Source organism: Achromobacter sp. AONIH1 (assembly GCF_002902905.1).
Lineage (GTDB): Bacteria > Pseudomonadota > Gammaproteobacteria > Burkholderiales > Burkholderiaceae_B > Achromobacter.
Genome location: NZ_CP026124.1, coordinates 1239716 through 1295849, shown reverse-complemented (window position 1 = coordinate 1295849; position 56134 = coordinate 1239716). Strand labels below are relative to the sequence as shown.

The window sequence follows — 56134 nt, the reverse complement described above, 5'->3', positions numbered from 1 at the left end:
GCTTCGCGCGCGGCGTCGCCATAGCGGCCGGACAGCCGTTCCAGCCGGTACAACGGCGGCACGCCCGCCATCAGGGCAGGCAGCTTCCAGCGCACCACGCGGGCGTCGATCTGCCACTGATCGCCATACAGTACATATTGCTTCTCGCCGATGCCAGGCGCGCTCGCGCGCACCTGGAACTGGCCGTCACCCTGTTGGCGGACTTCGAGACGCGCGACGGGCGCGTCCGTGGTCAGGCGGAAGAACTGCACCAGCGACAGGGCCAACAGGCCCGACACGCAGCCCAGCGCCACCAGCATCAGCCCGAACAGGCGCCGCACCGGCCGGAACTGGAAGAGGCGGCGACCGCGCTCATCTTTCGGGCCGCCCCGGCCCAGCAGCATGAACAGGCCCGGCAGCAGGACCACGACGGCGCCCAGCAGGATCCAGGCGAAGGGAGCGAAACCGTTGATCAAATCAGGCGTTCCTCATCAGGACAAGAACGCCGCGGACCGGGCGCGGCGCCGGCCTGCGGCGGCAGGCCGACCAGTATAGAAGCGCGGTTTCAGGCCGCCGGCTTTCCAAGCTGCTCGACGTGAAACCGGATGTGATCCTCGATGAAGGTGGAGATGAAGTAATAGCCGTGGTCGTAGCCCTCGTGGCGGCGCAGCGTCAACGGCTGACCTGCCTGGGCGCAGGCGGCTTCGAAAACCTCGGGATACAACTGTTCGGCCAGGAACTGATCGGCCTGGCCCTGATCGACCAGGATGCCGCCGGGGAAAGGCTGGCGCAGCCGCGCCATCAGCGCCGACGCGTCATAAGCGGCCCAGGCCTGGACGTCGTCGCCCAGATAGGCGCCGAACGCCTTCTTGCCCCAGGGGCAGCGGCTGGGCGCGGCGATCGGCGCGAAGGCCGAGACCGAGCGGTACTTGCCCGGGTTGCGCAAGGCCAGCACCAGCGCGCCATGGCCGCCCATGGAATGGCCGAAGATGCCGGCGCGCCCGGCGTCGCCGGGCAATTCGCCGCCCGTGGCGATGGCGTGCAGCTCGCGGGTGACGTAGCTGTCCATGCGGTAGTGGCGGCTCCAGGCGGGCATGGTGGCGTCCAGATAGAAGCCCGCGCCAGTGCCCAGGTCCCAGCTTTCGTCCTCGCCCGGCACGTTGGCGCCGCGCGGACTGGTGTCCGGCGCCACCAGCATCACGCCCAGTTCGGCAGCGACGCGCTGCGCGCCGGCCTTGATCATGAAGGTTTCCTCGGTGCAGGTCAGCCCGGCCAGGTAGAACAGCACCGGCACCGGGCCTTGTTCGGCCTGCGGCGGCACGAAGACGGAAAAGCGCATCGGCAGGCCGATCTCCGCCGAGTCGTGGCGGTAATAGCGCTGCGAGCCGCCGAAGCAGCGATGCTGGGAAATGAGTTCCAAGGCGGCGGCCATGCGGGAGTCCTCCGGATTCGGGTTGAAAGATGCGCCCTGACTTGCGGGCCGGGGAAGGGGGGGGAGTGGACGGGCCGGATCGCGGCGTGGACATCCTTAGGGATTAGGGTATATCCACGGTACGACGTTCCGTCGCCAAATGTTAACCTGCGCCTCACGGACGACCGGCATCTGGTTTGTCCCCAGGCTGTGCCCGTCTACGCGGGCTTGCCGCCCGGAACGGGCGGCGCGGTCTGGGTACGAACCATTGCAAAAAATCCCGGCTTCCGTGCCCAGTTTGTGATCAGGGGGCTTGACCGGCGGCCACCGTGGCACTATTTATATACGTGAGAGAAGACATCCCGTTCTTCCGGATGCGCAAGCGCTGACACTATGGCACGTCTGCCCCGCCTGTACGCCCCCGGGCTGCCCCAATTGGTGCAAGCCAATTTCATCCAGCCCCTGGCAGCGCCGTCGCAACCCGCGCCGGCCGATATCCTGAATCAGCTGGCCACCTGGCTGGGCGAGTCCGCCCAACGCCACCGGGTGTCGGTGCACGCCTGGCTGCTCGCCAACGATCGCATCCTGCTGCTGGCCACGCCCGCCGACGAGGAAGGCTTGCCGCGCCTGATGCAGACGCTGGGCCGCAACCTCGCGGCGCGCCTGCGCGGCGGCCGCGTCTTCGCGGGCCGCTACCGCTCCGCGCTGCTCGAGCCCGGCGCCTGGGTCCTGCCCTCGCAGGTCTGGCTGGAAACCTATCCGGTGCGCAGCGGCGCGTCGCAGGATCCCGATTCCTGGCCCTGGTCCTCGGCCAGCAGCCATACCGGCAACACCAGCGCGCCGCCCGCGCAATGGCAGTCGGACCACGCCGATTACTGGGCCTGCGGCAATACGCCGTTCGACCGCCAGGCCAACTACCGCAAGCGCCTGCAGGACGGCCTGTCGCGCGAGGAATCCCAACGCATCGACCAGGCGGTGTCTGGCCAGTGGGCGCTGGGCGGCCCCGGCTTCATCGCCAGCCTGGCCCACACCGCCAGCCGCCGGGTCGCGCCGGGACAGCGCGGACGTCCGCGCAAGAAACCAGCCGCGCCCGCGACAGCCGGGGACACTCCTGAAGCGACGCCCACGCCTGTGACGCCTGTTCCCGGGTCGTCACACTAATCTGACCCCATTTTTAACGCGCCGCCGGCCATGCCGCGCGGCGCGTTTGCTTTTCGGCGCCCATTCCACATCCGGCCCTGCGGATCGCGGGCCGGCGGCAGGCCACTGTCGCCGCCCCTTGGCGCAGGGGCAGGCTTGATCTGATGGATTATTGCCACGAATTCCGCCGGAATCGATGCCGAAAAACGTCCTTTTAAACAGGGACACATAATTGGCATTTGCACACTTACAGTGCAGAGCTGGCCTCCACTTTTTCCCTCACCCCTCACAAAGCCTTTATTCATGCGGGTCTTGATATGACCCCTAATATTTAACACGGCGAAACAATTAAATTAATTAAGGGACGCACCCTCAATATTTTTATTGCACCCTACCCCCACCAGGGGTATTGTCCTTCTCCTGCACTGCAACATTACGACGCAGGCCCACTGCGGAGCGCGCCATGCCCAAAGACACCTTGAACGATTCCTGTCGCACCCCCAAGGCGACCCCCATCGATGCCAGCCGCATCGGCCTGCCCGCCCCCCAGGGCCTGTATCACCCGCAGAACGAGCATGACGCCTGTGGCGTCGGCTTCGTGGCGCACATCAAGGGCAAGAAAAGCCACGCCATCATCCAGCAGGGCCTGAAGATCCTGGAGAACCTGGACCATCGCGGCGCCGTGGGCGCCGACAAGCTGATGGGCGACGGCGCCGGCATCCTGATCCAGATTCCCGACACCCTGTACCGCGACGAATTCAGCCAGCAGGGCATCGTGCTGCCGCCGCCCGGCGAATACGGCGTGGCCATGGTCTTCCTGCCCAAGGAAACCGCCTCGCGCCTGGCCTGTGAGCAAGAGCTGGAACGCTCGGTCCGGGCCGAAGGCCAGGTCGTGCTGGGCTGGCGCAACGTGCCGGTGGACGTGGACATGCCCATGTCACCCGCCGTGCGCGACTGCGAACCCGTCATCCGCCAGCTCTTCATCGGCCGTGGCGCCGACGTCATGGTGCCCGACGCGCTGGAACGCAAGCTGTATGTGATCCGCAAGACCGCCAGCCACGCCATCCAGAACATGCGCCTGGCGCACGGCAAGGAATACTTCGTGCCCTCGGCCTCGGTGCGCACTGTGGTCTACAAGGGCCTGCTGCTGGCCGACCAGGTCGGCCGCTACTATCGCGACCTGGCCGACCCGCGCACGGTCTCGGCCCTGGCGCTGGTGCACCAGCGCTTCTCGACCAACACCTTCCCCGCCTGGCCGCTGGCCCACCCGTACCGCATGATCGCCCACAACGGCGAGATCAACACGGTCAAGGGCAACTTCAACTGGCTGCGCGCGCGCGAAGGCATGATGCAGTCGGCCGTGCTGGGCGACGACCTGAAAAAGCTCTATCCCATCGTCTACGAAGGCCAGTCGGACACCGCTACGTTCGACAACTGCCTGGAACTGCTGGTGAACTCGGGCTACTCGCTGGCCCACGCCATGATGATGATGATCCCGGAAGCCTGGGAACAGCACACGCAGATGGACGAAAGCCGCCGCGCGTTCTATGAGTACCACGCGGCCATGATGGAACCCTGGGACGGCCCCGCCGCCGTCGCCTTCACCGACGGCCGCCAGATCGGCGCCACGCTGGACCGCAACGGCCTGCGCCCGGCCCGTTATCTGGTGACGGACGACGACATGGTGATCCTGGCCTCCGAGGCCGGCACGCTGTCCATCCCCGAAAACCGCATCGTCAAGAAGTGGCGCCTGCAGCCCGGCAAGATGTTCCTGATCGACCTGGAACAGGGCCGCATCATCGACGACGCCGAGATCAAGCTGCAGCTGGCCAACAGCCGCCCGTACCGCCAGTGGATCGAGCGTCTGCAGATCAAGCTGGAATCGCTGCCGGCCCCGCGCCAGGCCCATGTGGCCACGCAATCGTCCGTCTCGCTGCTGGACCGCCAGCAGGCCTTCGGCTGGACCCAGGAAGACTACAAGTTCATCCTGGAGCCCATGGCCACGACCGGCGAGGAAGTGATCGGCTCGATGGGCAACGATGCCCCGCTGGCCGTGCTGTCGGACCGCGCCAAGCCGTTCTACAACTATTTCCGCCAACTGTTCGCGCAGGTGACGAACCCGCCGATCGACCCCATCCGCGAACAGCTGGTGATGTCGCTGGTGTCCTTCATCGGCCCCAAGCCGAACCTGCTGGACATCAACAACGTCAACCCGCCGCTGCGCCTGGAAGTGTCGCAGCCGGTGCTGGACTTCGCCGCCATGGCGCAGATCCGCGACATCGAGCAGGTCACGGGCAAGAAGTTCCGCAGCTATGAGCTGGACATCACCTATCCGGCCGCCTGGGGCCCCGAGGGCATCGAGGCCCGCGTGGCCGCGCTGTGCGCGCGCGCCGTGGACGCGGTGCAAAGCGGCTACAACATCCTGATCGTGTCCGACCGCCTGGTCGACGGCGAGCGCGTGGCCATCCCCGCGCTGCTGGCGACCTCGGCCGTGCACCAGCACCTGATCCGCGCCGGCCTGCGCACCAACGCCGGCCTGGTGGTGGAAACCGGCTCGGCCCGCGAAGTGCATCACTTCGCGCTGCTGGGCGGCTACGGCGCCGAGGCGATCCATCCCTACCTGGCGCTGGAATCGCTGGGCAAGATGAGCGATCCCGAAAAGGCCGTGAAGAACTTCGTCAAGGCCATCGGCAAGGGCCTGAACAAGGTCATGTCCAAGATGGGCATCTCGACCTACATGTCCTACACCGGCGCGCAGATCTTCGAGGCCGTGGGCCTGCAGAAGGCGCTGGTGGACAAGTACTTCACCGGCACCGCGTCCAACATCGAAGGCATCGGCATCTTCCAGGTGGCCGAGGAAGCGCTGCGCCAGCACCGCGCCGCGTTCGGCAATGACCCGGTCCTGGCCAACGACCTCGAAGCGGGCGGCGAATACGCCTACCGCGTGCGCGGCGAAGAGCACATGTGGACGCCGGATTCCATCGCCAAGCTGCAGCACGCCTCGCGCCAGAACAACTACCGCACGTACAAGGAGTACGCGCAGATCATCAACGACCAGAGCCGTCGCCACATGACGCTGCGCGGCCTGTTCGAGTTCCGCTTCGACCCGTCGCGCGCCATCCCGCTGGACGACGTCGAGCCGGCCAAGGAGATCGTCAAGCGCTTCGCCACCGGCGCCATGTCGCTGGGCTCGATCTCGACCGAGGCGCACTCGGTGCTGGCCGTGGCCATGAACCGCATCGGCGGCAAGTCCAACACCGGCGAAGGCGGCGAGGACGAGCTGCGCTACCGCGCCGAGATGCGCGAAGGCAAGAGCACCATCAAGGACGGCGACACGCTGGCCTCGGTGCTGGGCGCCGACCGCATCGAAGCCGACGTGCCGCTCAAGAAGGGCGACTCGCTGCGCTCGAAGATCAAGCAGGTGGCCTCGGGCCGCTTCGGCGTGACGGCCGAGTACCTGTCCTCGGCCGACCAGATCCAGATCAAGATGGCCCAGGGCGCCAAGCCCGGCGAAGGCGGCCAGCTGCCCGGCCACAAGGTCTCGGAATACATCGCCAAGCTGCGCTACTCGGTGCCGGGCGTGGGCCTGATCTCGCCCCCGCCGCACCACGACATCTACTCGATCGAGGACCTGGCCCAGCTGATCCACGACCTGAAGAACGTCAACGCCAAGGCCTCGATCTCGGTCAAGCTGGTGTCGGAAGTGGGCGTGGGCACGGTGGCCGCTGGCGTGGCCAAGGCCAAGGCCGACCACGTCGTGATCGCCGGCCATGACGGCGGCACGGGCGCCTCGCCGGTGTCATCCATCAAGCACGTCGGCACGCCCTGGGAACTGGGCCTGGCCGAGACGCAGCAGACGCTGGTGCTGAACCGCCTGCGCAGCCGCATCCGCGTGCAGGCCGACGGCCAGATGAAGACCGGCCGCGACGTGGTCATCGGCGCGCTGCTGGGCGCCGACGAATTCGGCTTCGCCACCGCGCCGCTGGTCGTCGAAGGCTGCATCATGATGCGCAAGTGCCACCTGAACACCTGCCCGGTGGGCGTGGCCACGCAGGATCCGGTGCTGCGCCAGAAGTTCCAGGGCAAGCCCGAGCACGTCGTCAACTTCTTCTTCTTCATCGCCGAGGAAGTGCGCGAGATCATGGCCCAGCTGGGCATCCGCAAGTTCGACGATCTGATCGGCCGCGCCGACCTGCTGGACATGCGCTCCGGCGTCGAACACTGGAAGGCCAGCGGCCTGGACTTCACCCGCGTGTTCCACCAGACCCAGTCGGACGCCGATGTGCGCCAGACCGAAGAGCAGGACCACGGCCTGGCCGGCGCGCTGGACCACCAGCTGATCGAGCGCAGCAAGCCCGCGCTGGAACGCGGCGAGAAGGTGTCGTTCATCGTGCCGGTGCGCAACCGCAACCGCACCATCGGCGCCATGCTGTCCGGCGCCGTGGCGGCGCGCTACGGCCACGACGGCCTGCCCGACGACACCATCCACATCCAGTGCAACGGCACCGCCGGCCAGAGCTTCGGCGCGTTCCTGGCGCACGGCATCACCATGGACCTGGTGGGCGAAGGCAACGACTACGTGGGCAAGGGCCTGTCCGGCGGCCGCATCATCGTGCGCTCGCCCAATGACTTCCGCGGCTTCGGCCCCGACCACATCATCGCCGGCAACACCGTGCTGTACGGCGCGCTGGCGGGCGAGGCCTTCTTCAACGGCGTGGCCGGCGAACGCTTCGCCGTGCGCAACTCGGGCGCGGCCACCGTGGTGGAAGGCACCGGAGACCACGGTTGCGAGTACATGACGGGCGGCACGGTCGTGGTGCTGGGCGCCACCGGCCGCAACTTCGCGGCCGGCATGTCCGGCGGCGTGGCCTACGTCTGGGATCCGGAACGCACGCTCAAGCAGCGCGCCAACCTGTCCATGGTCGAACTGGAAGCCGTGGTGCCGCACGCCGAGCAGCAGGCGCAGAACGGCATCGACACCTGGCACAGCGCGCAGCGCGGCGGCGAGCGCGAGACGGACGAGACCATCCTGCGCCGCCTGGTGGAAGACCACTTCCGCTACACCGGCAGCTTCCGCGCCCGCGAGATCCTGGGCGACTGGGAAGCGGCGCGCGGCAAATTCGTAAAGGTCATGCCGACGGACTACCGCCGCGCATTGGGTGAAATGTGGCGTGCAGCCAACCCGCAACAACTGGCTGCGTGAGGGAAATCATGGGAAAGATCACCGGATTCATGGAATACCAGCGCCTGCAGGAGGCCTCCGAGGCCCCGCAGAAGCGGCTGAAGAACTGGCGCGAGTTCGTGCTGCACCTGAACGACGACCAGGCCAAGCAGCAGGCGGCGCGCTGCATGGACTGCGGCATCCCGTTCTGCAACAACGGCTGCCCGGTCAACAACATCATCCCGGACTGGAATGACCTGGTGTACCGGCAGGACTGGCGCCGCGCGCTGGACGTGCTGCACTCCACCAACAACTTCCCGGAGTTCACCGGCCGCATCTGCCCGGCGCCGTGCGAAGCCGCCTGTACCCTGAACATCAACAGCGACGCGGTCGGCATCAAGTCCATCGAGCACGCCATCATCGACAAGGGCTGGGCCGAGGGCTGGGTCACGCCGCAGGTGCCGGCGCGCAAGACCGGCAAGAAGGTCGCGGTGGTGGGCTCGGGCCCGGCCGGCCTGGCCTGCTCGCAGCAGCTGGCGCGCGCCGGCCATTCCGTGACGCTGTTCGAAAAGAGCGACCGCATCGGCGGCCTGCTGCGCTACGGCATCCCCGACTTCAAGCTGGAAAAGCACCAGATCGACCGCCGCATCTCGCAGATGGAAGCCGAAGGCGTTGAATTCGCGCCGTCGACCTACATCGGCAATCCCAGCGACGCGGCCGCCGACGGCCTGACGGTGCGCACGCCCGAATCGCTGATGGCCGAATTCGACGCCGTCGTCATGACCGGCGGCTCCGAAACCCCGCGCGACCTGCCGGTGCCGGGCCGCGAGCTGTCGGGCGTGTACTACGCCATGGACTTCCTGCGCCAGCAGAACAAGGCCGTGGCCGGCGACCGCCTGACCAACCAGACGCTGGCCAAGGGCAAGCATGTGGTGGTGATCGGCGGCGGCGACACGGGCTCCGATTGCGTGGGCACCAGCAACCGCCACGGCGCGGCCTCGGTCACCCAGTTCGAGCTGATGCCGCAGCCGCCCGAGTCCGAGAACAAGAGCATGACCTGGCCCTACTGGCCCCTGAAGCTGCGCACGTCCTCGTCGCACGAGGAAGGCTGCGAGCGCGACTGGTCCGTGACCACCAAGCTGCTCAAGGGCAGCAACGGCAAGGTCGAGAAGCTTGTCGGCGCGCGCGTCGAATGGTTCAAGGACGAAGCGACCGGCCAGATGAAGATGCGCGAGGTCGAAGGCTCGGAATTCGAGATCAAGGCCGACCTGGTGCTGCTGGCCATGGGCTTCGTATCGCCGGTGCAGACCGTGCTGGACGCCTTCGGCGTGGACCGCGACGCGCGCGGCAACGTGCGCGCCAACACCGACGACTACCGCACCAGCGTCGAGAAGGTGTTCGCCGCCGGCGACATGCGCCGCGGCCAGTCGTTGGTGGTATGGGCCATCCGCGAAGGCCGCCAGTGCGCGCGCTCGGTGGACGCCTTCCTGATGGGATCCAGCGATCTGCCGCGCTGATCGGCCGGGACCGGCCTGCACGGCCCCCACGCCGCCCCGCGCCGTCCAGGCGCGGGGCGGCGTTTCATTTGCGCGCCTGCCCCCCAAACCGCGCGCGCGATCCACGCAGGGCAGCGCGCCGTGTTGCGGCGCGACCACGCGATTCCCGACATCCCGGTAGGGTTTGATTCCTGTCAAGCCTGCCGGCGCCAGGGTTTGAGAACCTGTCGTCTCACCCCACGGAAAGATCGGAGAAGAAAATGTTTTCGAAGCTCGGGCGCGTCCGCGCCACCGCCATCGCCGGCCTGCTGGCCGCCGGCGCCTTCGCCGTCCCCGCCCATGCCCACGAGGCCGGCGATGTGCTGCTGAAGGTCGGCGTCACGCAGGTCCGCCCCGACTCCAACAACGGCAGCGTGCTCAACGGCGGCGTCAAACTGGACGTGAACAACAACGTCCGTCCCAGCTTCACCGTGACCTACATGGCCACGCGCAACATCGGCATCGAACTGCTGGGCGCCTGGCCCTTCCAGCACGACATCCGTGGTGGCGGCCTGGGCAAGATCGGCTCGACCAAGCACCTGCCGCCCACGCTGAGCCTGCAATGGCACATCCTGCCGGACAGCATGGTGCAGCCCTACATCGGCGTCGGCCTGAACTACACGCACTTCTTCGACACCAAGGCCGAAGGGGCGCTGGACGGCTCGAAGCTGAAGCTGAAGGATTCGTGGGGCGTGGCCGCGCAACTGGGCGCGGACATCAAGATCAGCGAGCGCTGGTTCATGAACGCGGACATCCGCTACATCGACATCAAGTCGAAGGTCAGCCTGAACGGCGAACGCATCGGCACCGCGAAGATCAACCCGTGGGTGGCGACGCTGGGCGTCGGCTATCGCTTCTGATCGGGACGCACGCATCAAGCAAGAACGCGCGGGCCACATGCCCGCGCGTTTTTTTTGGCGCTCGCAGCATGGCCGTCGCGCGACCGCCTGACGCCTCAGGCCGCCAGTTGATCGCGCAGCGCCTGCACCGCCGGCGTGTCGTCATCGACCCGCCACACCAGCCGGGTGCGCGCGGCTCCGTACTTGCCCGGCAGGTCGCGCACCCGCAGCGCGGTCTGCCCGCCCAGCACATCCAGCACGGAGCGCGGCACGATGGCCACGCCCGTACCGGCCGCCACGCAGGCGACGATCGCGTGATAGGACGCGAACTCCATCACCTTGCCCGGCGCCACGCCTTCGCGGCCGAGCCAGGACTCCAGGATGCGGCGATAGGAACAGCCGGACGCGAAGGCGATCACCGTGTGATCGGCCAGCGCCCGCGCGTCGGCGATCTCGGGCCAGGCGCGCGGCGAAATCAGGACCAGCGTTTCGGCGAAGGCCTCGGTTGACGCCAGTCCCTCGGCGGGAAAGGGCTCGGCCACGAAGGCCGCTTCGAGTTCGTAGTCGCGCACCTTGGCCGCCAGCGCGGCCGAGGTGCCCGTGACCAGCTCGATGCGCACCTGCGGCCAGGCCGCGTGGTAGGCCGCCAGCACCGGCGGCAACCGGGCCGCCGCCGTGCTTTCCATGGTGCCCAGGCGCAACGTGCCGCGCGGCGCGCCGTCGCGCACGGCCTGCTGCGCCTCGGCCGACAACCGCAGCAGACGGTCGGCGTAGGACAGCAGCACGCGGCCCTGGTCCGACAGCACCAGGCGCCGGTTCTGGCGGCGGAACAAGGGCGCATCCAGTGCAGCCTCCAGCTGCTTGAGCCGGGTGGACACGTTGGACTGCACACGGTTCAGCTGGGCGGCCGCGCGCGCCACGCCACCTTCATCGGCCACCGCCTTGAAAATCTGCAGTGCGTCCAGATCCAAATTTCTCATTTAAAGAACCTATGTTCTTAATAATTCACTATTCAAGATATTAGTACAGTCGTAGAGTGGGCTCATGTCAAGCCATGCCCAGCCCCTCGTCCCCGCCCGCAGCGCCGTCAGCCTCGCCTGGCCGGCCGCGCTGGCGCTGGCCGCGCTGATGGGCATCGGCCGCTTCGCCTTCACGCCGGTCTGGCCGCTGATGGCGCACGACGCCGCGCTCTCGCTGGAACAAGGCGGCTGGCTGGCCTCGGCCAACTACGCGGGCTACCTGCTGGGCGCGTTGATCGCGGCCGCGTGGCCGCCGCGCCGGCCGCTGGCCGCGCTGGGCGCCAGCCTGCTGGCGGTGGCGGCGCTGACCCTGGCCATGCCGCTGCCCCACTCCGTGGCGGGCTGGGCCGCGCTGCGGCTGGCGGCCGGCTGGGCCAGCGCGCTGGGCTTCATCTGCGTGGCCTCATGGCGGCCCGCGCGGGCGGGCGACCCGATCGAGCCGGCCGCGTCCGCCGTGGTCTATGCGGGCGTGGGCGCCGGCATCGCGGCGACCGGGCTGGCCTGCCTGGCCCTGATGGCGGCCGGCGCCACGGCGGCGCAATGCTGGGTGGCGCTGGGCGCGCTGGCGCTGGCCTTGTCGATGGCCGCCTGGCCCAGACTGCGCGCGGCGCTGCCGGCCACCGCCGCGTCCGCCCGCCCATCCAACCGGGAACCGCTGCCGCGCGGCATGGCGGGACTGGCGTTGCACTACGGCGTGTTCGGCATCGGCTACATCATTCCCGCCACCTTCCTGCCCGCCATGGCCAAGGAAGTCATGCCCGATCCGGCGGTGTTCGGCTGGGCCTGGCCCCTGTTCGGACTGGCCGCCGCGCTGTCCTGCCTGATGGTGCCTAAGCTGGCGCGCCGGCACGGCGAGATCCGGATCTGGCGCGGCGCGCAGGCGGCGATGGCGCTGGGCATGGCGGTGGCGGCGCTGCGGCACGACCTGGCCGCCGTGATCGTGGCGGCGCTGCTGGTGGGCGGCACCTTCATGGTCATCACCCAGGCCGGCATGGTGGCGGCCCGGCGCCTGGCGGGCGCGGCCGCGCCCCGTGCCGCCGCCCTGATGACGGCGGCCTTCGCCGCCGGCCAGATTGTCGGCCCGCTGCTGGCCGCCTGGACGGCGCGGCTGGGCGCCAGCCTGCCGCAGACGCTGGCGGCGGGCGCGGCGCTGCTGGCGCTGTCGGCCTGGGGCTTGGGGAAAATCACGGCCGCGCGCGGCAGCGCTGGGCATAATGCAGTCGACCCAAGGGGCAATGCCCCCTGAGGCCGCGCTCATTATGAAAGAGGAGTCCCCAGCATGAAACCGTTGCGCCCCCTGATCGCCGCCCTGGCCACCCTCGCGGCCGTCGCCGCCCCGTGCAGCCAGGCCCACGCCCAGGCCGCCGACTGGCCCGCCAGGCCCATCACCATGATCGTGCCCTATGCGCCGGGCGGCTTCGCCGACACCCGCGTGCGCCTGCTGGCGCGCAAGCTGGGCGAATCGCTGGGACAACCCGTCGTGGTCGAGAACAAGGCCGGCGCCGGCGGCGTGGTCGGCACCAACCTGATCGCCAAGGCCCAGCCCGACGGCTACACCATCGGCACCGGCAACCTGGCGCCGATGGCGGTGAACCCGTCGCTGATGAAGGAAATGCCGTACAACCCGCAGAAGGACCTGGCGCCCGTCATCCTGATCGAGAACAGCCCGCTGGTGCTCAGCGTCAACAATGAGCTGCCGGTCAAGACGCTGGCCGACCTGATCGCGCTGGCCAGGAAGCAGCCGGGCAAGCTGTCGTTCGGCTCGTCCGGCGTGGGTGGCGCGCACCACCTGTCCGGCGAGATGTTCCGCGAGCAGGCCGGGATCGACATCGTGCACGTCCCGTACAAGGGCGGCAGCCTGGCCGCGACCGACCTGATGGGCGGCCATATCTCGATGATGTTCGAGATGGGTTATTCGGCGCTGCCGGCCATCCAGGGCAAGAAGATCCACCCGATCGCGGTCACCTCGGCCAGGCGCCTGGCCGTGCTGCCCGACGTGCCGACCATGGCCGAATCGGGCCTGGGCGGCTTCGAATCGTATAACTGGCAGGGCATCGTCGCCCCGGCCGGCACCCCGGCGCCCATCATCGCCAGGCTCAATGCGGAGTTCAACCGCATCCTGAAGGAACCCGAAGTCCAAAAGGCCATCGCCGACACCGGCAGCCAGGCCGGCGGCGGCACGCCCGAGGACTTCGCCGCCTTCATCAAGAGCGAAACCGGGAAGTGGGCCCACGTAATCAAAGCTGGAAACATCCAGCTCCAGTAACCCACGCCCCAGGAGCGCGCCATGACATCCCGCCTTTGCGAACGACTTGAACTCGACCAGCCTGTCATCCAGGCCCCCATGGCCGGCGGGGCCACCACGGTGGCGCTGGTGGCCGAATCGTCGCGGGCGGGCGTGCTGGGCTCGCTGGGCGCCGCCTACCTGAGCGCCGCCCAGATCGAGCAAGCCGCCGGCGCGATCCGCGAGCGCACCGACCGTCCCTACGCCATCAACCTGTTCGCGTCCGTGCCGGACCAGCCCTATCGGGGCGACGGCGCGCGCCTGCTGGCGCTGATGGCGCGGTATCACGCGCAACTGGGACTGGACGCGCCCGCCATGCCCGGCCCGCAGGCCGATCCGCTGGCGACGCAGATCGAAGCCGTGTTGCGCGCGCGGCCGGCGGTGTTCAGCTTTACCTTCGGCCGCATCGCGCCGGAGGTGCTGGCGCGGTGCCGCGAGCTGGGCATCCTGACGGTGGGCACGGCCACCACCGTGCGCGAAGCGGTGGCGCTGGAACAGGACGGCGTGGACGCCGTGGTGGCCCAGGGCTATGAGGCCGGCGGCCATCGCGGCACTTTCCTGGACGATTTTGACCAGTCGCTTATCGGCACGCTGGCGCTGGTGCCTCAGGTGGCCGACGCGGTCTCGGTGCCGGTGATCGCCTCCGGCGGCATCATGGACGGCCGCGGCATCGCCGCCGCGCTGGCGCTGGGCGCGCAGGCCGCTCAAATGGGGACGGCCTTTCTGTCCACCGAGGAATCCGGCATCTGTGACGCCTACAAGGCCGCGCTGCCCGCCTCCCGCTCCGAGCAGTCGCGCATCACCCGGGCCTTTTCGGGACGGCCGGCACGCGGCATCGCCAATGCATTCATGCGCGACATGGACGCTAATCCGTCCGACATCCTGCCCTATCCGTTGCAGAACGCCCTGACGCGGCCCATGCGCAATGCCGGCGGCCGCGCCGGCGATATCGACGTGCTGTCGCTGTGGGCGGGCCAGGGCGCGCCCATGGCGCGGCGCGAGAGCGCCGCCGAGCTGGTGCGCCGGCTGGCCATTGAGACCGCCGCAGCCCAGGCCCGGCGCTAATCCGGGACCGATTTCCGGAAGGGCCATGCGCCGGGCGGCCGCCGCCTCGCCCCACGGATTGTCCCTGATTGTGAAAAGACTGTTCCACTCGTTGCCTAACAGATTGTGATCACAAATCGTCGGGATACAATGGCCCCTCGCCGCCGGTTACAGATCCGATTTCCTGTCCCGGCATATGAGTAACAGGGCGCTTCCCGACGCAGCCTGTTCTGCCAGCGCTGCGGCCCCTTGCCCGCGCCGGACGGACTGGCCGGCAAGCACCGCCGCCGAAACACCCTTTCGTTGCCCATGTCCGCTCACACCCGCAGCACCCCCGAATTCGCCCTGCGCCTGGAGGGCGTCGCGCTCGGCTACGGTGAATTCACCGTGCTGCGCGACATCTCCATGGACGTGCGGGCCGGCCAGGTCGTCGCCATCATGGGCGGCTCCGGCTCGGGCAAGACCACGCTGCTGCGCGCGGCCACCGGCCAATTGATCGCCCAGCGCGGCACCGTCCAGGCTTTCGGCCAGGACATCGCCGCCGTCGACGCCGCCGGAATGCAGTCGTTGCGCAAGCGCATGGGCGTGCTGTTCCAGCAGGGCGCACTGTTCACCGACCTGAACGTCTTCGAAAACGTTGCTTTTCCGCTACGCGAGCACACCCGGCTGAGCGAGGCCGAACTGACCGAGCGCGTGCTGGACAAGCTCGACGCCGTCGGCCTGCGCGCCGCTGCCCACCTGAAGGTCGCCGAGGTATCCGGCGGCATGGCGCGCCGGGTCGCGCTGGCACGCGCCGTGGTGCTGGAGCCCGAGCTAATCCTGTATGACGAGCCCTTCGCCGGCCTGGACCCGATTTCCATGGGCATCACCGCCCGCCTGATCCGCGACCTGGCCGACCGCCTGGGCTGCGCCTCGGTGCTGATCACCCACGACGTGCAGGAATCCTTCGCCATCGCCGACCAGGTCTATCTGGTCGGCCAGGGAGAACTCAAGGCCGCCGGCACCCCGCAGATCCTGTCGCAATCGCAGGACCCCTACGTGCAGCAATTCCTCAAGGGCGAACCCGACGGCCCCGTCGCGTTCCAGTACCCCGAAACACCGGCCTTCAAGAAATGGCTGGCGCAACAACAGGGGCGCAAGGCATGAGCGGCAAGACCAATCCCATCAGCGCGCTGGGCGGCTGGATCCGGGGCCAGATTTCCGGTATCGGCTACTTCACCCGTTTCTTCCTGGGCCTGCTGGGGCGCAGCGGCATCGCGTTCTCGCGCCCGCGCCTGGTATCGCAGCAGATCCACTTCATCGGCAATTACTCGCTGCTGATCATCGCCGTGTCCGGCATGTTCGTCGGCTTCGTGCTGGGCCTGCAGGGCTATTACACGCTGAACCGCTACGGCTCGTCGGAAGCGCTGGGCCTGCTGGTGGCGCTGTCGCTGGTGCGCGAGCTGGGGCCGGTGGTCACGGCGCTGCTGTTCGCCGGCCGCGCGGGCACCTCGCTGACCGCCGAGATCGGCCTGATGAAGGCCGGCGAACAGCTGTCGGCGATGGAAGTGATGGCGGTGGACCCGATGCGCCGCGTGCTGGTGCCGCGCTTGTGGGGCGGCATCATCGCCATGCCCATCCTGGCGGCGGTGTTCTCCATGGTGGGCATCCTGGGCGGCTGGGTGGTCGGCGTGCTGATGATCGGCGTGGACCCCGGCGCCTTCTGGTCGCAGATGCAGAACGGCGTGGACGTCTGGAACGACGTGCTCAACGGCGTCATCAAGAGCCTGGTGTTCGGCGTCACCGTGACGCTGGTCTCGCTCTACGAAGGCTGGCAGGCCAAGCCCACGCCCGAGGGCGTGGCCCGTGCCACCACACGCACCGTGGTGGTGGGATCGCTGGCGGTGCTGGGCCTGGATTTCCTGCTTACGGCCTTGATGTTTGGAAACTGATACGGATTGATCATGTCACGCGAAAAAACCGACTTCTGGGTAGGCCTGTTCGTACTGCTGGGCGCGGCCGCGCTGGCGTTCCTGGCGTTGCGCGCCGGCAACCTGAGCGCCTTCTCCTTCGCGCCCACCTATACCGTCACGGCGAACTTCGATAACGTGGGCGGCCTCAAGGTGCGCGCGCCCGTCAAGAGCGCCGGCGTGGTGGTGGGGCGGATCGCCGGCATCTCCTTCGACGACAAGACCTTCCAGGCGGTGGTGTCCATCAACCTTGAGACGACCTACAAGTTCCCCAAGGACTCGTCGGCCGCCATCCTGACGTCCGGCCTGCTGGGCGAACAGTACCTGGGCCTGACGCCGGGCAGCGAGGAAGAGAACTTTGCCGAGGGCGGCAAAATCCGCTATACCCAAAGCGCCGTCGTGCTCGAGCAGCTGATCAGCAAGTTCCTCTACGGATCGGCCGAAAAGCAAGGCTCGGGCGGCGCCCAGGAACCGGCCAAGACGCCCGCGAATTAAAGACTAACCGGCGCGCGGTATTGCCTGCCGCACAGCCGTCGCTTATAAGAAAATATTGATAGGGATGCCCTGATCATGAACACGCACGCTCTTTCCCGCATCGCCACCGTCGCGGCCGCGGGCGCACTGATGGCCGGCTGCGCCGCGCCCAAGAACCCCGATCCGCGCGATCCCTGGGAAGGCTTCAACCGGGGCGTCTACAAGTTCAATGATTCGGTCGACCGGGTGGTCTTCAAGCCCGTCGCCCAGGCCTACACCTACGTCACGCCGCAGCCGGTGCGCAGCTGCGTGCACAACATCTTCAGCAACGTCGGCGACCTCTGGTCCGGCGCCAACAGCATGCTGCAAGGCCGTGGCCACGACTTCGTCAACACGCTGGGCCGCTTCCTGTTCAACACCACCATGGGCGTGGGCGGCTGCTTCGACGTCGCCTCGGCCAACGGCGCGCGCAAGATCCCGAACGACTTCGGCACCACGCTGGGCGTCTGGGGCATCGGCCAGGGCCCGTACCTGGTGCTGCCGTTCTTCGGCTCGTCCACCATCCGCGACGGCGTCGGCCTGGCCGGCGACTTCTACGGTCGCAAGGCCACCTACACCAGCATCAGCGCGATCGACAACGTGCCGCTGCGCAATTCGCTGTGGGGCCTGAGCGTGGTGGACGCGCGCGCCAGCCTGCTGGACGCGACCAACACGATCGACCGCGTGGCGCTGGATCCGTACAGCTTCGTGCGCGACGCCTACCTGCAACGCCGCGCCGCCATGGTGCTGGGCCAGAAGGTGGGCGACGAGTCCGCGCTGCCGAACTACGAAGACGACGAGGACGACGCCAAGGGCGCCGCCCCCGCCATGGCGCCGGTCGTCCAGCCCGCCAAGTAAGTCAACGCCGCCGCTCGCGGCGCAGCAAGGAGAGTTCATGCAGTTTTCATTGTTTTCGACATTCAAGCGGCTGGCGGTTGCCGGCCTGATGAGCCTGGCCGCCGCCAGCGCCAATGCCCAGACCCAGCCCGACCCCAACGGGCCGGCCGACAAGTTCGTGCTGGCCGCGGCCGACCAGGCCCTGGCCGTGCTCAAGAGCGACGGCGCGGTCAAGTCCGGCAACACGACGCGCATCAACCAGGTGGTCGACCAGCACATCCTGCCCTACGTGAACTTCCAGAAGACGACCCGCCTGGCCGCCGGCCGCTACTGGCGCCAGGCCAACGACAAGCAGAAGCACGATCTGGCCGAGGCCTTCCGCGGCACGCTGGTGCGCACCTATAGCGGCGCGCTGACGCGGGTCGACAACAACACCAAGGTCACGCTGGTGCCGAGCCGCGGCAGCCTGGATGGCGACGACGTGGTCGTGCGCACACAGATCAGCCAGACCAACGCCGCGCCGGTGGGCGTGGACTACCGCCTGGAAAAGACGCCGCAAGGCTGGAAGATCTACGACATGAACGTCGAGGGCATCTGGCTGATCGAGAACTACCGCAACCAGTTCGCGCAGCAGATCAACCAGAACGGCATCGACGGCCTGATCCAGGCGCTGAACCAGCGCAACCAATAGGCGGCCGGCTCCGGCCTCAGCCAGCCCGGCATGTCCTCGCGGCGCGCCGGGCTTTTTTTTCGCTCCCATGCCGCGCGATGACGCCGCGCGCTTCAGCGCAATGCCAGGATGGGTCAATAAGGGGACGCATAAGCCCGGAACGCCCCGGTCCACCACGTGGCCATAGGCGCGTCGCGCCGCCATGCGTATATATAATGACCGATTCGCGCTTTGCCGGACGCTCCTGCGCGCCCGCAAACTTGGTCACCCCTCTGGTCATCCCTGGTCAGCCCCTGGTCCCCCGGCAAACCGCCGACCCCGCCGCCATGTCCGCAGTCAGCCTCGAAAACGTATCCAAAATATATGCACCGCGCTCGCGCGGCCTGGGCAGGCTGTTCGGCCGCGCGCCCGGGCCGGGCTTCCAGGCCCTGAACGACGTCAGCCTGCGCATCGAGCACGGCGAGTTCTTCGGCCTGCTGGGCCCCAACGGCGCCGGCAAGACCACGCTGATCTCCATTCTGGCCGGCCTGGCGCACGCCACCTCCGGCCGCGCGTCGGTCTGTAGCTACGACGTCGTGGCCGACTACAAATCGGCGCGACGGGCGCTGGGCGTGGTGCCGCAGGAACTGGTCTACGACCCGTTCTTCACCGTGCGCGAGACGCTGCGCATCCAGTCGGGCTATTTCGGCCTGCGCAAGAACGACGACTGGATCGACGAGATCCTGTTCAACCTGGGACTGGCCGACAAGGCCAACTCCAACATGCGCGCGCTGTCCGGCGGCATGAAGCGCCGCGTGCTGGTGGCGCAGGCGCTGGTGCACCGCCCGCCCGTGATCGTGCTGGACGAGCCCACCGCCGGCGTGGACGTGGACCTGCGCCGCACGCTGTGGGAATTCATCTCGCGCCTGAACAAGGCCGGCCACACCATCATGCTGACCACGCACTACCTGGAAGAGGCCGAGGCCCTGTGCGGCCGCATCGCCATGCTCAAGGGCGGCCGCGTCGTGGCGCTGGACACCACCCAGGCGCTGCTGGCGCGCGTGGGCGGCGTGGACCTGGAAGACGCCTTCGTGCGCATCATGCATCAGGACGACGCCCCCGCCGTCCACAGCCCGCAACCCGTAGGGACCCCGCAATGACCCAACCCGCCGCGCCCGCCAGCCAACCGCTGGTGCAGCCCCGCCTGGACGCGGGCTCGGGCTTTCCGACCCTGCTGCGCAAGGAATTGCTGCGCTTCTGGAAGGTCAGCTTCCAGACCATCGCCGCACCGGTCATCACCGCGCTGCTGTACCTGCTGGTGTTCGCCCACGTGCTCGAAGGTCGGGTCATGGTCTACGGCAGCGTGCCGTACACCGCGTTCCTGATTCCCGGGCTCATGATGATGAGCATGCTGCAGAACGCCTTCGCCAATCCGTCGTCGTCGCTGATCCAAAGCCGCATCACCGGCAACCTTGTGTTCATGCTGCTGCCGCCGCTGTCGCACCGCGACATCTTCGCCGCCTACGTGCTGGCCGCCGTGGTGCGCGGCATCGCCGTTGGCATTTGCGTCTGGGTGGTGGCGCTCTACTTCGTCTCGCTGGTGCCCGCGCATCCGCTGTGGCTGGCGGTGTTCGCCGTGCTGGCCTGCGGCATCATGGGCGTGCTGGGCCTGATCGCCGGCCTGTGGTCCGAGAAATTCGACCAGCTCGCCGCCTTCCAGAACTTCCTGATCATGCCGGCCACCTTCCTGTCCGGCGTGTTCTATTCCATCCACACGCTGCCCGCCTTCTGGCAAGGCGTGTCGCACTGGAACCCCATCTTCTACACCATCGACGGCTTCCGCTACGGCTTCTTCGCGGTGTCCGACGTCTCGCCGTGGCGCAGCCTGGCGGTGGTGGCGGGGGTGTTCCTCGCGCTTTCGATCTATGCGCTGCGGCTCCTGGCCAGCGGCTACAAACTCAGGAACTGAAGTCCATGCTTCCCACTCCCGCGCAAGTCCGCCAATACATCGCGGACGGCCTGCCCTGTGACCACCTGGACGTGCAGGGCGACGGCTCGCATTTCGACGCCGTCATCGTCAGCGCCGCCTTCGAGGGCAAGCGCCTGATCCAGCGCCACCAACTGGTCTATGCCGCCCTGGGCGACCGCATGAAGGCCGAGATCCACGCGCTGTCGATGCGCACCCTGACCCCGGACGAATACCGGCAGGCCGGCAAATAATGGACAAGCTGCGCATCACCGGCGGCGCCCGCCTGCACGGGGAAATCTCGATCTCGGGCGCCAAGAACTCGGCCCTGCCGATCCTGTGCGCCAGCCTGCTGACGGCCGACGCGCTGTCGCTGGCCAACGTGCCGCGCCTGAACGACACCGGCACCATGCTGAACCTGCTGGCCCGCATGGGCGTGCGCGCCGAGCGCGGCAATGACGGCATGGTCACGCTGCAGGCCGACCGGGTCGACAGCCTGGAAGCGCCCTACGAACTGGTCAAGACCATGCGCGCGTCCATCCTGGTGCTGGGCCCGCTGGTGGCCCGGTTCGGCGAGGCGCGCGTCAGCCTGCCCGGCGGCTGCACCATCGGCCAGCGTCCGGTGGATCAGCACATCAAGGGGCTGGCCGCGCTGGGCGCCGAGATCAGCATCGAGCACGGCTTCGTGGTGGCGCGCGCCAAGCGCCTGAAGGGCGCTTCCATCCGCACCGACATGGTCACCGTGACCGGCACCGAGAACCTGCTCATGGCGGCAGTGCTGGCGGATGGCCGGACCATCCTGGAAAACGCCGCGCGCGAGCCCGAGATCGTCGACCTGGCGGAACTGCTCATCAAGATGGGCGCCCGCATCCAGGGCCACGGCACGGACCGCATCGTGATCGACGGCGTCGAGCGCCTGCACGGCGCCGAGCACCGCGTCATCTCCGACCGCATCGAGGCCGGCACCTTCCTGTGCGCCGTGGGCGCGGCCGGCGGCGACATCACGCTGCGCGACACCGATCCCGGCATCCTCGGCGCCACGCTGGACAAGCTGATCGAGGCCGGCCTGACCATCGAGACCGGCCCCGACTGGATCCGCGGCGCCATGTCCGCGCGCCCCAGGGCCGTGGGCTTTCGCACGCACGAATATCCCGGTTTCGCCACCGACATGCAGGCGCAGCTGATGGCGCTGAACACCGTGGCCGACGGCACCTCGGTGGTCGTCGAGACCATCTTCGAAAACCGCTACATGCACGTGCAGGAACTGCGCCGCATGGGCGCCGACATCGACATCGACGGCCACACCGCCATCGTGCGCGGCGTGCCCAGGCTGTCGGGCGCCACCGTCATGGCCACCGACCTGCGCGCCTCGGCCAGCCTCGTCATCGCCGGCCTGGCCGCTGACGGCGACACGCTGGTGGACCGCATCTACCACCTGGACCGGGGCTACGACCGCATGGAACTGAAACTGCGCGCCCTGGGCGCCGACATCCAACGCGTCAGCGGCAAGGAGAATGCTTGATGAGCGAAACCACCACGCCGCTGACCCTGGCCTTGTCCAAGGGGCGGATCTTCGAGGAAACCATGCCCCTGCTGGCCGAGGCCGGCATCGAGGTGCCCGAGAATCCGGAAAGCTCGCGCAAGCTGATCCTGCCGACCAGCGATCCCGGCCTGCGCCTGATCATCGTGCGCGCCTCGGACGTGCCCACCTACGTGCAGTACGGCGCGGCCGACCTGGGCATCGCCGGCAAGGACGTGCTGATCGAGCACGCCGCGCAGCAGCCCGGCGGGCTGTACCAGCCCATCGACCTGAACATCGCCAAGTGCCGCCTGGCCGTGGCCGTGCGCAAGGGCTTCGACTACGACGCCGCCGTGCACCAGGGCGCGCGCCTGCGCGTGGCCACCAAGTACGTGCAGTCAGCCCGTGAACACTTCGCGTCCAAGGGCGTATACGTCGACATCATCAAGCTGTATGGTTCGATGGAGCTGGCGCCGCTGGTCGGCCTGGCCGACTGCATCGTCGACCTGGTCTCCACCGGCGGCACGCTGCGCGCCAACGACCTGGTGGCGGTCGAGGACATCATGCCGATCTCCTCTCGCCTGATCGTCAACCAGGCCGCGCTGAAAACCCGCGGCGCGCGCCTGCAGCCGCTGCTGGACGCCTTCGAGCGGGCCGCCGCCCGCAATGCCTAACCCCAGGCCGCCGCGTCCGCGCGGCGGCCGTCGCCTGACCCCATGACGCCATGGCCCTGATCAATCGTCTCGACTCCCGCGATCCCGGATTCGCGTCCGCCCTGTCCAAGCTGCTGGCCTTCGAGGCGGCCGAGGACGAATCCATCGACCGCGCCGCGGCCGGCATCCTGGCCGACGTGCGCGCCCGCGGCGACGCCGCGCTGCTGGAATACACGCAGCGTTTCGACCGCGTGCAGGCGGGCAGCGCCCAGGCGCTGGAGATCCCCAAGGCCGACTGGCATGCCGCGCTGGCCGCGCTGCCGGCCGCCCAACGCGACGCCCTGCAGGCCGCCGCCGCCCGCGTGCGCGCCTATCACGAGCGCCAGCGCGCCGAGACCTGGACGTACACCGAGGCCGACGGCACGCTGCTGGGCCAGCAGGTCACGCCGCTGGACCGCGTCGGCCTGTACGTGCCGGGCGGCAAGGCCGCCTATCCCTCGTCGGTGCTGATGAACGCGATCCCGGCCAAGGTCGCCGGCGTGCCGGAACTGGTCATGGTCACGCCCACGCCCGACGGCACGCGCAACCCCATCGTGCTGGCGGCGGCCGCCATCAGCGGTGTGGACCGCGTGTTCGCCATCGGCGGCGCGCAGGCCGTGGGCGCGCTGGCCTACGGCACCGCCACCGTGCCGGCCGTGGACAAGATCGTCGGCCCCGGCAACGCCTACGTTGCCGCCGCCAAGCGCCGCGTGTTCGGCGTGGTCGGCATCGACATGATCGCCGGCCCCAGCGAGATCCTGGTCATCTGCGACGGCAAGACGCCGGCCGACTGGATCGCCATGGACCTGTTCTCGCAAGCCGAGCACGACGAGCTGGCCCAATCCATCCTGCTCTGTCCCGACGCCGCCTTCCTGGCCGAGGTCGAGGCCGCCATCGCGCGCCTCCTGCCGACCATGCCGCGCGCCGACATCCTGCGCGTCAGCCTGGCCAACCGCGGCGCGCTGATCCAGGTGCGCGACCTGGACGAAGCCTGCCGCATCGCCAATGACATCGCCCCCGAACACCTGGAGATCTCCACCGAGAACCCGGAACAGTGGACCGCCAAGATCCGCCACGCTGGCGCGATCTTCATGGGCCGCTACAGCTCCGAGGCGCTGGGCGACTACTGCGCCGGCCCCAACCATGTGCTGCCGACCTCGCGCACAGCGCGCTTTTCCTCGCCGCTGGGCGTGTACGACTTCCAGAAGCGCTCCAGCCTGATCCAGGTCTCGCGCGACGGCGCCCAGACCCTGGGCCGGATCGCCGCCGAACTGGCGCTGGGCGAGGGCCTGCAGGCGCACGCCGCCAGCGCCCAGTACCGGCTGGACCAGCCATGAGCGGCCAGGCCACCGCCGCCGGCAAGGACACCCAGATGCCCCCGTCCGGCGCCCGCATCGCCGCCACCGTCCGCGCCGATGTCCGCGCCCTGGCCGCCTATCCGGTGGCCGAGGCGACCGGCTGCATCAAGCTGGACGCCATGGAATGCCCTTACGAGCTGCCCGAGGCCGTGCGCGAGGACATCGCGCGCGCCGTCCGCGACACGCCGCTGAACCGCTACCCCAGCGCCGACCTGTCCGCGCTGCAACAGGCGGTGCGCGCGGCCTTCGGCGTGCCGGACGCGGCCGGCCTGCTGTTCGGCAACGGCTCGGACGAGCTGATCCACATCGCCATCCAGGCCTGCTGCGCCCCCGGCGATGTGGTGCTGTCGCCCTGGCCGTCCTTCGTCTATTTCGACATGGCGGCGCGCTTCGACCACGCCCGCTTCGTCGGCGTGCCGCTGACCGAGGACCTGTCCCTGGATCTGCCCGCCATGCTGGCCGCCATCCGCGAGCACCAGCCCAAGCTGGTGTTCCTGGCCGTGCCCAACAATCCCACCGGCGGCCTGTGGCCGGCCGAACAGGTCCAGGCCGTGATCGACGCCGCGCCCGGCCTGGTGGTGATCGACGAGGCCTACCAGCCCTTCGCCGACGGCACCTGGATGCCGCGCGTGCTGGATCTGCCCAACGTGGTGGTCATGCGCACCGTGTCCAAGATCGGACTGGCGGGCCTGCGCTTCGGCTACCTGGCCGGCAGCCCCGACTGGATCGCCGAGCTGAACAAGGTGCGCCCGCCCTACAACCTGGACGTGCTGACCCAGGCCGCGTTGCTGGCCGTGCTGCGCCACAAGCCGGTGCTGGACGAGCAGGCCGCCCGCCTGCGCGCCGACCGGGGCCCGCTGGCCGCCGCCCTGGCCGCCTTGCCCGGCACGCGGGTTTTCCCTTCCGCGGGTAATTTCGTCCTGGCCCGCTTTTCCGGCAAGATGGATGGCAACGCCGTGCATCTCGCCCTGAAAACGCGCAAAATATTGGTGCGCAACTTCTCCGGCGCCCACCCGCTGCTGGCGGACTGCCTGCGCATCTCGGTGGGCGCCCCCGCCGAAAACGCCGCCCTGCTGGCCGCGCTGCAAGAAATACTTAGTTAATCGAGTCCCGACATGCGTACCGCAGAGATCACCCGCAACACCAACGAAACCCGCATCCGCGTGGCCGTCAACCTGGACGGCACCGGCAAGCAGACGATCGACACCGGCGTGCCGTTCCTCGATCACATGCTGGACCAGATCGCGCGCCACGGCCTGATCGACCTGGACATCAAGGCGGAAGGCGACCTGCACATCGACGCGCATCACACCGTCGAGGACGTCGGCATCACGCTGGGCATGGCCATCGCCAAGGCGGTCGGCAACAAGGCCGGCCTGCGCCGCTACGGCCACGCCTACGTGCCGCTGGACGAGGCGCTGTCGCGCGTGGTGGTGGACTTCTCCGGCCGCCCGGGCCTGGAATATCACATCCCCTTCACCCGCGCCCGCATCGGCGACTTCGACGTGGACCTGACGCGCGAATTCTTCCAGGGCCTGGTCAACCACGCCCTGATCACGCTGCACATCGACAACCTGCGCGGCGTCAATGCCCACCACCAGTGCGAAACGGTCTTCAAGGCCTGTGGCCGCGCCCTGCGCATGGCCATCGAGGTCGACCCGCGCATGGGCGACATCGTGCCGTCCACCAAGGGCGTGCTGTAACGTCCACGATCTTCCGCACCGCATCAGGCAGACAGAATTGACCACTATCGCCATCGTCGATTACGGGATGGGCAACTTCCATTCCGTCGCGCGCGCGCTCCGGTACGCCGCCCCCGACGCCGACATCCGCATCTGCAACCAGCCCCATGAGATCGACGCGGCCGACCGGGTCGTGTTCCCCGGCCAGGGCGCCATGGCCGATTGCATGCGCACGCTGAACGAATCCGGCCTGCGCGAGGCGGTCGAGCGCGCCGCGCGCGCCAAGCCGCTGCTGGGCGTGTGCGTGGGCGAACAGATGCTGTTCGACCGCAGCGAGGAAGGCGACACGCCCTGCCTGGGGATCTTCCCGGGCGTGGTGCGTCGCTACGCCGGCCCGCGCTACGCGCCCGTCGTCACGGGCGAGGGCGAGGCCTGCGCGTCCGACGCCGGCCAAGCCGGCGCCGCGCCGACCGGCGCCGAATTGCTCAAGGTGCCGCACATGGGATGGAACAAAGTGCGCCAGACTCGCTCTCATCCTGTGTGGGCCGGCATCCCGGACGAAACTCACTTCTATTTCGTCCATAGTTATTACGCCGATCCCGCCGATCCCGGCCTGACCGTCGGTGAAACCGATTATGGCGTCAGCTTTACCTGCGCAGTGGCGGCAGCTAACATTTTCGCGGTGCAGTTCCACCCGGAAAAGAGCGCCGAACACGGTTTGCGCCTGTATCGCAATTTTGTAGACTGGCAGCCATAACCCAGGCTCAGGCCTGCCGCTCCAGCCCGTTCAACTCTTTTTCTTTCGCTACCATGCTGCTGATCCCCGCCATCGATCTCAAAGACGGGCGCTGCGTGCGCCTGCGCCAGGGCGACCTGGACGATGCAACGGTGTTCTCCGAAGACCCCGCCGCCATGGCCTCCCGCTGGCTCGAACAGGGCGCGCGCCGCCTGCACCTGGTCGACCTGAACGGCGCGGTCGCGGGCAAGCCCCGCAATGAAGTCCCCATCAAGGCCATCCTGGATGCCGTGGGCGACGAGATGCCGGTCCAGATCGGCGGCGGCATCCGCGATCTCGACACCATCGAGCGCTACCTCGACGCCGGCATTTCCTACGTCATCATCGGCACGGCCGCCGTCAAGAACCCCGGCTTCCTGCATGACGCCTGCGGCGCCTTCCCCGGCCAGATCATCGTCGGCCTGGACGCGCGCGACGGCAAGATCGCCACCGACGGCTGGAGCAAGCTGACGCGCCACGACGTGCTGGACCTGGCCAAGAAGTTCGAGGACTACGGCTGCGAAGCCATCATCTACACCGACATCGGCCGCGACGGCATGCTCTCGGGCGTGAACGTCGACGCCACGGTGCGCCTGGCGCAGCACGTGCGCATCCCGGTGTACGCCTCGGGCGGCATCGCCGGCATCCAGGACATCGAGGCGCTGTGCGCGGTCGAGGAAGAGGGCGTCGAAGGCGCCATCCTGGGCCGCAGCATCTACGAAGGCACGCTGGACTTCCAGGCCGCCCAGGCGCGCGCCGACGAGCTGTCCAAATGACCACTTCCGGCACGCAGGGCGGTGCGCCCGCGCAGAGCGCGCTGACCCGCCGCATCATTCCCTGCCTTGACGTCACGGCCGGCCGTGTCGTCAAGGGCGTGAACTTCGTCAACCTGACCGACGCGGGCGACCCCGTCGAGATCGCCCGCCGCTACAACGAGCAGGGCGCCGACGAACTCACCTTCCTGGACATCACCGCCACCAGCGACGGCCGCGACCTGATCCTGCCCATCATCGAGCAGGTGGCCTCGCAGGTCTTCATCCCGCTGACCGTGGGCGGCGGCGTGCGCCAGGTGTCCGACATCCAGCGCCTGCTCAACGCCGGCGCCGACAAGATCAGCATCAACAGCGCCGCCGTGGCCAACCCGGAACTGGTGCGCGCGGCGTCCGACTACCATGGCTCGCAATGCGTGGTGGTGGCCATCGACGCCCGCCGCGTGTCGCAGCCGGGCGAACCGGCGCGCTGGGAAGTATTCACGCACGGCGGCCGCAAGGCCACCGGCCTGGACGCCGTGACCTGGGCCCGCCGCATGGCCGCCTACGGCGCCGGCGAGATCCTGCTGACCAGCATGGACCGCGACGGCACCAAATCCGGTTTCGACCTGGAGCTGACCCGCGCCGTGTCCGACGCCGTGCCGGTGCCGGTCATCGCCTCGGGCGGCGTGGGCAACCTGCAGCATCTGGCCGACGGCGTGACCACCGGCCGCGCCAGCGCGGTGCTGGCCGCCAGCATCTTCCACTTCGGCCAGCATACGGTGCGCGAGTGCAAGCAGTTCATGGCCGCGCAGGGCATCCCAACTAGATTGTGACCCACCCCGAGCGCTGCGCGCTTCCCCTCAAGGGGCGCAGCTGCGGACCGGCAAAGCCGGCTCCGCGCTGCCCCGCTTGTGGCGCAGCGCTTGCTGTTAGGGGTGTCTTTCGAAGGAAGGATGCGGGCGGGATTCGGCTTGGGCGCTGCCATCCGCCTTGGACCAGGCGGGCGCGCGTGCAACAAGGTATTGCCGTAAGATGATGGATCCCTGGCGCTTGCGGTGGCTGGCCGGATCGGCCGGCTGCATGCGGCGCGCGAGGACAATGGATGAATGACATGAGCAATGAACCCGCCTGGCTGGCCGATGTCGTGTTCGACAAGGACGGCCTGATTCCCGCCATCGCGCAGGATGCCGAGAACGGCCAGATCATGATGGTCGCCTGGATGAACCGCGAATCGCTGGCCGAGACGGCCGCGACGGGCCGCGCCGTGTACTGGTCGCGGTCGCGCCAGCGCCTGTGGCGCAAGGGCGAGGAATCCGGCCATGTGCAGCAGGTGCACGAGCTGCGCCTGGATTGCGATGGCGACGTGGTGCTGCTGAAGATCCACCAGGAAGGCGGCATCGCCTGCCATACCGGCCGCGCCAGCTGCTTCTACCGCCGCCTGGAAGGCCGCGCCGACGAGGCCGCCTGGATCACCGTGGACCCGGTGCTGAAAGACCCCGAGCATATCTACAAATGACCGCCACCCAACTGAACGCGGGCGACGTGCTCGCCCGCGTCGCCGACACCCTGGAAACCCGCCGCCCCGAGAATGGCGGCGATCCGCAAGCGTCCTACGCCGCCAAGCTGCTGGCCAAGGGGCCCGACGCCTTCCTGAAGAAGATCGGCGAAGAAGCCACCGAGCTGGTCATGGCCGCCAAGGACGGCGTGCCGGAGCGCATCGTCAGCGAGACCGCCGACCTGTGGTTCCACTGCCTGGTTGCGCTGACCCATTTCAAGCTGCGCCCCGAGGACGTGCTGGCCGAGCTGGCGCGCCGCGAAGGGTTGTCCGGCCTGGCGGAAAAGGCCAGCCGCCCCAAGGATTGAAGACGGAAACCGGAAAAATGAGCGCCAACTGTATCTTCTGCAAGATCGCCGCGGGCGAGATCCCGGCCAAGAAAGTCTACGAAGACGAAGACTTCCTGTGCTTTCACGACATCAATCCGGCCGCGCCGGTGCATCTTTTGCTGATCCCTCGACGTCATGTCATATCCATGCAGGATATTACGGGTGAGGACGCAGTCTGGTTGGGTAGAATGATGGCACTGGTTCCGAAGCTCGCGGCCGAGAACGGCTGCAACCCGGGCCCCGATGGCGGATTTCGCATCATGATCAATTCTGGCGTCGAAGGCGGCCAGGAAGTCCCGCATCTGCATTTCCACATTCTTGGCGGCGCGCGGCCCTGGAAAGGACGCGCGGCCCCCACTGCGTAACACGGAGAAACCGTCATGGGTAGCTTTAGCATTTGGCATTGGTTGGTCGTCCTGGTCATCGTGGCCCTGATCTTCGGCACCAAGAAACTGCGCAACATCGGGTCCGACCTGGGCGGCGCGGTCAAGGGCTTCAAGGAAGGCATGAAGGACGCCAACGGCGGTGACAAGCCCGCCGAACCCATCGCGCAGCAGCGCGTCTCGGGCGAGACCATCGACGTGCAAGCCAAGGAAAAGTCCAATTCCTGAGCCCTCGCGGCTTTCCCTCCGGGCCGCGCCCACGCCGGCCCGCCCAGCTTTTCTTTCCGAGCGGCCATCGCATGTTTGATGTCAGCCTCACTGAACTGATGGTGATCGGCGTCGTCGCCCTGATCGTCATCGGCCCCGAACGCCTGCCCAAGGTGGCCCGCACCGTCGGCCACCTGCTGGGCCGCGCGCAGCGCTACGTCAACGACGTGAAGTCCGACATCCAGCGCGAGATCGAGCTCGACGAGCTGCGCAAGTTCAAGAGCGAAATGGAGACCGCGGCCCAGGGCGTGCAGAAATCGCTGCACGAAACCCAGGCGTCGCTGGAAGAACCGGTGCAGCAGCTGCGCGCCGAGCTGGACGAAGCGGCCCGCGAGGTCAACGGCCAGCCGGCGGCGCAAGCGCCCGCCGCCGACGCGTCCGAGGCGCTGCCCGCGCCGACGCCTGCCGCAGGTTCGCCTGCCGCAGGTTCGCCTGCCGCAGGATCGCCTGCCGCTCAGCCCGCCACCGAACCCGCGCGCACCATCGCGCCGCCCGCGCAGAACCCCAATCTGGCCCTGGACCTCGGCCCCGAGCCGGCACAGGCCACAGCGCCCGCCACGCCGGCGGCCAGCGAACCCGCGCCCGCCGCCAAGCCCGCCACGCCCCCCGGAACGCCAACGTGACCCAGGACGCCTCCCAACAAGAAGACGGCCAGCAGGAAAGCTTCATCTCCCATCTGATCGAGCTGCGCTCCCGCCTGCTGCGCGCCGCCGCCGCGATCGTGGCCGTGTTCATCGTGCTGTTCATCTATCCCGGCGCCTCGCCGATCTATGACGCGCTGGCCCAGCCCATGCTGGCCTCGCTGCCGCAGGGCACGCGCATGATCGCCACCGGCGTCATCACGCCCTTCATGGTGCCGGTCAAGGTCACCATGATGGCGGCCTTCATCATCGCGCTGCCGGTGGTGCTGTACCAGGCCTGGGCCTTCGTCGCGCCGGGCCTGTACCGCCATGAAAAGCGGCTGGCGCTGCCGCTGATCGTCTCCAGCACGGTGCTGTTCCTGGCCGGCATGGCGTTCTGCTATTTCGTGGTGTTCCGCACGGTCTTCCACTTCATCGCCACATTCGCGCCGCAGTCGATCACGCCGGCGCCGGACATCGAGGCCTACCTGAGCTTCGTCATGACCATGTTCCTGGCCTTCGGCATCACCTTCGAGGTGCCCGTGGCCGTGGTGCTGCTGGTCAAGATGGGCGTGGTCGAGCTGTCCAAGCTCAAGGCCGCGCGCGGCTACGTGGTGGTGGGCGCCTTCATCATCGCGGCGGTGGTCACCCCCCCCGACGTGGTCAGCCAGTTCATGCTGGCCGTGCCGCTGTGCCTGCTGTACGAGGTCGGCCTGATCTGCGCCCGCATGGTCTCGCCCAGGCGCGCCGCAGAGGACGATCCGGCATCGGATTCCCTCACCGAACGCCACTGAAGTAAGACCGTTTCACCTTGCGGGGACATGACTGCAATCCTACATTGCACTCATGTCCCTAGCCCAACGCCTGAGCGCCCTGATGCGGTGGCGCGGCATCAAAAGCCAAAACCAGCTGGCCCGCATTTCCGGCGTGCCGCAGTCCTGCATCCATCGCATCCTCAATCGCGGAGACCACTACTGGCCCGACCGCCGCACGGTGCTGCGCCTGGCCAAGGCGCTGGACACCAGCGCCGTGTGGCTGACCGACGGCGTGGCCCCCGCCTCCGGACCCGGTGATCGCGCGGCCCCGCCGCATGTGCTGCAAGACGCGGCCCAGCCGGGCGACGGCTATTGCACCGAGATCTGCGCGCTGTTGCGCAGCCGCCCCGACGCCACCAAGAAGCAGGTGCTGACCGTGGTCCGCATCCTGCTCGACGGCCGGCCCGCGAACTAGACGTCTGCCTGGCGGGAGGCCTTGCATGCTCTCCCGGCGTGCGTGCGACACGCGCACCGCTGAGCGGCCACGACGCACCGTCCAAACGACGCTCCCATCGCTGCCACGGCCATCCCTAGCGCGGCCGGCCCGGCCGCGTGCCCACCACGACCTCCAGCTCGCTGCGCTTGCCACCGCGCAGCAGGCCCAGCCTGGCGCGCTCGCCGGTCGGCAGCTGCGCGATCTCAGCCAACAGGCCATTGGTGCTGGTCATGGGCTTGCCGTTCACCGACTGCACGATGTCGCCCACGCGCAGGCCGGCGCGGGCCGCCGGGCCGTCGCGCAGCACACCGGCGATGATCACGCCGCCGGCGTCGCGCTCGAGCTGGAACGCACGCGCCAGTTCGGGCGTGATGTCCTGCGGTTCGATGCCCAGCCAGCCACGCTTGACCTGGCCGGTCTTGACGATTTCGTCCATGACCCTGCGGGCGATGTCGATGGGCGTGGCGAAGCCGATGCCCATCGAACCGCCGGATTCCGAATAGATCGCGGTGTTGATGCCGACCAGGCTGCCCTGGGCGTCGACCAGCGCGCCGCCCGAATTGCCGGGGTTGATGGCCGCGTCGGTCTGGATGAAATGCTCATAGGTGTTCAGGCCCAGCCCGTTGCGGCCCAGCGCCGACACGATGCCCTGCGTCGTGGTCTGGCCCACGCCGAACGGATTGCCGATCGCCAGCACCACGTCGCCCACGCGCAGCCCCTTGTCGGGCGCCAGCACGGCGGTGGGCAGGTTGCGCAGACTGCCCAGCTTGAGCACCGCCAGATCCGTGTCCGGATCGGCGCCCACCACCTTGGCGCTGTCCTTGCGACCGTCGGCCAGCGCCACCTCGATGGCCTCGGCCGCCTGCACCACGTGATAATTGGTCAGCACGAAGCCGTCCTGACTCACGATCACGCCCGAGCCCAGGCTGGTGGTGGCCTGCTGGCGGCTGGCGCCGGGCATGTTGCCGAACAGCTGGCGCAGGATGGGATCGTCCGGCAGGGGGATCAGCGGCACGTTCACGAGCTTGGTCGTGTAGACGTTGACCACGGACGGCGCGGCGCGGGCCACGCCATCCGCATAGGACGCCAGCGCGGCGGCGCGCGTCGCCGGCGGCCCGGCGGGCACCGCGGCCTGGACGGCCGGCGCGGCCGCCGGCCCCGCCAGTCGCAGCAGGTCGGGCCGCAAGGTGGTGACGACGAATAGAATACCCAGGCAGACCGTGACGGCCTGAGCGAAGATCAGCCAATATCGGCGCATGTTTCTGATAGGACTAGCAATGCAAAAAGTGGATTCCCGCGTCCTGGCCGACTGGCTGGACGACACCCTGCAGGCCCCGCGATTCAAGGACTACTGTCCCAACGGACTGCAGGTGGAAGGCCGTTCCGAGATCGGACACATTATCACCGGAGTCACCGCCAGCGAGGCGCTCTTGCGCGTGGCTGTCGAGCGCGGCGCGGACGCGGTGCTGGTCCATCACGGCTGGATGTGGCGCAACGAGGACCGCCGCGTCATCGGCACCCGCCGCACCCGCATGGCGCTGGCGCTGAACAACGACCTGAATCTTTACGCCTACCACCTGCCGCTGGACGCCCATCCGCAGCTGGGCAACAACGCCCAGCTGGCCCGCGTGCTGGGCCTGGCGCCGTCGCTGCGCGACGACGGCGCGCCGCGCACCTGTGGCCCGGACAACCTGGTCTGGCTGGGCGACGCCCCCGGCCTGGCGACGCTGGGCGACCTGGCCGCGCGCGTGCGCGAACGCCTGGGCCGCGAGCCGCTGGTGGTGGGCGATCCGAGCCAGCCGCTGGGCCGCGTGGCCTGGTGCACCGGCGGCGCGCAGGGCATGCTGGCCGACGCGGTGGACGCCGGCGCCACCGCCTACATCACGGGCGAGGTCTCCGAATCCACCGTGCACCTGGCGCGCGAGACCGGCGTGGGCTTCATCGGCGCGGGCCACCATGCGACCGAGCGCTACGGCGTCCAGGCGCTGGGACAGGCAGTGGCCGAACGCTTCGGCATCAAGGTCGAGTTCGTGGACATCGACAATCCCGCGTAGGCATCGCGCCGCGCGCACCGCCCCCCCAATCCGCCCCCGAAAGGGGGCGTTTTCATTGCAACGCCCGCTACGGAGACGACTTGCCGGCTCGGCGCATGCCAGCGGAGGTCCGGCGCATGCCGTCCAGCCCCACCGGATCGGCCAGGTTTCGATCCGGGAAAACCAGGGGATGCGATCAATGCGGCGCCGCCGCGTCGCATCTGGTCAATCGCGGTTCTCTCCACGTCAATTGCGCCGCCAGCCGCGGTCCTAGCATTCCATGCAGCCCCCCCACGGCCAGGCCCTTCCTGGCGGGCCCCACGACCCGGAACACACTGCATGCTGACCCTCCATGACCACCCACGCTCCGGCAACTGCTACAAAGTCCGGCTGTTCCTTGCGCTCATCGGCATGGACTATGAACGCAGGTTCATGGACGTGCTGGCGCGCAAGAACCAGACCGCGGAATTCGAGCGCATCAGCGCCTTCCAGCAGATTCCCGCGCTGGTGGATGGCGACACCGCACTCTGGGACAGCCACGCCATCCTGCTGCACCTGGCGCATCACTACGCCCCCGCATGGCTGGCGCCGCTGCCCCGCATCGGCGCCATGCATGCCTGGATATCCGTCTCCGCCAACGAGATCGCCAACAGCCTGCAACCGCTGCGGCTGACGCATGTCGTGAGCAAGGCCGAAGCCGCGCACCACCTGGGCGTGGACGAAGCGCTGCTGGACATGCCGGGCATGCGGCGCCGCACCGAACGCGTATTGCGCCGCATGGACCAGCATCTTGCCGCGCACGACTGGCTGGCCGGCTCCGATGCGCCCACGGTGGCCGACATCGCCTGCTATGGCTATCTGGCGCTGGCCGAGGAAGCCGCCATCGACCTCTGCGCCTATCCCGCCATCGCCGCGTAGCGCGGACGCATCCAGCAGTTGCCAAGCTACGTGCCGCCAGGCGCATGAACGCCGCGACGACCAACACAACGACAAACCAAGAGGAGACAACATGGACGCCACTCAGGCCGCGGAGCCCATTGCCCGCCCCCACAAGAAACCGAACCTGTTCCGGGTCGCCGTCGCAACGGTCATCGGCACCGCGGTGGAAGCCTTCGACTTCCTCGCCTACGGCACCGCCGCCGCGCTGGTATTCAACAAGATCTTCTTCCCGCAGTTCGATCCGGTGACGGGCACGCTCGCGGCCTTCGGCGCGTTCGCCAGCGGCATGCTGGCACGGCCTATTGGCGGCATCCTGTTCGGCCACTTCGGCGACCGCATCGGCCGCAAATCCATGCTGACGCTGAGCCTGCTGCTGATGGGCATATGCACCGTGCTCATCGGACTGCTGCCGACCTATGAACAGATCGGCATCTCCGCGGCGGTGCTGCTGGTCGTCCTGCGCATCGGACAGGGCCTGTCGTTCGGCGGCGAAATGGGCGGAGCCATGCTGATGGCGGTGGAACACGCGCCGCCGAAGTGGAAAGCCTTCTTCGGCAGCCTGCCGCTGGTGGGCGCGCCGCTCGGCATCCTGCTGTCCGTGGGCTCGTTCGCGCTGGTGACGCGGCTGCCGGAAGCGGATTTCCTGTCCTGGGGCTGGCGCCTGCCGTTCCTCGCCAGCGCCGTGCTCATCGTCGTCGGCCTGTTCATCCGCCACGGCATCGACGAATCGCCGGAGTTCGAGGCCGTAAAGCGCGACAGGGCACGGGCCAGGCAGCCGCTGGAGGACAAGATGCCTCTGCGCGAACTGCTGCGCGCGCACGGCAGGTCGCTGCTGCTGTGCATAGGCTGCAAGATCGCCGAGGTGACGCTGATCTATACCTTCCTGGTGTTCTCGGTGTCCTATGCCGTATCGAAACTGGGTTTCAGCCGGGCCGACGCGCTGCATGCCCTGCTCTACGGCGCCGGCGTGCTGATGTTCACCATTCCGCTGTTCGGCATGCTGGGCGACCGCATCGGCGCGCGCCGCGTCTGTGGCTGGGGCGGCATGCTGCTGGGACTGATGGCCATTCCTATTTTTCTCGCGGTGGGCAGCGGCTCGCTGGTGGCATACAGCCTGGCCGTCTTCGTCGCCATGGCGTTCAACTACGCCATCATGATCGCGCCGCAGTCCAGCCTCTACAGCGCCCAGTTCCCCGCGGAACTGCGCTATTCCGGGCTGTCCATCGGGGTCCAGTTCTCCGCCGCCATCGGCGGCGGCCTGGCGCCCCTGATCTCGGCCACGCTGGTTCAGAAGTTCGGCAGCATTCTTCCCGTGGGCATCTACCTGGCGTTCCTCGGCGTCGTCGCGGGCACCTCGGCGTTTCTCATGAAACCCACGCCGCAGGACCTGCGCCACGACTGACCGAAAGCGCGCGGCTACGCGCCGCCGCTGCCGGCCTGCTTGCGGTACAGGGCGGGCGACATGCCGAAGCGTTCATGAAAGCGGCGGATGAAATGGCTCGCATGCAGGAAACCGCAGGACGCGGCGATTTCCTTGATTTCGACGTGAGCGCGCCGTGGATCCTCCAGCGCCTCCCGAGCCAGCTGCAAGCGGCGCTCGCGCACGTAGCCGGTATATTGCAGCGAACGCGTCTTGAACAGCCGGTGCACCCAGCGCGTGGTGACGCGCAGCACATCCGCCACGGCCTGCACCGAGAGTTCCGGATCGGTGATATGGGCATCGATGTAGCTGGCCAGCACCTGCCAGTTGTCGGCCGGGGCCCGTGCGTCGCCCGGGATCTTCTCCAGCGCCTGGCTGGTGTAGATCGAGGCCAGCAGCGCCAACAGCGCCTGCTCGGCGAAGAGCGACGACACGGGATTGGATTCCGTCTTGTCGAAGAACACATGGCGCAGGCAGCGATGCGCGGTCTGCACCAACGGCAGGCTGGCCACGCCGCGCTGCGCGGTGAACTGGGACATCGCCAGGCTATGCGCGCCGAGCAGGCGAGACAGCGGCCCCTTGACCACCACGATGCGCGAATCGGTGTACATCCGGATCTCGGACGGCAGGGCGGTCGTGCGGAAAATGATGTCGCCGGGCTCCAGGGGCAGGGTAGCCTCGTTCTGGACGATGACGCCGTGCCCCGCGATCACGAAGCTCGCCAGAAACTCGGCGTGTTGCAGGTCTGCGGCATGTTCCGCGCGATGCTGCACGGCGATCGGCGTGGACTCCAGGCTCACCACCCGTCCGCCCGCGCGCAGCCTGCAGGCCTGCAACTGCAGCCGGGGATGCTCGGTCAGCGCACGGAACTCGCCCGGCAGAACCAGCTTGTCCAGTTCACGCTCGTATCCGGCCACCTCCTGCGCATAGAAAGGCCGGAACCGGGGCGCGAAGTTGAGGTCCGCCTCGGGCCCGGCGGGCCGGGCGGGCGGAGGCATGGTCTGGCGGGCTCGTGGCATGCTCGGAACACTCTGTCGTACTGGCCGGCGACGGCCGGCAAAGCGCCCGTGCTGTCGCATGGGGTCAACCGGCGTTCGTGATCGGTCAATCGCGCGGCGGCGGGGCGGGCGTGTAATGGAGCCATTATCCCCAAGGAGACCCCATGCTGGAAAAACAAGCCCATGCCGACGCCTTCTTTGCGCGCTCCGCGAACAAGCTCGACTTCGGAAACTGGGACGAGAAGGAAAAGGTGGCCCTGAGCTGCCGCGTTCTCGCCAGCGAAGGCCATTCGGAAACCCTCGCGGGCCAGATCACCGTGCGCCAGGACGACGGCACGTTCCTGACGACACCCATGGCCCACGCGTTCGACGAGATCGTCCCGGCCTCGGTCATCCGCATCAACGAGAACATGGAAGTGCTGGACGGACCCGGCACGCCCAACCCCGCCGTGCGCTTTCATTTCTGGGTGTACCGGCAGCGCCCCGACGTGCAATGCATCATCCACACACACCCGCCGCATGTCTCGACCCTGTCCATGACGGGCCAGCCACTGGTGGTCGCGCACATGGACGCGACGCCGTTCCACAACGACTGCGCCCACCTGAAGGAATGGCCCGGCCTGCCCATCGCCGACCAGGAAGGCGAGATCATCTCCGCGGCGCTGGGCGACAAGCGCAGCATCCTGCTGGCGAACCACGGTTTCCTGGCGGCCGGCTCCTGCATCGAGGAAGCGCTCTACCTTTCCGTGCTGATCGAGCGCGCGGCCCGCAACCAGCTTCTGGCGGCCGCCGCTTACGGGGAGGTGAAACCGGTGGATGATGCGCTGGCCGCCGAATCGCACGATTTCCTGCTCAAGCCGAGCATCGTGCGGGCAAGCTTCGCCATGTTCGCGCGCCGCGTCGAGCGGCAAATGGCTGCGCAATAGAACAAACTGGCGGATCCTTCAGCGCAGGCCGGCGTGGCGCCGGCGGGAACGTCCGCTTGCCACGGCCCGGGATCCGTTGGAGCGCGGATCCCGAACCGCGGCGGCGCGGGTCGGGCTTCGGGTCAGGGTTTCTTCAGCAGATCGCGGATTTCACGCAGCAGGGCCACGTCTTCCGGCGTGGCGGCGGGCGCGGCCGGCACTTCCTCGGACTTGGCGCGCGCCTTGTAGATGGCCTTGACCATCCAGAAGATCACGAACGCCAGCAACACGAAGTTGATGATGATGGTGACGAAGTTGCCCCAGGCGAAGACGTTGGCGCCGGCCTTGGTGAGATCGGCGTAGGTCATCGGACCGTTATAGCCGGCAGGCATGGAGAGGACGAGGAACTTGTTCGAGAAATCGACCGAGCCGCCCAGCAGGAAGTTGACCAGCGGCATCACGATGTCCTTGACCAGCGAGTCGACGATCTTGCCGAACGCCGCGCCAATGATGACACCGACGGCCAGGTCGACCGCGTTGCCCTTGACGGCGAAATCTCGGAACTCTTTGATAAAACCACCCGCTTTGCTCATAAATAGCACTCCCTTCGTGATACGCCCTAGAATGGGCGACGCTATAATACGCGGTTGCTATGTTGTTACATTTTCCCGCGAACCCGATGCCGCAGAAGTGATGCTACTCGTAGAGCGGGCGCATCAACAAGGATAGGAAGATGAGTCAGGATACGCTGGTGCATGACGACGATGACGGTGCGGTTGACCCCAATCTGCCGCCCGATCCTTCGCGACGTTTCTGGGTAACCACCGCCTGTGCTGTCGGTGGCGTAGCAGGTGTAGCAACAGCCGTGCCGCTGGTCAGCACGTTTTCCCCCTCGGAAAAGGCCCGCGCCGCCGGCGCTCCCGTGGAAGTGGACATCGGCGACATCCCCGTCGGCGCGATGAAGACGGTGGAATGGCGCGGCAAGCCCGTGTGGATCATCCACCGCTCCCCCGAACAGCTCGCCGGCCTGAAATCCCAGGACGCGCTGCTGGCCGATCCGAACTCCAAGCGCCCCGGCTTCACGCCCAAATACGCCGAAAACGAAGGCCGCTCGCGCAAGCCCGAGATCTTCGTCTGCGTCGGCATCTGTACCCACCTCGGCTGCTCGCCCACCGCTCACTTCGAAACGGGCGGCGGCGGCGGCATGGGCGCCAACTGGCAGGGCGGCTTCCTCTGTCCGTGTCACGGCTCCACGTTCGACCTGGCCGGCCGCGTCTACAAGAACAAGCCCGCGCCCGACAACCTCGAAGTTCCGCCGTACCAGTATCTGAGCGACACCCGCATCATCGTGGGCGTCGACGAAGACAACAAAGCCTGACGCCCGCGTCGCGCTTTCATTCCCGAATTGCGTAAGTAAAACAATACGCCACGTGAGAGAAGGAGCCGTTACATGGCTGGCGAGAAAACCGTCGAGACAACAGGCCTGCTGGGCTGGCTGGACCGGCGCTTTCCGGTGACGTCCACCTGGAAAGCCCATCTGTCTGAATACTACGCGCCGAAGAATTTCAACTTCTGGTATTTCTTCGGATCGCTGGCACTGCTGGTGCTGGTGCTGCAGATCGTGACCGGCATCTTCCTGGTCATGCACTACAAGCCGGACGCCGAACGCGCGTTCCAGTCCGTTGAATACATCATGCGCGAAGTCCCGTGGGGCTGGCTGGTGCGCTACATGCACTCGACCGGCGCCTCGATGTTCTTCGTCGTGGTCTACCTGCACATGCTGCGCGGGCTGCTCTACGGTTCGTACCGCAAGCCGCGCGAACTGGTCTGGATCTTCGGCGTCGCGATCTTCCTCTGTCTGATGGCGGAAGCCTTCTTCGGCTACCTGCTGCCCTGGGGCCAGATGTCCTACTGGGGCGCCCAGGTGATCGTGAACCTGTTCGCCGCCATCCCGTTCATCGGTCCCGAGCTGTCGATCTGGATCCGCGGCGACTACGTCGTGTCCGACGCCACGCTGAACCGCTTCTTCGCCTTCCACGTCATCGCCATCCCGCTGGTGCTGGTCGGCCTGGTCGCCGCCCACCTGGTGGCGCTGCACGAAGTCGGCTCGAACAACCCGGACGGCGTCGAGATCAAGCAGGGCCCGAAGGACAAGTACGGCCGCCCGAAGGACGGCATCCCGTTCCACCCGTTCTACACCGTGCATGACCTGGTGGGCGTGGCGGGCTTCCTGCTGGTGTTCGCGGCCATCGTGTTCTTCGCGCCGGAAATGGGCGGGTACTTCCTGGAGTTCAACAACTTCATTCCCGCCGACTCGCTGAAGACGCCGCCGCACATCGCGCCGGTCTGGTACTTCACGCCGTTCTACTCCATGCTGCGCGCCACCACCGACGAGTTCACCTGGGTGCTGGCGGGCGCGTCCGTGCTGGGCGCCATCGCGCTGCTGGTCAAGAGCAACCTGAAGGGCATCCTGCGCGTCGCCGTCCCCGGCATCCTGATCGTCGTGGCCGTGCTGCTGCGCGCGATCGACGCCAAGTTCTGGGGCGTGGTCGCCATGGGCGGCACCGTGGTCATTCTGTTCTTCCTCCCGTGGCTGGACCATTCGCCGGTCAAGTCGATCCGCTACCGCCCGACCTGGCACAAGTGGATCTACGGCATCTTCATGGTCAACTTCCTCGTCCTGGGCTACATCGGCACGCAGCCGCCCAGCCCGCCGCTGAACCTGACGTCGCAGATCGGCACGCTGCTGTACCTGGCATTCTTCTTCCTGATGCCGGTCTGGAGCCGCCTGGGCACGTTCAAGCCCGTGCCCGAGCGCGTCACGTTCCAGCCCCACTGAGCCCACGAGATAACGGACCGACCATGATCAAGAAGCTGATTGGCGCCGTGGCATTGATGATGCTCACGTGCACCGCCACTTTCGCCGCGGAGGGCGGCTTCCCCCTGGAAAAAGCCCCGTACCGCGTCAATGACGTCGCCTCGCTGCAAAATGGGGCCAAGCTGTTCGTCAACTACTGTCTGAACTGCCATAGCGCGTCCTCGATGCGCTACAACAAGCTGCGGGACATCGGCCTGACCGACCAGCAGATCAAGGAAAGCCTGCTGTTCACCGGCGAGAAGGTCGGCGACATGATGCACGTCGCCATGACGGCCAAGGACGCCAAGAAGTGGTTTGGCACCACGCCGCCGGACCTGTCCGTGATCGCGCGGGCCAAGTCGGTGAACGCCGGTCCCTCGGGCTCGGACTACATCTACACCTATCTGCGCACGTTCTACCGCGACACCTCGCGCGCCACGGGCTGGAACAACCTGGTCTTCCCGGCCGTGGGCATGCCCCACGCGCTATGGGAACGCCAGGGTCCGCGCGAGCTGACCACGGTGGCCATGCACGAAGTCGAGGGCAAGGAAGGCGAGCCCAAGACCTGGGAAAAGGTCACGACGGTGTACGATGCTCAAGGTTTTGCAAACGTGAAGGCCGAGCCGGTGGCGAATTACCACGGCCACGCCACGTTTGAAGCTAAATTCAAGGCCGCCAACCCGGCCCAAGTCGCAACTTACGACAACGACGTGGCCGACCTGACCGCGTTCATGGCCTGGATGTCCGAACCCGTCCAGACCTTCCGCGTGCAGCTCGGCGTCGGCGTCATGTTGTTCCTGCTGTTGTTCTTCCTGGTAATGTGGCGCCTGAACGCCTCCTACTGGAAGCACGTACGTTAACCGCAACGCCCCGCCAGGTGCTTCCGTCCCCATGAAAATAGGGACGGGACCAGCGGACAGGGCCGTACCGCCTGTCCCGCCTGGCAATCGGGGCCAGCGCCTGCTAGATTAAGGCGCTGGCCTTTCGCTTTTTATACAAGGACTTATCGCCATGATGGTGCTCTATTCCGGAACCACGTGTCCGTTTTCGCAACGCTGCCGCTTCGTGTTGTTCGAGAAAGGCATGGATTTCGAGATCCGCGACATCGACCTGTACAACAAGCCCGAAGACATCTCGGTGATGAACCCGTACGGTCAAGTGCCCATTCTGGTCGAGCGCGACCTGGTCCTGTACGAGTCGAACATCATCAACGAGTACATCGACGAGCGCTTCCCGCACCCGCAGCTGATGCCGGCCGATCCGGTCATGCGCGCCCGCACCCGCCTGTTCCTCTACAACTTCGAGAAGGAACTGTTCGTCCACGTCTCGACGCTGGAAGACCGCAGCGCCAAGCCCGACGAGAAGAAGCTGGCCAACGCGCGCCAGAACATCCGCGACCGCCTGGCCCAGCTGGCTCCCATGCTGCTGAAGAACAAGTACATGCTGGGCGAGGAATTCTCCATGCTGGACGTGGCCGTGGCTCCGCTGCTGTGGCGCCTGGACCACTACGGCATCGAACTGCCGAAGAATGCGGCGCCGCTGCAGAAGTACGCCGAGCGCATCTTCTCGCGTCCGGCCTACATCGAAGCGCTGACGCCTTCGGAAAAGGTCATGCGTCGCTAAGGCAGTCAGATGGGTGAAACTTCGACCAAACCGTACCTGATCCGCGCGCTGCACGAGTGGTGCACCGATAATGGCTATACGCCCTACATCACCGTGCAGGTCGACGAGCACACCATGGTGCCGATGGCCCATGTGCGCGACGGCCAGATCACGCTGAACGTGGGCACGCTGGCCACCAATCGCCTGGTGCTGGGCAACGAATTCATCGAATTCCAGGCCCGCTTCAGCGGCGTGACCGAGAACGTCTACGTTCCCGTGGGCGCCGTCAGCGCCATCTACGCGCGCGAGACCGGCGCCGGCATGGGCTTCGAAGTGCAGCCCTACGAGCCGCCGGCCGCTGGCGCGCAAGGCACGGCCGAGCCGGCCGAAGAGGGCACCGCCGATGCCGCATCGCCGTCCGGCGACGACACCGGCGGCGACGAGCCCAAGCGCCCGCGCCTGACCATCGTCAAGTAAGTCCGGCCGGGTCCCTGTGGCCCGGCCCGCGACACCCGGCGCGCGCGGTCTGTCCGCGCGCGCCGTTCCATGCCGGGGGCTGCGTTTTTCATTACAATGCAGTCCCCGCGCGTGCCCCATGGCGCGCCTTGCCGGTGTAGCTCAGTTGGTAGAGCAGCTCACTTGTAATGAGAAGGTCGAGGGTTCGATTCCTTTCACCGGCACCATCTCCCCACCAATACAGCGGCGCGTTCGCATCCTGGTCATGGGTCACGCCCCATCAACATGGATGACCGGTTCAACGTAGTCCAGCGGGGACATGCTCACAATCTCATCGCGCTGGCGTCACACACAGCCATGAGCAGGCCTTTTCCGCGCCGTTTTGCATTCCTCGAAAAATTTGTGCATAATTCGCCCCCTCTACCTGTTCCCCGATAGCTCAGTCGGTAGAGCGACGGACTGTTAATCCGCAGGTCGCTGGTTCGAGCCCAGCTCGGGGAGCCAAGATTTCGCAGTACCCGCAGTACCCTTGAAGAGCCCGCAACCCAGGTTGCGGGCTTTTTGCATTTGCGCCAGTCGGGCGTAGCATGACGCGCATCCGCCGGTCTCGTTCCGGCCCCAGCCATCCGTCATGCCGCCATGCGCTCCCCGCGATCCCTGCCCGCCCTGGTTTCCCTGCGCGCCTTCGAGGCCGCGGCCCGGCGCCTGAGCTTCAGCCTGGCGGGCGAAGAGCTGTACGTCACGCAAAGCGCGATCAGCCATCACATCCAGAAGCTGGAAGCCGAACTCGGCGCCGCGCTGTTCGAACGCCGCACGCGCGCCGTGGCGCTGACGCCGGCGGGGCAGGCCTACTACGAGCGCGTGCATGCCGCGTTCGAGCTGCTGCGCCAGGGCACCGAGGACATCCGCGCGCCGCAGCGTCCGCGCCGCCGGCTCAGGATCGGCCTGCTGTCGTCCTTCGCCACGCGCTGGCTGGCGCCGCGACTGCCGGCGTTCAGCGCCGCGCATCCCGATATCGAACTGCAACTGCAGCCCGACATCGGCCTGGCGGACGTCGCCGGCGGCGAGGTCGACGCCGCCATCCGCTACGGCCGGGGGACCTGGCCCGGCGTGCGCGCGCGCCAGCTGATGCGCGAGCGCCTGTCGGTGGTCTGCGCGCCGTCGCTGATCGCCGGCCGGAAACGCCCGCGCTCGCCGCAAGATCTGCTGCGCCATCCGCTGCTGACCTCGCACTCCCACAATCCCTTCGAATGGCCCGCCTGGGCGCGGCTCACGGGCGTGGACCTGGGCGGCGCGCAGAACGTGCCGCTGCATGACTACAACATCGTGATCGAGGCGGCGCTGGCGGGCCAGGGCGTCGCGATGGGCCGGCACCGCATGATCGCCGCGCAGCTGGCCAGCGGCGCGCTGGTCGAAGCCTTGCCCGGCCTGGCGCTGGACGATCCGCGCATCGGCTGGTGGCTGGTCACGCCTCGGGGCGCGGCGGATCCCGACGTGCAGACGCTGCACGACTGGCTGGTCGAAGCCGCCGTGCAGACCGGCGCGCCGGTCTGATCCGCGCAGTCTCGCGCCGCTTGCCTTCGATCAGTGTTGCCTTGAGCCACGGAGCATGCGGCAGGCCTGCCGCCAAGCGCCGGCGACGCATTACTTTTATTCATGTGTGCCCGGGGAAAATTGATTGGTCAAGGCGCTCCCGGGCCGATAGCATGACCTGAAGCTGGAACGCACCTTTCCCCTTCATTCCCTTTTCAGGCAGGTAATCCATGTCCCGCACCATTTCCGCCCGCGTCGCCGAACTCGGCCTGACGCTCGAAACCGCCTCCGCCCCCGCCGCCAACTACGTGTCCTACGTGCAGGAAGGCAATCTGCTCTATATCTCGGGCCAGATCTCGCGCAAGAACGGCCAGGCCGCCTATCTGGGCCAGCTCGGCGGCGCGGTGTCCGAGGCCGACGGCGTCGAGGCCGCCCGGCTGTCGGCGCTGGGCGTGCTGTCGCAGATCGCCGCCGCCACCGGCGACCGTCTGGACCGCGTGGCGCGCGTGGTGAAGCTGGGCGTGTTCGTCGCCAGCGCGCCGGATTTCAGCCGCCAGAGCATCGTCGCCAACGGCGCCTCGGACCTGATGGTGGCGGTGTTCGGAGACGCCGGCCGCCACTCGCGCAGCGCCGTCGGCGTGGCCGCGCTGCCGCAAGGCGTGGCCGTCGAGATCGAAGCCGTGGTCGCGCTGACGGCCGCCTGAGTCCGTCTCTCACCTGAAGCGCGGCGCGCGCCGGGCGGTCCCGCCGGCCGAGGCGCGCCGCGCCCGTCTCATCATCCGCCGCCATGACCTCGATCCTGACCGACCACGACGTCGCAGCGCTGCGCGCCGCCACTCCCGGCACGCGCAGCGCCATCCATTTCAACCATGCGGGGTCCTCGCTGCCGTCGAACGGCACGCTGGACGCGATCCGCGCGCACCTGCTGCGCGAAGCCGAACGCGGCCCGATGGAAGCCGGCGTGGCCGCGCGCGCGGAAACCGAAACGGCGCGCGCCCTGGCGGCGCGACTGTTCAATGCGCAACCGGACGAGATCGCGCTCACCGGCGGCAATTCGCCCGGCTGGGGCGCGGCCTTTGCCGCGTTCGCGACGGCCAGTCCGTGGCAGCCCGGCGACCGCATCCTGGTGGGCCGGCACGAATGGGGCGGCAATCTCGCCTGCATGCGGCTGATCGCCGAGCGCGCGGGCGCGCGCGTGGAAACCATTCCGTCAGACCAGGACGGCTGCGTCGATCCCGAGGCGCTGCGCGCCATGCTGGACGAACGCGTGCGCCTGATCGCGCTGACCTGGCTGCCCGCCAACGGCGGCCTGATCAATCCCGCCGCCGCGATCGGCGCGGTGGCGCGCGAACACGGCATCGCCTATTTCGTGGACGCGGCCCAGGCCGTGGGCCAATTGCCCATCGACGTGGAGCAGGTCGGCTGCGACGTGCTGGCCGGCGCCGGACGCAAGGCGCTGCGCGGCCCGCGCGGCACCGGACTGCTGTACGTGCGGCGCGATTTCCTGCCCAGGCTGACGCCGGCCTGGGTCGACACCCACAGTGCGCCGCTCGGTCCCGACGGCGCGCCCATGCTGCGACCGGACGCGGCGCGGCTGGAATCGGCGGAAGCCTCGCTGGCGCTGCGCTGCGGCCTGGCCAATGCGCTGCGCGAGGCGCTGGACATCGGCCTGGACGCGATCCGCGCCCGCGTCGACGCCATCGCCCAAGGCCTGCGCGCCGAACTGGCCGCGCTGCCCGGCGTCACGGTGCTGGACCAGGGCCGCGAGCGATCGGGGCTGGTGTCGTTCAATGTGGCGGGCCTGGACGCGCCGGCGGTGCAGCGCGCGCTGGCCGCGCAGGGCGTGACCATCGGCAGCAACGGCGTGAGCTACACGCCGCTGGACATGACGGCGCGCGGGCTGGCGCAGATCGCGCGGGCCTCGGTCAGTTACCTGACCACGCAGGACGAGATCGGCCGCCTGCTGGACGCGCTGCGCCAGTTGCCGCGCCAGGGCTGAGGCGCCTCAGGCCACCGCCCGGCGCGCGAAAGGCGTCCACTTGGTGAAGACCAGCAGATTGCCCAGCATCACCAGGGCCAGCCCCAGCAGCGCCGGCATCGTCCACTGATAGCCTTCCGCATAGGTCGAGACCGACAGCGCCACCACCGGGAACAGCACCGTGCAATAGGCAGCCCGCGCCGGCCCCATGCGGCCCACCAGCGTCAGGTAGGCCGTGAAGCCGATCACCGATCCCGGTATCGCCAGATAGAGCAGGGCGCCCACATAGGACGCGGACGTGTCGAAGCGGAAGGGCTGGCCGGTCGCGACGCAGCCCGCCAGCAGGATGGCCGCGCCGTACAGCATGCCGTAGGCGTTGCCGGTCAACGGCCGGATGCCGTTGCGCTGTTGCAGCGAGGACAGCATGTTGCCGGTCGAAAAGCAGAACGTGCCCAGCAGCGCGAAGCCCAGGCCCAGCAGCGTCTCGTGGCTGGCCTGCTGGCTGGCCAGTTCGGGCCAGAACAACAGCACCAGGCCCGTGAAGCCCAGCGCGCCGGCCAGCATCACGCGCGGCGCGACGCGGGTGCCGAACCACAGGCGGGCATTCAACGCGTTCCACAGCGTGGCGGCGGAAAACACCACCGACACCAGCCCGCTGGGGATCCATTGGGTGGCGGTGTAGAAGCACAGGAAGTTCAAACAGAACAGGCACAGGCCCTGTCCCAGGCACATCAGGTGCCCGCGCCGGTCCAGCTTCTGCAGCTTGCCCAGCAGCAGCAGGCCGGCGAACAGCACCAGGCCCGCCAGCGCGAAGCGGTAGAAGATGGACACGGGAATCGCCACCACGCCGAGTTGCAGCTTGATGGCGATCCAGGTGGTGCCCCAGATGATGACGGTAAGGAGATACAGAAAGAGATTCACGATGCGGTACGCGGCAATAAAATAGGGGACATAAAAACCGGCGGCAGGCCGCCGCTCGCCAGTAGTCTGCACCGCCCGGCCCGGCCGCGATTGCCGTTTCTTGCGCTTATTGCTCGCGCGCCCGCGCGCGTAGCGCGCGATCGCAGTAGCATGTGATTTCCATGGGCACCGTCGCGTCGGCACCCGCCGATTTCTCCGTCTTCCGCACCCTGTCCGGCTCCACTGCGACGCTGGAGCGCGCGGCCACGCTCGGCGAGGGCCTGGCGATCTCGCAATGGTCGCGCAGCGCCCGCGAAACGCTGGGCTACGACATGCCCGGCCACCACACCCTGTCGCTATACCTGCGCGGCGGCGAAAAATCCTTCCGCGTCGGCCTGGACTCGCTGCATGGCGGCGCGGGCAAGTTCTGCGTGCTGCCCGCCGAGCATTACTCGCGCTGGAGCATGAACGACAACGTGCGTTTCCTGCATCTGTACATCGCGCCGGAGCGCCTGGCCCGCGAAGCCGTCATGCGGCTGGACTGCGAGCCGCGCTCGCTGGAACTGCGCGACCGCACCTATATCCACGACGACTCGCTGACCGACGTATGCCGCTCGCTGCTGGGCACGGACTGGAGCCGCCCCGACGAACGGCTGGCGGCCAGCAGCGCCGCCGAGACCGTGCTGCACCAGCTGCTGCACCAGGGCGTGTCGCGCAAGACGCCGCAACCCGCGCGCGGCGGCCTGGCCCCCGCCGTGCGCCGGCGCGTCATGGACTACGTGGACGCGCACCTGGACGCCCCGCTCACGTTGGCTGAGCTGGCTGGCGTGGCGGCGCTGTCCACCTATCACTTCGCACGCATGTTCCATACCTCCTTCGGCGAACCGCCGCACGCCTGGGTGCGCGCGCGCCGGATCGAGCGCGCCAAGGCCCTGCTGGCCGCCGGCAAGAGCGACCTGGCCGGCATCGCGCAGGCCAGCGGGTTCGGCAGCGCCAGCCATCTGTCGCGGGTCTTCCGCGACGCAGCCGGCGTCACGCCGGGCCAGTACCGCGGCGCCCGCGCCGGACGCTGAGCCGGCGCGCATCTCCCCTACAATGGGGCACCGCCCGCCGCGGCCCCGCGCCGCTGTGGCAACCTGGTCCGAACCTGCCCATGCCCCTGGACGACGCCTCCCGCCGCCCGCTGCGCGAGTACTGGCTCGCCGAGATCATCCGCCTGCGCGAAACCCATTGGGGCCCGCTCGAAGACGCCGAGGCCGTGCGCGCCGCGCGCCGCGCCGAGGGCGGCCTGCCGGACCGCATCCTGGTCCGCGCCCACCGGCTCGCCGAACGCGAACAACTGCCCGCCCAGCTCCAGGGCTGGACCCGCAGCGCCCTGGCCTTGCTGGCCGCGCTGTTCGCGCTGGCGCTGTTCTCCGGCATCGGCCTGGCCCTGGGCGCGCTGGGCGACGGCGCGCGGCCCGTCAACGTGCTGTGGGCGCTGGGCGCCCTGCTGGGCCTGCACGCGCTGACCTTCCTGCTGTGGCTGGCCAGCTTTCTCCTGCGACCCGCCGCCGCCACCGGCCTGGGACGGCTCTGGCTGTGGGTCACGCGCAAACTCGCGCGCGGGCCGGACACGGCGCTGGCGCCCCAGGCCCTGCTCAACCTGCTGGCGCGCGCCGGCGCGCTGCGCTGGCTGTTCGGCTCGATCAGCCACCTGCTCTGGCTGACCGGGTTGTGCGCCGCGCTGGCGACGCTGTTGACGGTGCTGTCCACCGCCAGCTACCGCTTCATCTGGGCCACCACGCTGCTCGCGCCGGACACCTTCGTCTGGCTGACCCAGGCGATCGGCTGGCTGCCGGGCCTGGCGGGCTTCCCGCTGCCCGACGCCGCCACGGTGCTCGCCAGCGACGGCGTCCAGACCTTGCCGGCCGCCGCCCAGGTGCAATGGTCGCTATGGCTGATCGGCGTGGTGGTGGTCTATGGCGTGCTGCCCCGGCTGGCCGCCGCGCTGCTGTGCCTGGTCGTGCTGCGGCGCAGGCTCGCCGGCCTGCGCATCGACCCCGCGCTGCCCGGCCACGCCGCGCTGCGCGACCGGCTGGAACCCTCCGTGGTCTCCACCGGCCTGGACCGCCCCGTCGACCCGCTGCACGAGCCGCGCCTGTCCGCGCCGGCGCCTGCCGGGCTGGACGGCCGTCCGGTGCTGCTGGCGCTGGAACTGCCCACCGACCTGCCCTGGCCGCCGGCCACGACGCCCGCCGGCATCCAGATCGCCGGCCGGCTCGACACGCGCGAGGAACGCCGCCGCATCCTCGACGCGCTGGCCGACGCCGCCGCCTCGCGCCTCCTGATCGCCTGCGACGCCCGCCAGACGCCGGACCGGGGCACGCTCACGCTGATCGCCGAACTGGCCGCGCACGCGCAGCAGACGCGCGTCTGGCTGCTGCTGCCCGCGCACGAGGATGGTCCGGCGCGCGCGCCGCTGTGGCGCGCGCAGCTCGCGGCGCTGGGCCTGCCCGCGCAGGCCGTGCTGGCGGCATCCGCCAACGCGCTGGACTGGCTGGAGACCGGACATGGCTGATTCCCTGATCCGCATCGCCGTGGTGGGACACACCAACACCGGCAAGACCTCGCTGCTGCGCACGCTGACGCGCGACACGCGCTTCGGCGAAGTCGCCGACAGCCCGGGCACCACGCGCCACGTCGAAGGCGCGCGCCTGCGCATCGAGGGCGGCGACGCGCTGGAATGGTTCGACACGCCCGGCATGGAAGACAGCATCTCGCTGCTGGAATACCTGGAGCGGCTGGAGGCGCCCGGCGAACGGCTGGACGGACCGGCGCGCGTGCGCCGCTTCCTGGACACGCCGGAAGCTCACGGCCGCTACGAACAGGAAGCGCGCGTGCTGGCCAAGATGCTGGACTGCGACGCGGCGCTCTACGTCATCGACGCGCGCGACCCGGTGCTGGGCAAGCACCGCGACGAACTCGACATCCTGGCCGCCTGCGGCCGGCCCTTGCTGCCAGTGCTGAACTTCGTCAACGCGCCGCAGCATCGCGCCGCCGACTGGCGCGCGGCGCTGGCCCGGCTGGGGCTGCACGCGGTGGTGGAATTCGACACGGTGGCGCCCGCGCTGGATGGCGAGCGGCAGCTGTACGCCCGACTCGCCGTGCTGCTGGACCGCCACGCCGCCGCGCTGACGCGCCTGTCCGACGCGCTCGCGCGGCAGCGCCAGGAGCGCCGCGCCGCCGCCTTCGAGCTGCTGGCCGACCTGCTGATCGACGTGGCCGCGCTGCGCCTGTCCAGCCCCAATGACGCCGACGCGCTGGCGGCGGCGGCCGAACGCCTGCGCGCGTTGGCGCGCCAGCGCGAACAGGCCTGCGTCACCGCGCTGCTGGCGCTGTACAACTTCCGGCCTTCCGATATCGACGCCGATGCGCTGCCGCTGCAGGGCGAGCGCTGGGGCATGGACCTGTTCCATCCTCAGGCGCTCAAGGACATGGGCATACAACTGGGCATGGGCGCGGCCGCCGGCGCCATGGCCGGCGCGGCGGTGGACCTGTTCAGCGCCGGCCTGAGCCTGGGCACGGGCATGCTGATCGGCGCGGCCGCGGGTGGGCTGTGGCAGGGCGTGGAAAAGCTCGGCAAGCGCGTGGCGGGCAAGCTGCGCGGCTGGCGCGAGATCAGCGTGGACGACGCCGTGCTGCGCCTCCTGGCGCTGCGCCAGCGCGAGCTGATCGCCGCGCTCGAACATCGCGGCCATGCGGCGCGCACGCCCATCCGGATCGTCCCGCATGATGGCGAGGACCTGCGCAAGGGCGCCTTGCCCGCCGCGCTGAAAGAAGCGCGCAGCCGGCCCGAATGGTCGGCGCTGGGCCAGGCGCATGAAGACAGCGAACGCCGCAAGCTCATGCTGCGCGAGCTGGCGCGCACGCTGTCCGCGGACGCGCCCGCGACCTCTTGACAGCCGCCGCCCGCCTGGCGCTCAGGCACCATTCATGCGCCCTGGCAAGCACGTACTATCCCCAATCCAAACCGATTGACGCTTAAAAGAATGGCTCTATAAGATGCCTTCTGCATGGGCGTGGGTCCGTCCCCCTCATGACTATGAATCACAAAATGGGGTTGGGTGCATCGTGAAGCCGAAGTCCTGCGCAGTGATAGTCATCAAGGCTCCCGCCGGCCGACGCGCATGCCGCGCCGCGTGGCGTCCATTCCCCGATTCCGTCTCGTCGTAAGCAGCAACGCCATGCCCCGGACTCCTCCAGGGGTCGGGGCCCATTCCTCTGCCGCGCGATCCGCGCACCACACGGAGCATCAGGGCTATGCGTACTTTCCCCGCTTTCAAACAGGCTGCGCTGACGGCGGCCCTGGTCGCCTCGCTGGCCTTCAGCGCCGGCGCCGCGGCCAAGACCTTCCACTGGTCGTACCAGGGCGATGCCTCGTCCATGGACCCGATGGCGCTGAACGAGACCTTCACGCTGGGCTTCCAGGGCAACATCTACGAAACGCTGGCCGGCTACGACGGCGAGCTGAAGCTGACGCCGCTGCTGGCCGAAAGCTGGGAAAACCCCGAGCCCACCAAATGGATCTTCAAGCTGCGCAAGGGCGTGAAATTCCACGACGGTTCGCCCTTCACCGCCGATGACGTGATCTTCACATGGAAGCGCAGCCTGACGCCCGGCTCCGACATGAAGGGCTACGGCGCCAAGGCGTCGGACATCAAGAAGATCGACGACTACACCGTCGAAGTCACCACGCCCGCGCCCAACCCCATCCTGCCGCGCGAATGGGCCTTCCTGTACATCATGAGCAAGACGTGGTCCGAGAAGAACAAGACCACCGAGGCCACCAACATCAAGGGCGACAACCAGGGCAACTACGCCAACCTGCACGCCAACGGCACCGGCCCCTTCATGCTGGCCGAGCGCCAGCCCGACGTGAAGACCGTGCTCAAGCGCTATGACGGCTACTGGAACAAGAACATCAAGACCAATATCGACGAGGTCATCTTCCAACCCATCACGCAGGAAGCCACGCGCGTGGCCGCGCTGATCTCGGGCGAGATGGACCTGGTGCAGCCGGTGCCGGTGCAGGACTGGAAGCGCCTGGAAGACGCCAAGGGCGTCAAGCCGCTGACCGCGCCCGAGGCCCGCGCCATCTTCATCGGCATGGACCAGAGCCGCGACGAGCTGCTGTTCTCGGACGTGAAGGGCAAGAACCCCTTCAAGGATCCGAAGGTGCGCGAGGCCGTGGTGCTGGCCGTGGACACCAAGATCATCAACGACAAGATCATGCGCGGCGCGGCCAAGCCGCTGGGCTCGCTGGTCGCCACCTCGATCAACGGCTATGACGAGTCCTACGGCGCGCCGTACAAGCCGGATCCCGAGCGCGCCAAGAAGCTGCTGGCCGAGGCCGGCTATCCCAAGGGCTTCTCCGTCACCATGGACTGCCCCAACGATCGCTACGTCAACGACGAAAAGATCTGCCAGGCCGTGGCCGGCATGCTGACGCGCGTGGGCATCAAGGTCAACCTGCTGGCGCAGACCAAGTCCAAGTACTTCGGCAAGATCCTGCTGCAGGCTGGCAACCAGACCAGCATGTACATGCTCGGCTGGACGCCCAGCTCCACCGACGCGCACAACGCGCTGCTGAACCTGGCCGGCTGCCGCGACGCCAAGACCGCCTCGGGCCAGTTCAACCTGGGCGGCTATTGCAACAAGAAGGTCGACGAGCTGATCACCCAGATCGGCACCGAGACCGACCAGGCCAAGCGCAACGCGATGATCAAGGAAGCCTTCGGCATCGTGCGCGCCGAGTACGGCTACCTGCCGCTGCACCAGCAGCCCATGTCCTGGGGCGTGAAGGACAACATCAAGGTCATCCAGCGCGCCGACGACGTGCTCGACCTGCGCGACGTCGTGCTGCCCTGATCCCGGGCGCAGCCTTTGCCGGGCGGCCTCGACCGCCCGGATCGCGATACGGCCGCCCCCGCCGCCGGCTTTCTTGAGGGCCACACCCCATGCTTTCCTTCATCGCGCAACGACTCTTCCAGTCGCTGCTGGTCATGCTCACCGTGGCGCTGATCGCCTTCGCCATGTTCCGCTACGTGGGCGACCCCCTGGCCACCATGGTGGGCCAGGACACCACGGCGGAACAACGTGAACAACTGCGCGAGCAGCTGGGCCTGAACGATCCCTTCGTGGTGCAGTACGCGCGCTTCGTGGCCAACGCCGCGCGCGGCGATTTCGGCACCTCGTACCGCCACCGCCGCCCCGTCAGCGAACTGCTGGAAGAACGCCTGCCCGCCACGCTGGAACTGTCCTTCGTGTCCGCCGTCATGGCGCTGGCGCTGGGCATTCCCATGGGCATCTACACCGCGCTCAAGCGCCACGGCGTGCTGTCCAAGGCCTTCATGGCCATCTCGCTGGCCGGCATCTCGCTGCCCACCTTCCTGATCGGGATCCTGCTGATCCTGTTCTTCGGCGTGCAGTTGCGCTGGCTGCCCAGCTTCGGGCGCGGCGATGTGGTCGGACTGGGCTGGTGGACTACGGGCTTCCTGACCAAGTCCGGCCTGCTGGCGCTGATCATGCCCGCCATCACGCTGGCGCTGTTCCAGATGACGCTGATCATGCGGCTGGTGCGCGCCGAGATGCTTGAGGTGCTGCGCGCCGACTTCATCAAGTTCGCGCGCGCCCGCGGCCTGCCGGAGCGGCTGATCAATTTCCGCCATGCGCTCAAGAACACCATGGTGCCGGTCATCACCATCACCGGCCTGCAGCTGGGCTCCATCATCGCCTTCGCCATCATCACCGAGACCGTGTTCCAGTGGCCCGGCATGGGCCTGCTGTTCATCCAGGCCATCAGCACGGTGGACATCCCCGTCATGGCGGCCTACCTGGTGCTGATCGCATTCATGTTCGTGGTCATCAACCTGATCGTCGACCTGCTGTATTTCGCGGTGGATCCGCGCCTGCGCGTGCAGAGCAAGTAAGGCACCTTCCAGGACGAACGTAAAGGAATCCGCATGACCGCCCGCATCGCCCCCTTCTTCGCGCGCGCCGCCGACAGCGACCTCTGGTACAGCTTCAAGCGCTCGCCCGCCGCCGTCATCGGCGCCCTCGTCACGCTGCTGATCGTGCTCGGCGCGGTGTTCGCGCCGCTGATCGCGCCGCAGAATCCCTTCGACCCGGGCCAGGTGCTCATCATCGACGCCAATACGCCGCCGTCCTGGGAAGAGGGCGGCAGCGCGGCCTTCGTGCTCGGCACCGACGACCAGGGCCGCGACATCTTCTCGGCCCTGCTCTACGGCTCGCGCGTGTCGCTGCTGGTGGGCCTGGCCTCGGTCGCGTTCTCGATGGTGCTGGGCGTCACGCTGGGCCTGATCAGCGGCTACGCGGGCGGACGCGTGGACAGCTTCATCATGCGCATCGCCGACGTGCAGCTGTCCTTTCCCGCCATCCTGGTGGCGCTGCTGATCGACGGCGTGGCGCGCGGGCTGCTGCCGCGCGACATGCACGACGAGCTGGCGATGTACGTATTGATCTTCGCCATCGGCACCTCCGGCTGGGTGCAGTACGCGCGCACCGTGCGCGGCTCCACGCTGGTCGAGCGCAACAAGGAATACGTGCAGGCCGCCCGCCTGATCGGCATCGGCCCCGTCACCATCCTGCGCCGCCACATCCTGCCCAACGTGATGGGGCCGGTGCTGGTCATCGCCACCATCCACCTGGCCGTGGCCATCATCACCGAGGCCACGCTGTCCTTCCTGGGCGTGGGCGTGCCGCCGACCGCGCCGTCGCTGGGCACCTTGATCCGCATCGGCAACAGCTACCTGTTCTCGGGCATGTGGTGGATCTCCATCTTCCCCGGCATCGTGCTGGTGGCGCTGGTGCTGTCCGTCAACCTGCTGGGCGACTGGCTGCGCGACGCGCTCAATCCGAAGCTGCGCTGAGAACATCATGGCCCTGTTGAACATCGACGACATCCGCATCGAATTTCCCAGCCGCCGCGGCACCATGGTGGCGGTGGACGGCGTGTCCCTGAGCCTGGAGAAAGGCGAGATCCTGGGCGTGGTGGGCGAATCCGGCGCCGGCAAGTCCACCATCGGCAACGCCGTGATCGGCCTGCTGGAAGCGCCCGGCCGGCTGGCCGGCGGCCAGGTGTTGCTCAACGGCGAACGCATCGACACGCTGACGCCGGCGCAGCAGCGCCGCGTGCGCGGCCGGCGCATCGGCATGATCTTCCAGGATCCGCTGACCTCGCTGGATCCGCTGCAGACCGTGGAAAGCCAGCTGGTGGAAACCATGCAGGTGCACCTGGACCTGTCCCAGGCCGAGGCCGCCAAGCGCGCCGTGCAATTGCTGGCGCAGGTCGGCATCGACAAGCCCGAATTGCGCGCCAAGCAGTATCCGCACCAGTTCTCCGGCGGCATGCGGCAGCGCGTGGTGATCGCGCTGGCGTTGTGCTGCGAGCCGGAAGTCATCATCGCCGACGAGCCGACCACGGCGCTGGACGTGTCCATCCAGGCGCAGATCCTGGAGCTGCTGCGCAAGCTGTGCCGCGAAGAGCAGGTCGGCATGATCATCATCACGCACGACATGGGCGTGATCGCCGACGTGACCGACCGCGTGGCGGTGCTGTATCGCGGCAAGCTGGTCGAAGAGGGCGCCACCGCCAAGATCCTGGGCGACCCCGATCATCCCTACACCCGCAGCCTGATCTCGGCCGTGCCCCGGCCCGACATCAAGCTCAAGCGCTTTCCGCTGGTCACCTACATCGAGGACGTGAAGACGCCGGCGCAGCCGCTGGACATCGCCACCCACTGGCTGGGCCAGCGGCGCGACTTCGGCGGGCGCGGCGACGGTCCGCTGGTCGACGTGCGCGGCCTGGGCATGCGCTTCGTGCTCAAGAACGCGTTCCTGAAACGCAACCAGCGCACGCTGGACGCGGTCAAGAACGTCGGCTTCGCCATCGGCGAGGGCGAGGTCTTCGGCCTGGTGGGCGAATCCGGTTCGGGCAAGTCCA

At 68.1% G+C, this 56134-nt stretch carries 56 protein-coding genes and 2 tRNA genes (2 of these 58 cut by a window edge); 51 read left to right on the top strand and 7 right to left on the bottom strand.

Annotated features, from left to right (window positions below; all coding sequences use genetic code 11):
• Positions 1 to 455: the 5' portion of a hypothetical protein gene (locus C2U31_RS06010; protein ID WP_103272008.1), read on the bottom strand. It extends 235 nt beyond the left edge of the window; the window shows 455 of its 690 coding nt (coding positions 1–455); it begins with the start codon at positions 453 to 455; its stop codon lies off the left edge, out of view.
• A gap of 89 nt (positions 456 to 544) precedes the next feature.
• On the bottom strand, positions 545 to 1411 hold the full coding sequence (gene fghA, locus C2U31_RS06005) for an S-formylglutathione hydrolase (protein WP_103272007.1): 867 nt from the start codon (positions 1409 to 1411) through the stop codon (positions 545 to 547).
• A 372-nt stretch (positions 1412 to 1783) separates the two neighbouring features.
• On the opposite strand from fghA, the gene C2U31_RS06000 reads away from it, so the two are divergent.
• The 4 genes from C2U31_RS06000 (at position 1784) to C2U31_RS05985 (ending at position 10086) form a co-directional block, all read left to right on the top strand.
• Positions 1784 to 2551 carry a hypothetical protein gene (locus C2U31_RS06000; protein WP_103272006.1) on the top strand — a complete coding sequence of 256 codons (768 nt, stop codon included), beginning with the start codon at positions 1784 to 1786 and terminating at the stop codon, positions 2549 to 2551.
• Positions 2552 to 2993: 442 nt separating this feature from the next.
• The gene (locus C2U31_RS05995; RefSeq protein ID WP_103272005.1) at positions 2994 to 7733 is read left to right on the top strand and encodes a glutamate synthase-related protein; all 4740 of its coding nucleotides are present in this window, start codon (positions 2994 to 2996) and stop codon (positions 7731 to 7733) included.
• An 8-nt stretch (positions 7734 to 7741) separates the two neighbouring features.
• Positions 7742 to 9208 carry a glutamate synthase subunit beta gene (locus tag C2U31_RS05990; protein WP_103272004.1) on the top strand — a complete coding sequence of 489 codons (1467 nt, stop codon included), beginning with the start codon at positions 7742 to 7744 and terminating at the stop codon, positions 9206 to 9208.
• A gap of 239 nt (positions 9209 to 9447) precedes the next feature.
• Positions 9448 to 10086, top strand: coding sequence for an OmpW family protein (locus tag C2U31_RS05985; RefSeq protein ID WP_103272003.1), 639 nt, complete (start codon positions 9448 to 9450; stop codon positions 10084 to 10086).
• A 95-nt stretch (positions 10087 to 10181) separates the two neighbouring features.
• On the opposite strand, the gene C2U31_RS05980 is transcribed toward C2U31_RS05985, so the two are convergent.
• Positions 10182 to 11045 (bottom strand): LysR family transcriptional regulator, encoded by an 864-nt coding sequence (locus tag C2U31_RS05980; protein ID WP_103272002.1) that lies wholly within the window; start codon positions 11043 to 11045, stop codon positions 10182 to 10184.
• A 64-nt stretch (positions 11046 to 11109) separates the two neighbouring features.
• On the opposite strand from C2U31_RS05980, the gene C2U31_RS05975 reads away from it, so the two are divergent.
• The 26 genes from C2U31_RS05975 (at position 11110) to C2U31_RS05850 (ending at position 31488) form a co-directional block, all read left to right on the top strand.
• The gene (locus tag C2U31_RS05975; protein ID WP_103272001.1) at positions 11110 to 12330 is read left to right on the top strand and encodes a YbfB/YjiJ family MFS transporter; all 1221 of its coding nucleotides are present in this window, start codon (positions 11110 to 11112) and stop codon (positions 12328 to 12330) included.
• 33 nt (positions 12331 to 12363) lie between these two features.
• Positions 12364 to 13350 (top strand): tripartite tricarboxylate transporter substrate binding protein, encoded by a 987-nt coding sequence (locus tag C2U31_RS05970; protein WP_103272000.1) that lies wholly within the window; start codon positions 12364 to 12366, stop codon positions 13348 to 13350.
• A 21-nt stretch (positions 13351 to 13371) separates the two neighbouring features.
• The gene (locus C2U31_RS05965) at positions 13372 to 14433 is read left to right on the top strand and encodes a nitronate monooxygenase family protein (RefSeq protein WP_103271999.1); all 1062 of its coding nucleotides are present in this window, start codon (positions 13372 to 13374) and stop codon (positions 14431 to 14433) included.
• Positions 14434 to 14721: 288 nt separating this feature from the next.
• Positions 14722 to 15558: an ABC transporter ATP-binding protein gene (locus tag C2U31_RS05960; RefSeq protein ID WP_103271998.1), complete on the top strand. Its 837-nt coding sequence runs from the start codon at positions 14722 to 14724 to the stop codon at positions 15556 to 15558.
• Entirely contained in the window at positions 15555 to 16343 is a 789-nt protein-coding gene (gene mlaE, locus C2U31_RS05955) for a lipid asymmetry maintenance ABC transporter permease subunit MlaE (protein WP_103271997.1), read from the top strand. Before C2U31_RS05960 ends, mlaE begins: the two co-directional genes overlap by 4 nt.
• 12 nt (positions 16344 to 16355) lie before the next feature.
• Positions 16356 to 16856 (top strand): outer membrane lipid asymmetry maintenance protein MlaD, encoded by a 501-nt coding sequence (gene mlaD, locus C2U31_RS05950; RefSeq protein WP_103276273.1) that lies wholly within the window; start codon positions 16356 to 16358, stop codon positions 16854 to 16856.
• Positions 16857 to 16931: 75 nt separating this feature from the next.
• Positions 16932 to 17732, top strand: a complete 801-nt coding sequence (locus C2U31_RS05945) for a VacJ family lipoprotein (RefSeq protein ID WP_103271996.1) — start codon at positions 16932 to 16934, stop codon at positions 17730 to 17732.
• A gap of 37 nt (positions 17733 to 17769) precedes the next feature.
• Positions 17770 to 18402 carry a phospholipid-binding protein MlaC gene (locus C2U31_RS05940; protein ID WP_103271995.1) on the top strand — a complete coding sequence of 211 codons (633 nt, stop codon included), beginning with the start codon at positions 17770 to 17772 and terminating at the stop codon, positions 18400 to 18402.
• A 305-nt stretch (positions 18403 to 18707) separates the two neighbouring features.
• Positions 18708 to 19520: an ABC transporter ATP-binding protein gene (locus tag C2U31_RS05935; RefSeq protein ID WP_103271994.1), complete on the top strand. Its 813-nt coding sequence runs from the start codon at positions 18708 to 18710 to the stop codon at positions 19518 to 19520.
• Positions 19517 to 20329 (top strand): ABC transporter permease, encoded by an 813-nt coding sequence (locus C2U31_RS05930; protein ID WP_103271993.1) that lies wholly within the window; start codon positions 19517 to 19519, stop codon positions 20327 to 20329. The genes C2U31_RS05935 and C2U31_RS05930 overlap by 4 nt, the downstream gene beginning before the upstream one ends.
• 5 nt (positions 20330 to 20334) lie before the next feature.
• Positions 20335 to 20580, top strand: coding sequence for a BolA family protein (locus tag C2U31_RS05925; protein ID WP_103271992.1), 246 nt, complete (start codon positions 20335 to 20337; stop codon positions 20578 to 20580).
• Positions 20580 to 21848, top strand: coding sequence for a UDP-N-acetylglucosamine 1-carboxyvinyltransferase (gene murA, locus C2U31_RS05920; protein WP_103271991.1), 1269 nt, complete (start codon positions 20580 to 20582; stop codon positions 21846 to 21848). Before C2U31_RS05925 ends, murA begins: the two co-directional genes overlap by 1 nt.
• Entirely contained in the window at positions 21848 to 22519 is a 672-nt protein-coding gene (gene hisG / locus C2U31_RS05915) for an ATP phosphoribosyltransferase (RefSeq protein ID WP_103271990.1), read from the top strand. Before murA ends, hisG begins: the two co-directional genes overlap by 1 nt.
• Positions 22520 to 22569: 50 nt before the next feature.
• Entirely contained in the window at positions 22570 to 23874 is a 1305-nt protein-coding gene (gene hisD / locus C2U31_RS05910) for a histidinol dehydrogenase (protein WP_103271989.1), read from the top strand.
• Positions 23875 to 23909: 35 nt separating this feature from the next.
• Positions 23910 to 24998, top strand: a complete 1089-nt coding sequence (gene hisC / locus C2U31_RS05905; protein WP_103276272.1) for a histidinol-phosphate transaminase — start codon at positions 23910 to 23912, stop codon at positions 24996 to 24998.
• A gap of 12 nt (positions 24999 to 25010) precedes the next feature.
• Positions 25011 to 25598, top strand: a complete 588-nt coding sequence (hisB, locus tag C2U31_RS05900; protein WP_103271988.1) for an imidazoleglycerol-phosphate dehydratase HisB — start codon at positions 25011 to 25013, stop codon at positions 25596 to 25598.
• 37 nt (positions 25599 to 25635) lie between these two features.
• Positions 25636 to 26334 (top strand): imidazole glycerol phosphate synthase subunit HisH, encoded by a 699-nt coding sequence (locus C2U31_RS05895; protein WP_103271987.1) that lies wholly within the window; start codon positions 25636 to 25638, stop codon positions 26332 to 26334.
• A 53-nt stretch (positions 26335 to 26387) separates the two neighbouring features.
• On the top strand, positions 26388 to 27128 hold the full coding sequence (gene hisA / locus C2U31_RS05890; protein WP_103271986.1) for a 1-(5-phosphoribosyl)-5-[(5-phosphoribosylamino)methylideneamino]imidazole-4-carboxamide isomerase: 741 nt from the start codon (positions 26388 to 26390) through the stop codon (positions 27126 to 27128).
• Positions 27125 to 27937 carry an imidazole glycerol phosphate synthase subunit HisF gene (gene hisF, locus C2U31_RS05885; protein WP_103271985.1) on the top strand — a complete coding sequence of 271 codons (813 nt, stop codon included), beginning with the start codon at positions 27125 to 27127 and terminating at the stop codon, positions 27935 to 27937. Before hisA ends, hisF begins: the two co-directional genes overlap by 4 nt.
• Positions 27938 to 28215: 278 nt before the next feature.
• A complete protein-coding gene (gene hisI / locus C2U31_RS05880) occupies positions 28216 to 28620 on the top strand; it encodes a phosphoribosyl-AMP cyclohydrolase (protein WP_103271984.1) in 405 nt (134 codons plus the stop codon).
• Positions 28617 to 28967 (top strand): phosphoribosyl-ATP diphosphatase, encoded by a 351-nt coding sequence (locus C2U31_RS05875; protein ID WP_103271983.1) that lies wholly within the window; start codon positions 28617 to 28619, stop codon positions 28965 to 28967. The genes hisI and C2U31_RS05875 overlap by 4 nt, the downstream gene beginning before the upstream one ends.
• Before the next feature lie 17 nt (positions 28968 to 28984).
• Complete coding sequence (locus C2U31_RS05870) at positions 28985 to 29353, top strand: histidine triad nucleotide-binding protein (protein ID WP_103271982.1); 369 nt, start codon at positions 28985 to 28987, stop codon at positions 29351 to 29353.
• 15 nt (positions 29354 to 29368) lie between these two features.
• Complete coding sequence (gene tatA / locus C2U31_RS05865) at positions 29369 to 29599, top strand: Sec-independent protein translocase subunit TatA (protein WP_088143704.1); 231 nt, start codon at positions 29369 to 29371, stop codon at positions 29597 to 29599.
• 71 nt (positions 29600 to 29670) lie between these two features.
• A complete protein-coding gene (gene tatB / locus C2U31_RS05860; protein WP_103271981.1) occupies positions 29671 to 30261 on the top strand; it encodes a Sec-independent protein translocase protein TatB in 591 nt (196 codons plus the stop codon).
• On the top strand, positions 30258 to 31052 hold the full coding sequence (gene tatC / locus C2U31_RS05855; protein WP_103271980.1) for a twin-arginine translocase subunit TatC: 795 nt from the start codon (positions 30258 to 30260) through the stop codon (positions 31050 to 31052). The genes tatB and tatC overlap by 4 nt, the downstream gene beginning before the upstream one ends.
• 52 nt (positions 31053 to 31104) lie before the next feature.
• Positions 31105 to 31488, top strand: a complete 384-nt coding sequence (locus C2U31_RS05850) for a helix-turn-helix domain-containing protein (protein ID WP_103271979.1) — start codon at positions 31105 to 31107, stop codon at positions 31486 to 31488.
• A 115-nt stretch (positions 31489 to 31603) separates the two neighbouring features.
• Here C2U31_RS05850 and C2U31_RS05845 read toward each other — a convergent pair whose 3' ends face one another.
• Entirely contained in the window at positions 31604 to 32767 is a 1164-nt protein-coding gene (locus tag C2U31_RS05845) for a trypsin-like peptidase domain-containing protein (protein WP_103271978.1), read from the bottom strand.
• A 19-nt stretch (positions 32768 to 32786) separates the two neighbouring features.
• Between C2U31_RS05845 and C2U31_RS05840 the strand changes: the two genes are divergently transcribed.
• The 3 genes from C2U31_RS05840 (at position 32787) to C2U31_RS05830 (ending at position 35883) form a co-directional block, all read left to right on the top strand.
• A complete protein-coding gene (locus tag C2U31_RS05840; protein WP_103271977.1) occupies positions 32787 to 33563 on the top strand; it encodes a Nif3-like dinuclear metal center hexameric protein in 777 nt (258 codons plus the stop codon).
• Between the two features lie 318 nt (positions 33564 to 33881).
• Positions 33882 to 34460 carry a glutathione S-transferase family protein gene (locus tag C2U31_RS05835; RefSeq protein ID WP_103271976.1) on the top strand — a complete coding sequence of 193 codons (579 nt, stop codon included), beginning with the start codon at positions 33882 to 33884 and terminating at the stop codon, positions 34458 to 34460.
• A 91-nt stretch (positions 34461 to 34551) separates the two neighbouring features.
• Positions 34552 to 35883 (top strand): MFS transporter, encoded by a 1332-nt coding sequence (locus tag C2U31_RS05830; protein ID WP_103271975.1) that lies wholly within the window; start codon positions 34552 to 34554, stop codon positions 35881 to 35883.
• 14 nt (positions 35884 to 35897) lie between these two features.
• Here the strand turns inward: C2U31_RS05830 and C2U31_RS05825 are convergent, their stop codons facing one another.
• On the bottom strand, positions 35898 to 36899 hold the full coding sequence (locus C2U31_RS05825) for an AraC family transcriptional regulator (RefSeq protein ID WP_233772660.1): 1002 nt from the start codon (positions 36897 to 36899) through the stop codon (positions 35898 to 35900).
• 164 nt (positions 36900 to 37063) lie between these two features.
• Here C2U31_RS05825 and C2U31_RS05820 point away from each other — a divergent pair, with 164 nt between their 5' ends.
• Entirely contained in the window at positions 37064 to 37825 is a 762-nt protein-coding gene (locus tag C2U31_RS05820) for an aldolase (protein ID WP_103271973.1), read from the top strand.
• Between the two features lie 122 nt (positions 37826 to 37947).
• Here the strand turns inward: C2U31_RS05820 and mscL are convergent, their stop codons facing one another.
• Complete coding sequence (mscL, locus tag C2U31_RS05815) at positions 37948 to 38397, bottom strand: large conductance mechanosensitive channel protein MscL (RefSeq protein WP_103271972.1); 450 nt, start codon at positions 38395 to 38397, stop codon at positions 37948 to 37950.
• Between the two features lie 140 nt (positions 38398 to 38537).
• Between mscL and petA the strand changes: the two genes are divergently transcribed.
• The 10 genes from petA (at position 38538) to C2U31_RS05765 (ending at position 46251) form a co-directional block, all read left to right on the top strand.
• The gene (gene petA, locus C2U31_RS05810; protein ID WP_103271971.1) at positions 38538 to 39182 is read left to right on the top strand and encodes a ubiquinol-cytochrome c reductase iron-sulfur subunit; all 645 of its coding nucleotides are present in this window, start codon (positions 38538 to 38540) and stop codon (positions 39180 to 39182) included.
• Positions 39183 to 39254: 72 nt separating this feature from the next.
• The gene (locus C2U31_RS05805) at positions 39255 to 40643 is read left to right on the top strand and encodes a cytochrome bc complex cytochrome b subunit (RefSeq protein WP_103271970.1); all 1389 of its coding nucleotides are present in this window, start codon (positions 39255 to 39257) and stop codon (positions 40641 to 40643) included.
• A 23-nt stretch (positions 40644 to 40666) separates the two neighbouring features.
• A complete protein-coding gene (locus C2U31_RS05800) occupies positions 40667 to 41521 on the top strand; it encodes a cytochrome c1 (RefSeq protein WP_103271969.1) in 855 nt (284 codons plus the stop codon).
• A 151-nt stretch (positions 41522 to 41672) separates the two neighbouring features.
• On the top strand, positions 41673 to 42284 hold the full coding sequence (locus tag C2U31_RS05795; RefSeq protein WP_006388039.1) for a glutathione S-transferase N-terminal domain-containing protein: 612 nt from the start codon (positions 41673 to 41675) through the stop codon (positions 42282 to 42284).
• Between the two features lie 9 nt (positions 42285 to 42293).
• Positions 42294 to 42740, top strand: coding sequence for a ClpXP protease specificity-enhancing factor (locus tag C2U31_RS05790; RefSeq protein ID WP_103271968.1), 447 nt, complete (start codon positions 42294 to 42296; stop codon positions 42738 to 42740).
• Between the two features lie 130 nt (positions 42741 to 42870).
• Positions 42871 to 42946, top strand: a tRNA-Thr gene (locus C2U31_RS05785).
• A 201-nt stretch (positions 42947 to 43147) separates the two neighbouring features.
• Positions 43148 to 43223: transfer RNA gene (locus C2U31_RS05780), tRNA-Asn, on the top strand.
• Between the two features lie 135 nt (positions 43224 to 43358).
• On the top strand, positions 43359 to 44273 hold the full coding sequence (gene gcvA, locus C2U31_RS05775) for a transcriptional regulator GcvA (RefSeq protein WP_103271967.1): 915 nt from the start codon (positions 43359 to 43361) through the stop codon (positions 44271 to 44273).
• Between the two features lie 209 nt (positions 44274 to 44482).
• Complete coding sequence (locus C2U31_RS05770; protein WP_103271966.1) at positions 44483 to 44956, top strand: RidA family protein; 474 nt, start codon at positions 44483 to 44485, stop codon at positions 44954 to 44956.
• Between the two features lie 83 nt (positions 44957 to 45039).
• Positions 45040 to 46251 (top strand): aminotransferase class V-fold PLP-dependent enzyme, encoded by a 1212-nt coding sequence (locus C2U31_RS05765; RefSeq protein WP_103271965.1) that lies wholly within the window; start codon positions 45040 to 45042, stop codon positions 46249 to 46251.
• Between the two features lie 6 nt (positions 46252 to 46257).
• On the opposite strand, the gene C2U31_RS05760 is transcribed toward C2U31_RS05765, so the two are convergent.
• Positions 46258 to 47151, bottom strand: a complete 894-nt coding sequence (locus C2U31_RS05760; RefSeq protein ID WP_199770958.1) for a DMT family transporter — start codon at positions 47149 to 47151, stop codon at positions 46258 to 46260.
• A 161-nt stretch (positions 47152 to 47312) separates the two neighbouring features.
• On the opposite strand from C2U31_RS05760, the gene C2U31_RS05755 reads away from it, so the two are divergent.
• From C2U31_RS05755 to C2U31_RS05725, 7 genes are all read left to right on the top strand, one after another.
• Positions 47313 to 48203 (top strand): helix-turn-helix domain-containing protein, encoded by an 891-nt coding sequence (locus tag C2U31_RS05755; protein ID WP_103271964.1) that lies wholly within the window; start codon positions 47313 to 47315, stop codon positions 48201 to 48203.
• 80 nt (positions 48204 to 48283) lie between these two features.
• Positions 48284 to 49690, top strand: coding sequence for a DUF2868 domain-containing protein (locus C2U31_RS05750; RefSeq protein WP_103271963.1), 1407 nt, complete (start codon positions 48284 to 48286; stop codon positions 49688 to 49690).
• Entirely contained in the window at positions 49683 to 51071 is a 1389-nt protein-coding gene (locus C2U31_RS05745; protein ID WP_103271962.1) for a GTPase/DUF3482 domain-containing protein, read from the top strand. The genes C2U31_RS05750 and C2U31_RS05745 overlap by 8 nt, the downstream gene beginning before the upstream one ends.
• 361 nt (positions 51072 to 51432) lie before the next feature.
• Entirely contained in the window at positions 51433 to 53040 is a 1608-nt protein-coding gene (locus tag C2U31_RS05740) for an ABC transporter substrate-binding protein (RefSeq protein WP_103271961.1), read from the top strand.
• A gap of 89 nt (positions 53041 to 53129) precedes the next feature.
• The gene (locus C2U31_RS05735; RefSeq protein ID WP_103271960.1) at positions 53130 to 54101 is read left to right on the top strand and encodes an ABC transporter permease; all 972 of its coding nucleotides are present in this window, start codon (positions 53130 to 53132) and stop codon (positions 54099 to 54101) included.
• A gap of 33 nt (positions 54102 to 54134) precedes the next feature.
• On the top strand, positions 54135 to 55061 hold the full coding sequence (locus C2U31_RS05730; RefSeq protein ID WP_103271959.1) for an ABC transporter permease: 927 nt from the start codon (positions 54135 to 54137) through the stop codon (positions 55059 to 55061).
• A gap of 7 nt (positions 55062 to 55068) precedes the next feature.
• On the top strand, positions 55069 to 56134 hold the 5' portion of the coding sequence (locus tag C2U31_RS05725; protein WP_103271958.1) for an ABC transporter ATP-binding protein. 662 nt of this gene lie beyond the right edge of the window; only the first 1066 of its 1728 coding nucleotides appear in the window; its start codon is at positions 55069 to 55071; its stop codon lies off the right edge, out of view.

Bases quoted from the DNA above. Each gene is read 5' to 3' on its own strand.
- C2U31_RS05985 (WP_103272003.1), top strand. From the start codon at position 9,448: ATGTTTTCGAAGCTCGGGCGCGTCCGCGCCACCGCCATCGCCGGCCTG.
- mlaE (WP_103271997.1), top strand. From the start codon at position 15,555: ATGAGCGGCAAGACCAATCCCATCAGCGCGCTGGGCGGCTGGATCCGG.
- C2U31_RS05830 (WP_103271975.1), top strand. From the start codon at position 34,552: ATGGACGCCACTCAGGCCGCGGAGCCCATTGCCCGCCCCCACAAGAAA.
- hisI (WP_103271984.1), top strand. From the start codon at position 28,216: ATGAGCAATGAACCCGCCTGGCTGGCCGATGTCGTGTTCGACAAGGAC.
- mscL (WP_103271972.1), bottom strand. From the start codon at position 38,397: ATGAGCAAAGCGGGTGGTTTTATCAAAGAGTTCCGAGATTTCGCCGTC.
- C2U31_RS05825 (WP_233772660.1), bottom strand. From the start codon at position 36,899: ATGCCTCCGCCCGCCCGGCCCGCCGGGCCCGAGGCGGACCTCAACTTC.
- C2U31_RS05980 (WP_103272002.1), bottom strand. From the start codon at position 11,045: ATGAGAAATTTGGATCTGGACGCACTGCAGATTTTCAAGGCGGTGGCC.
- C2U31_RS05790 (WP_103271968.1), top strand. From the start codon at position 42,294: ATGGGTGAAACTTCGACCAAACCGTACCTGATCCGCGCGCTGCACGAG.
- C2U31_RS05965 (WP_103271999.1), top strand. From the start codon at position 13,372: ATGACATCCCGCCTTTGCGAACGACTTGAACTCGACCAGCCTGTCATC.
- C2U31_RS05795 (WP_006388039.1), top strand. From the start codon at position 41,673: ATGATGGTGCTCTATTCCGGAACCACGTGTCCGTTTTCGCAACGCTGC.
- C2U31_RS05870 (WP_103271982.1), top strand. From the start codon at position 28,985: ATGAGCGCCAACTGTATCTTCTGCAAGATCGCCGCGGGCGAGATCCCG.
- petA (WP_103271971.1), top strand. From the start codon at position 38,538: ATGAGTCAGGATACGCTGGTGCATGACGACGATGACGGTGCGGTTGAC.
- gcvA (WP_103271967.1), top strand. From the start codon at position 43,359: ATGCGCTCCCCGCGATCCCTGCCCGCCCTGGTTTCCCTGCGCGCCTTC.
- C2U31_RS06000 (WP_103272006.1), top strand. From the start codon at position 1,784: ATGGCACGTCTGCCCCGCCTGTACGCCCCCGGGCTGCCCCAATTGGTG.
- fghA (WP_103272007.1), bottom strand. From the start codon at position 1,411: ATGGCCGCCGCCTTGGAACTCATTTCCCAGCATCGCTGCTTCGGCGGC.
- C2U31_RS05755 (WP_103271964.1), top strand. From the start codon at position 47,313: ATGGGCACCGTCGCGTCGGCACCCGCCGATTTCTCCGTCTTCCGCACC.
- C2U31_RS05840 (WP_103271977.1), top strand. From the start codon at position 32,787: ATGCAAAAAGTGGATTCCCGCGTCCTGGCCGACTGGCTGGACGACACC.
- C2U31_RS05850 (WP_103271979.1), top strand. From the start codon at position 31,105: ATGTCCCTAGCCCAACGCCTGAGCGCCCTGATGCGGTGGCGCGGCATC.
- C2U31_RS05935 (WP_103271994.1), top strand. From the start codon at position 18,708: ATGTCCGCAGTCAGCCTCGAAAACGTATCCAAAATATATGCACCGCGC.
- C2U31_RS05745 (WP_103271962.1), top strand. From the start codon at position 49,683: ATGGCTGATTCCCTGATCCGCATCGCCGTGGTGGGACACACCAACACC.
- hisD (WP_103271989.1), top strand. From the start codon at position 22,570: ATGGCCCTGATCAATCGTCTCGACTCCCGCGATCCCGGATTCGCGTCC.
- C2U31_RS05770 (WP_103271966.1), top strand. From the start codon at position 44,483: ATGTCCCGCACCATTTCCGCCCGCGTCGCCGAACTCGGCCTGACGCTC.
- C2U31_RS05820 (WP_103271973.1), top strand. From the start codon at position 37,064: ATGCTGGAAAAACAAGCCCATGCCGACGCCTTCTTTGCGCGCTCCGCG.
- C2U31_RS05740 (WP_103271961.1), top strand. From the start codon at position 51,433: ATGCGTACTTTCCCCGCTTTCAAACAGGCTGCGCTGACGGCGGCCCTG.
- tatA (WP_088143704.1), top strand. From the start codon at position 29,369: ATGGGTAGCTTTAGCATTTGGCATTGGTTGGTCGTCCTGGTCATCGTG.
- C2U31_RS05995 (WP_103272005.1), top strand. From the start codon at position 2,994: ATGCCCAAAGACACCTTGAACGATTCCTGTCGCACCCCCAAGGCGACC.
- C2U31_RS05875 (WP_103271983.1), top strand. From the start codon at position 28,617: ATGACCGCCACCCAACTGAACGCGGGCGACGTGCTCGCCCGCGTCGCC.
- murA (WP_103271991.1), top strand. From the start codon at position 20,580: ATGGACAAGCTGCGCATCACCGGCGGCGCCCGCCTGCACGGGGAAATC.
- hisF (WP_103271985.1), top strand. From the start codon at position 27,125: ATGACCACTTCCGGCACGCAGGGCGGTGCGCCCGCGCAGAGCGCGCTG.
- C2U31_RS05925 (WP_103271992.1), top strand. From the start codon at position 20,335: ATGCTTCCCACTCCCGCGCAAGTCCGCCAATACATCGCGGACGGCCTG.
- C2U31_RS05990 (WP_103272004.1), top strand. From the start codon at position 7,742: ATGGGAAAGATCACCGGATTCATGGAATACCAGCGCCTGCAGGAGGCC.
- C2U31_RS05845 (WP_103271978.1), bottom strand. From the start codon at position 32,767: ATGCGCCGATATTGGCTGATCTTCGCTCAGGCCGTCACGGTCTGCCTG.
- C2U31_RS05835 (WP_103271976.1), top strand. From the start codon at position 33,882: ATGCTGACCCTCCATGACCACCCACGCTCCGGCAACTGCTACAAAGTC.
- hisC (WP_103276272.1), top strand. From the start codon at position 23,910: ATGCCCCCGTCCGGCGCCCGCATCGCCGCCACCGTCCGCGCCGATGTC.
- C2U31_RS05970 (WP_103272000.1), top strand. From the start codon at position 12,364: ATGAAACCGTTGCGCCCCCTGATCGCCGCCCTGGCCACCCTCGCGGCC.
- hisB (WP_103271988.1), top strand. From the start codon at position 25,011: ATGCGTACCGCAGAGATCACCCGCAACACCAACGAAACCCGCATCCGC.
- C2U31_RS05735 (WP_103271960.1), top strand. From the start codon at position 53,130: ATGCTTTCCTTCATCGCGCAACGACTCTTCCAGTCGCTGCTGGTCATG.
- mlaD (WP_103276273.1), top strand. From the start codon at position 16,356: ATGTCACGCGAAAAAACCGACTTCTGGGTAGGCCTGTTCGTACTGCTG.
- C2U31_RS05750 (WP_103271963.1), top strand. From the start codon at position 48,284: ATGCCCCTGGACGACGCCTCCCGCCGCCCGCTGCGCGAGTACTGGCTC.
- hisG (WP_103271990.1), top strand. From the start codon at position 21,848: ATGAGCGAAACCACCACGCCGCTGACCCTGGCCTTGTCCAAGGGGCGG.
- C2U31_RS05730 (WP_103271959.1), top strand. From the start codon at position 54,135: ATGACCGCCCGCATCGCCCCCTTCTTCGCGCGCGCCGCCGACAGCGAC.
- C2U31_RS05975 (WP_103272001.1), top strand. From the start codon at position 11,110: ATGTCAAGCCATGCCCAGCCCCTCGTCCCCGCCCGCAGCGCCGTCAGC.
- tatB (WP_103271981.1), top strand. From the start codon at position 29,671: ATGTTTGATGTCAGCCTCACTGAACTGATGGTGATCGGCGTCGTCGCC.
- C2U31_RS05940 (WP_103271995.1), top strand. From the start codon at position 17,770: ATGCAGTTTTCATTGTTTTCGACATTCAAGCGGCTGGCGGTTGCCGGC.
- C2U31_RS05930 (WP_103271993.1), top strand. From the start codon at position 19,517: ATGACCCAACCCGCCGCGCCCGCCAGCCAACCGCTGGTGCAGCCCCGC.
- C2U31_RS05945 (WP_103271996.1), top strand. From the start codon at position 16,932: ATGAACACGCACGCTCTTTCCCGCATCGCCACCGTCGCGGCCGCGGGC.
- C2U31_RS05800 (WP_103271969.1), top strand. From the start codon at position 40,667: ATGATCAAGAAGCTGATTGGCGCCGTGGCATTGATGATGCTCACGTGC.
- C2U31_RS05765 (WP_103271965.1), top strand. From the start codon at position 45,040: ATGACCTCGATCCTGACCGACCACGACGTCGCAGCGCTGCGCGCCGCC.
- C2U31_RS05960 (WP_103271998.1), top strand. From the start codon at position 14,722: ATGTCCGCTCACACCCGCAGCACCCCCGAATTCGCCCTGCGCCTGGAG.
- hisA (WP_103271986.1), top strand. From the start codon at position 26,388: ATGCTGCTGATCCCCGCCATCGATCTCAAAGACGGGCGCTGCGTGCGC.
- C2U31_RS05805 (WP_103271970.1), top strand. From the start codon at position 39,255: ATGGCTGGCGAGAAAACCGTCGAGACAACAGGCCTGCTGGGCTGGCTG.